Below are 56,412 nucleotides of genomic sequence, written 5' to 3' on the forward strand. Positions count from 1 at the left end.
CCACGAGGGTGATGCGCCTCCTGACGGACGACAGATCAACAGCAAGGACACCCAGACTTCGGGGTCAGTCGTCAGCAAGAGTCAGGCCGCCAGGAGGTACTCGACACTCTCACAGTCGCCGGCCGCGGCCACCCTTCCCATGGATCCGAGCAGGTCGTGCCGGGTCAAGGCACGCAGGAATTTCCTGGAACGAAATTGAGACCCCCGGTCGCTGTGCACGATGCAGCCGGCCACGTCACCTCGGCGGGCCACCGCACTGTCGAGCGCGTTCACCGCGATCCGGGACTTCATCCTGGAGTCGATGGAGTAGCCGACGATGCGGTTGGAGTAGACGTCCTTGATCGCACACAGGTAGAGCTTTCCTTCGGCGGTCTTGTGTTCGGTGATGTCGGTCAGCCAGAGCTCGTTGGCCGCGTTGGCGGAGAAGTCGCGGTTGACGAGGTCGTCGTGGACGGCGGGTCCGGGACGTTGGTGCTTGCCCTTCTTCTTGCCGAACCTGCTCCACCACCGGTTCGACCGGCACAGCCGCCATGCGGTGCGGTCAGCCATCGGCTCCCCGGCGTCGCGGGCTTCGTCGGCGAGCAGCCGGTGCCCGAACTCGGGATCATCTTTGTGGGCGTCGAACAGCGCGTTGGCGCGGTAGGCAGCCACAACCTCGCTGTGGGGGATGGGTGCGTTCAGCCACCGGTAGTAGGGCTGTCTGGCGAGCTTGAGGACCCGGCACGTCACCGTGACGGGGACACCGTCAGCGGCGAGCTCTCTCACGAGCGGGTAGTACCTTTTCCCGACAGGTTCGCCTGGGAAAGATACGCCGCTGCGCGGCGCAGGACCTCGTTCTCCTGTTCCAGCAACCGGATCCGTTTGCGGGCCTCCCGCAACTCCGCGCCCTCGGCGCGGGTCTGGCCCAGCTTGGTGCCGTCCTCGACGTCGGCTCGTTTCAGCCATTTCTGCAGGGTCATCGGGTGGACACCGAAGCCTTTGGCGACCTGTTCGATCGTCACTCCGGATTCACGGTTCCGAGCGACGCGAACAACGTCGTCTCGGAACTCGTCAGGGTAGGGCTTGGGCACGATGGCATCCTTCCAGACCCACCCCGGAACACGGGGCAAGCCAGATCAGGTGTCACCTACTCGTGCAGCAGACCCGGCCCCTTCCCGTGCCCACCCGCTTGTTCGGCGGGGAGGGCGTGGAAACGTACTCCCGCCGTGCCGCCGCACGCAATGGAACCGACGCCCGGTGGATCGAGAAGGCGCTCTGGGACATGGACATCGTTCGGTCACTGTCGCCGCGTCACCCGACCCGACTCCAAGCGTGGCGTGAGCTCGGCGGGCTACGGGACGACGCGTTCGTCATGCCCGACACCATCGGCGGTGATTGGGTGACGGACAGGTTCTTCTGCCGCGTCTGCACAGCGGGGTTGGACGTGCGCGGACGCGCCCCACACGTTGGTTTGGTGTGCGTACGCCACAAACGGTGGCTCGGCATCACTGACCAACCCGCCGTCCATAGACTTCCGGCCTTGTTGTCGGCGGAAGTCCACTTCCGGGCACGGCTCGCCTCCAAGTTCGTGCTGTTCGACTCGCCCGCAATGCGCATCGGTGCGGAGTGCGCCCGCGTTGCCCTCTCCCCCGCCACGATTCAGAACCGCCAAGACCAGTCGGGTTTGCCGCTGGACGCTGTCATCTATCCCGAACAGGTCGCATTCGCTCGCATCGCCGTTCGCCCATCTCTCCTCGCCACCGCCGTAGACCCTGCCACAGAGCCCTCACACGTGCGTGCCGCGTTGGATCGGGAGTCCCGAAGGGTCGTACCGGACGAGGACATGAACGAGCCGTGGCGGGCGTCGACGCGCCTGCAAACCATCATGTTCGCGCTCCGCGCCCACGCCCTCAACGCGACCGCGACCGGGCCAGACAGGTGGAACCTACTGCGCCACCTCCCGCGTTAGACCGACCCTGCCTGCTCCCGATCCGGCGTAGTTGGCGGCTTGTGCCACAACACGCGCGTACCGTGCCTCAGCACGGTGCCGATCAACCCTGGCCGCACCGCCTTCACGAGCTCTGTTTCGATCGCCTCAAAGTCGGTGTTCTGGGCGGTGCCGCGGACCTGCCACACACCGAGAACGAACCCCGGAGGGATCATCCCGCGCGCGAATCCAGCCCCGGCCACCGCCGCCAACAAGGAGGGGAAGTCGTCACTACGTGTTCGCAGGGACGCCACCAAGTCCCGTCCGAACTGAGGTTTGAGCCGCTCGAACAACTCCGCCGGCTCCGTTTGCAGCAGTTCTTCTGGTGAGTCGAAATCGCCGTAGTCGTGCAACGCCACCGTGACCGTGTCCATCGCATCCGGTAGAGCACCTGGGCGGGCGAACACGATCCGGTCAAGTGTGTCTCCCGAGTAGACAAATCCGCGCTTCCCCTGAAACGAAGGCTCAACCCCGTCTGCACCGACAACCTCGTCTTGGAGGCGTTCCGCGAGTTCTGCGGGAGCCTCACCCCATGTGCAGTGGTCCGACACCACCTCCACGCGTGGTGGCATGCCCTGGTTGAACAATGCATCGACTCGCGCGTACACGGCGGGGGCTGACGCGCGAAGGTCCTCCCCCGACGCCAACCACGCGAAGTCCACCAACCCCGTACGCCGGCCCGTCAGCTCGGGGTGGACCCCCACATGCAGCACAGCGTCCTCCGCTGGGCTGGTCGGATCGACCAGGCGGTAGAGCAGCCACCGCGGCGAGGGGACGGGCATGGGCCCAGTCCACTCGTTGTCACTCCGCCGGACCAGCCGACTCGCCGACCCACCCGAAACGATCCACATACCAGGGTCGGTTTCCGGTTGTCCGCGTGCCCCAGCCGATTCTGTCAGTGGGAGTTCATAGACTCACCGGTATCACCAGATTGACGGCGCGGACGCACCGCGCCCGGAGAGGAACCAGCGTTGTGTTTGGGCTGAAAGAACCGCCCGCGTCGAAGCGGACGCGAGTGTGAACCCCTCCCCCACCGACGCGCCGGAAACCTCCATGTACGACGTGCTCAAAGTGGGCGCGACCGTCACAGGGCTCGCCGGGCCGCAGCCCGTGAAGCTCATCGCCGTGGATCGGCTCACCGACGACTCCGCGAACGTTGCCTACCGCACCGAGTCCGGGATCGTAGAGAAGATCGTGTTCGCGGACGCGATGACCCACGTGAAGGCCGTGAACCCCGGTCTGGCGTTCAGTTTCGACGCTGACCCGACCGCGTTCCTGCTCGCCGCTGAAGCCCGCCGGATGAGCCTCGCGCACCTGTTCGACCCGCTCGCTGCGCTGGGCACCAGCGACGTGCAACCCCTCCCCCACCAGCTCCGCGCCGTGTACGCGACCATGCTGGAGAAGCAGCCGCTCCGGTACGTCCTCGCTGACGACCCCGGTGCGGGTAAGACCGTCATGGCGGGCCTGCTCGTCAAAGAGTTGCTGTTGCGTGGTGACGCGGCGAACGTCATGGTCGTCTCCCCCGGTGTTCTCGCTGACCAGTGGGACGAGGAAATGCGGACCAAGTTCGGTTTGGAGTTCGAGGTCCTGACCCGCGACAAGGTGATCCACGAGGGCAACCCGTTCTCACGGGGCGGTTTGTGGCTCGCCCGTTTGGACGTGCTCGCCCGCAACAGCGAAGGCATCCTCGACAAGGCGTGCCAGGTGGACTGGGACCTGATCATCTTCGATGAGGCGCACAAGATGAGCGCGTCCGTGTGGGGCGGCGAGGTGAAGAAGACCAAGCGGTATCAGATGGCTGAGGAACTGGGTAAGCACACCCGCAACCTGCTGATGATGACCGCTACCCCCCACAGCGGCAAAGAGGACCAGTTCCAGTTGTTCATGGCGCTGCTCGACTCCGACCGTTTCGAAGGAGTCGCTCGTGAAGGCACCCGCAAGGTTGACGTGTCCGACCTGATGCGCAGGCTCGTGAAGGAAGAGCTCTACACGTTCGAGGGCACCCGCCTGTTCCCTGAACGGTTCGCGTTCACAGTCCAGTACGAACTCAGCCCCCCGGAAAAGCGGCTATACACGGCTGTCACCGATTATGTGCGTGAGGAGATGAACCGCGTTGACGAATCGAACGCGGACGGGCGGCGTCGCAACGCTGTCGGGTTTGCGCTCACCACACTGCAGCGCCGGCTCGCATCGTCCCCGGCAGCAATCCACCGTTCGCTGGAGCGGCGCCGGAACCGTCTCCAGTCCGAGCTGCGGGAAGCACGGCTGCGCTCAACCGCTATCGGTGACGACATGGACGTGCCCGACTGGGACGACCTGGAGGACCTGACAGACGAGGAACGCGAAGCCCTCGAAGACCGCGCGATCGCCGGGGCCACGAACGCCCGCACCCCAGAGGAACTGGAAACTGAGATCGCGGTCCTTGACCGGCTCATCGTCCGGTCCACCGCCATCAAGGCATCCCCTTCCTATGCGAAGTGGGACGCGCTGCGTGACACCCTCGATGACGCCGACGAGATGCGTGACGACACCGGGGCACGGCGGAAGGTCATCATCTTCACCGAGCACAAGGACACCCTCGACGACCTTGTAGCCCGCCTGACCCAGCACCTTGGCCGGGACGACGCTGTCGTCACCATCCACGGCGGCACCCGCCGTGAGGATCGGAAGAAGGCGAAGGAAACATTCGAGCAGGACGAGAAGTGCGTGTTCCTCATCGCCACTGACGCCGCCGGTGAGGGCGTGAACCTGCACCGCAACGCGCACCTGCTCATCAACTACGACCTGCCGTGGAACCCGAACCGGATCGAACAACGCTTCGGACGCATCCACCGAATCGGACAACCGAACACGTGCTTCATGTGGTCACTCGTCGCCCAGGACACCCGCGAAGGTGACGTTTACGGGCGCCTGCTGGAGAAGTTGGAGGAACAGCGAGCCGCACTCGGTGGACGCGTCTACGACGTGCTCGGTCAACTGTTCCAAGGCAACGCCCTGCGGGACCTGATGATCGCCGCGATCAAGGAAGCGAACAAGCCCGAACGGGAGCGTTACCTCATCGAGGTGGTCGACCCGAAGATCGCCGAAGGCATCCCCGAACTCCTGGCAGCGAACCAACTCGTCCCGTCCAAGCTCGACCAGGGCGAAGTGGACGAGATCCGCCGCGACATGGAACGCGCCGAAGCCGCACGGCTCCAACCGCACCATGTGGAGGCGTTCTTCCATCGCGCCTTCACGGACGTGGCCGGTTCCCTGCGGATGCGTGAGAGCCACCGTTTCGAGATTCGCAGCGTCCCCGCCGTCATCAAGGAGAGGGACCGTATCACCGGGTACGGCCAGCCGGTCGTGAACGCCTACCACCGAGTCGCCTTCGACCCGAAGTTCGTGAAAGTGCCCGGCAACAACCACGTCGCCACCCTCCTGCACCCCGGTCACCCGCTCATGGCAGCCACCATGAGCGTGATCACCGATCGGCACCATGACGCGCTCCGCCGCGGCGCAATCCTCGTCGACCGCGCTGACGTGAACACCCAGCCGTACGTCGTGTGCCTGCTTGAACATGACGTGACCGACGGGCGCACCGGCCGGGACGGGCAACCGTGGGTGCTGTCCCGCCGCGCCCAGTACGTCCGCATCGACCCAGACGGCACCATCAGCCCGCTCGACGGGACCCCCATCCCGAACTTCGACCCAGCCAGCAACGACGAACGAGCCGCCGCAGCAGACGTGCTGCGGGAACCGTGGGCGAACGCTGACGACCTGAACACCCGCGTGATCCGCGAAGCATCCGTGACACTCGTTCGAGCGCACGCCGAAACCGTCACCGCCCGCGCAATCGCACAGGTGGACAAGACCGAACGGCTCGTCCGCGACCGACTCACCCGCGAAATCAACTACTGGGACCAGCGAGCGTTCGAGCTCGCAGAACGGGAACGTGCAGGCAAGAAGACCCGCCTCCCCGCCTCCCAGATGCGTGAACGCGCCGAAGCCCTCGCCAGACGCCTCGACCGACGCCTCGCTGACCTGGACAAGGAACGCGACATCTCTGTCCGCCCACCGCGCGTCACCGGCGCCTGCCTCGTCCTCACCCACGGCTGGCTGGACGCACAAACCGACCCCGAAGGCGCCGAACACCGCGCCAAGGAGACCACCCGCATCGAACGGCTCGCCGTCGACGCTGTCCTCCGAGTCGAACACGCGCTACGCCACCAGCCGACCGAGATGCACCACAACAACCCCGGCTACGACATCGAGTCCGACACGCCCGCAGGACTCGACTTCATCGAGGTGAAGGGACGGGTCATGGGTGGCTCCACGTTCGTGTTGACTCGCCAGGAAGCCGTCACCGCTCTCAACAAGGGAGACAGATCAGTCCTCGCCCTCGTCCGCGTCGGAGACGACGACAGCACGACCGTCCGCTACCTCCGCCACCCGATCACCCAACCCATCGACCCACGAGCAGCCCGCGTCGAGTACGACTGGGAACCGTTCTGGAACGACGCCACAGAGATGAGCCAAGAATGACCGAAACCGCGCCCCCCAAGAAGCTCATCGAAGTCGCGCTCCCCTTGGACGAAATCAACGCCGCCTGCAAGGCCGACAAGGATCGCAAGACCGGGACCATCCGCAACCTGCACAAGTGGTTCGCGCCGATGCCTCTCCCTGCTTGGCGGGCGCTCCTATTCGCGGCACTCGTGGACGACCCGGAGGAGGACAACCAGCGGGTCTACTTGCTCGACCTCATCAAGCGCCTTGTGGCGAACGGGGCGGACCTACCCGACCAAGACACTGTGCACGAGGCTCGCAAGGTGATCGGGCGTCAGTTCCCTGATGGGCCGCCCGTTGTCTGGGATCCCTTCTGCGGAGGCGGCTCTACGTTGGTGGAAGCCCAGCGGCTAGGACTCGCTTCCTACGGAACGGATCTCAACCCCGTGCCGGCCTTGATCAGTCGGACGTTGACCGAGATCCTGCCTCCCTTGGCAGGGCGAGCGCCGCTACACCCCGGCTCTGATGCGAGCCAGCTTGGTCGACGACAGGGCAAGGGATCCGCGCAGGCACTGATACCACCGATGCACTCGTTCGAGGGATTCAACGGACTCCTAGGAGACGTTGAGCACTACGCTTCCAAGGTCTACGAGCAGGCCTGGGCGGTCCTAGCGGACCGTTATCCATCGCCTGCTGAAGAGACTCCGACGGCCTACTTCTGGGTGAGGACTGCCCCATGTCCCAACCCCGCTTGTGGGTTAGTCACGCCTCTGTGCACGTCATGGTGGCTTGCCAAGAAGCGCGGAAAGATGGCGTGGATCGAACCACGTGTCGAAGGCGGGAGGGTTACTTACGAGATCCGCCAAGCAATGAATGCCGGTGCGGCCCCGGATTCCCCCAAAATCGCAGATGGCACGTTCTCCTGTCTCGGCTGCGGTTCAACTCTCGACGCCCCCTATCTCCGGGCGATGGGGAAATCAGGACAACTGGGGCAGGAGATGATCTGCGTCATCGCTGAGGCGGGCAAGACCCGCGTCTTTCGCAAGCCATCAAGCGACGAACGTGAAGCCGCGGCACGAGTTCCGGTCGACGACTCATTGCTGGATCTCCCAATCAACACTGGGGGGCAGGGCGTCCGCGTCGGGCACTACGGGATAGACACCTGGCGGGGATTGTTCGCCAATCGTCAGGCAGCCGCTCTGACCGCGTTCGCTGATGAGACCCACAAGGTCCGTGCAGATGTCCTCGCTGACGGAGGCAGCCCAGACTGGGCTGAGGCGATTGCCACTCTTCTGGCATTGGCACTAGGCAAGATGGCCCTGTTCGGATCCAGCGCGAACCGTTGGTCGATCGACCCTCGTTCGGGTGGCGGGAAGGCGGTGGGCGTATTTGGAATGCCTACCCTCCCAATGACTTGGGATTTCGCTGAGGCGTACCCGTTCGGTTCGGGTGCTGGGAGTTGGCAACAGTGCGTCTCCCTGCTGGCCCCGGCCTTGCGTTATGTCGTGAGCAACGGCAAGGGAACCGTGAAGCGCGGAGATGCCAGGACCGAGGCGTCACCGACTGGGGCTCTCATCGCCACCGACCCGCCCTACTTCGAGGCCATCGGCTATGCCGATCTGTCCGACTACTTCTACGTCTGGCACAGGCATGCCCTCCGCGAAGTACACCCCGATCTGTATGCCACCATTGCGGCCCCTAAAGGCGGAGAACTTATCGCTTCGCCATCCCGGCACGACGGCTCTATGGACGCCGCGCGCACGTACTTCGTCGACGGGTTCACGGAAGTCTTTGACAATCTCCAGAAGTCGACGCGTGAAGGACTCCCGATGCTCGTGGTATACGCGTCGAAGGAGCAAAAGAGCGGGGCGGGCGAGGAGACCCGGTGGGCATCCATCTTGACCGCCATACTCAATGCGAACCTGGAGATCACTGGAACTTGGCCGATCCACGGCACGGGTACAACTCGGATGCGGGGGGTTGGCTCTAATGCAGTGGCGTCCTACATCGTGATGGTTTGTCGCCCGCGCCCGTCCACCAGTAGTAGTACGTCGTTGACCGAGTTCAACCGAGCACTCCGCCGAGAACTCGGACCCGCAGTTCGCGACCTCCAAGCAGCATCCATCCTGCCCGTGGACTTGGCTCAATCCGCCATGGGGCCAGGGATGCGGATCTACTCGCGCTATCGCAGTGTGCTAGATCAGGAGGGCAACCAAGTTCCTGTGGAGCAAGCACTCCGGCTGATCAACAGCGCATTGGGTGAGGTGTTGGAGGAACAAGAGGGTGACCTCGATTCAGAGTCCCGTTTCGCTGTCCGCTGGTGGGAGCAGCATGGGTGGGACGCCGCGATCTTTGGCGAAGCGGACAAGGCCGCACGCCCGTTGGGCATAAGCGTCGACGATGTGGTTCGGGCAGGACTGGTTCGGAGCCAGGCAAACCGCGTGCAGTTGATCGGGCCAGAGGCTCTAGACCGCGACTGGATCCCCGCATCGGACTCCGTTCCCACGGCGTGGGAGGCGGTGCATCATCTTGCTGACCGTCTGATCGACGGGGGCGGTGAGTTGGAGGCGTCGAAGCTCATGGCCCGTTTGGGTTCGTTGCAGGATCCTGCGATGGCGTTGACGTACCGGCTGCATGACATTGCGGCGAAGAAGGGCCGGACTGCGGATCAGGAGCGGTACAACGCGCTGATCAACTCGTGGGCTGAACTTGTGAGGTTGAGCGGCGATAGTGCCGCAACGATGGAAGGGCTGTTCTGATCGTGGCTGGGCTGACGAACAAAGAACGTGTCGGGCGTGTGCTCGACCTCGTGGCTGATGGGCTTGGCCCGTGGATGGTCAAACTGCTGCACGCGAAGTACGGGAGCGACTGGGCGACCGAGGTGGGCCGCACCGCTGGCCTGACTGGGCGGGACGCCACTGCGAACGTGACTGACCCGGCGTACCTGTTCTGGGTGTTCGACAAGCAGTGGCATGCGGTCTTCAGGGATCACCTGTCGTTTGAGGACAAGCGTGCCGCGTCAGCGTTGTGGGATGCGCGGAAGGAGTGGGCTCACGGGGAGCGGATCAGTTCGGAGCGGACTGAGCGGGTCCTCATGGACGGGGAGCACCTGCTCCGGTCGATTGGTGCGACTGCTCAGGCGGACAAGGCGGATGAGATGCGGCGGGAGTATCGCCGGATCGTGTTCGAGGAGGACCAGAAGCGCCTGCAGCGTGCCCGTGAAAAGGCGCTGTCGGTGCAGGTGGACTCGGCTGGCCTGCCTGCGTGGCGGGACGTTGTAGAGCCGCACGATGACGTTGCGCGGGGCACGTTCGAACTGGCGCAGTTTGCCGCTGACCTACGGCAGGTCCATCAGGGAATCGCCTCCCCGGAGTATGGCGACCCGGCCGAGTTCTTCGGCCGCACGTACCTGACTCGTGGTTTGCGTTACCTGTTGGAGCAGGCCGTGAAGCGCATGACCGGCACAGGCGGGGAACCTGTGCTGGATCTGATGACGACCTTCGGTGGCGGCAAGACCCACTCGCTGCTCGCGGTGTACCACGCGGCGTCTGGGGTGTCCGCGGATGATCTGCCGGGGATGCGGGACGTTCTCGACGGACTCGGCGTGGCGGAGCTCCCCGTCGGGGTGAGCCGCGCGGTGCTGGTCGGGAACGACATTTCGGTGCTCGGTTCACAGAAGGCGGACGGTACGACCGTCAACACCATGTGGGGCGAACTCGCGTACCAGTTGGGCGGCGCTGAGGGCTACGCAATGCTCGCCCGCTACGACGAGAAGTCGGTGCCGCCGACCACGACCGATCTGGCGAGTTTGCTGGCGGCGTATGGGCCGTGCGTGATCCTCATTGACGAGTGGGTTGCGTACCTGCGCCAGTTGTGGTCGCTCGAAGACCGCCAGGCGGGGGGCACGTTCGACGCGCACATGACGTTCGTGCAGTCACTCACCGAAGCAGTCAAGGCCGTCCCGACCGCGCTGTTGGTTGTGTCCTTGCCTGCGTCCGATGTGGTGCGGGACATGCCCGCCGCAGAGTCGCCTGTCGAGAACGAGCACGAGATCGGCGGCACCGCCGGTTTGGAGGCGTTGCGGCACCTTCGTTCGGTCATCCACCGGGTGGAGTCCGCTTGGCAGCCAGCCACCATCGAAGAATCGTTCGAGATTGTGCGGCGCCGGATCTTCAGGCCGTTCGAACGGGAGCAGGACGCCGCGCGTGACCTGGTCGTCCAGAAGTTCATGGACCACTACCTGCGGCACGCGTCCGACGTGCCCAGCGAGGTCATGCAACCGGGTTACAGGTCGGTGATGAAGACCGCGTACCCGATCCACCCGGAACTGTTCGACCGTCTCTACAAGGACTGGTCGACGTTGGAGCGGTTCCAGCGGACCCGTGGCGTACTGCGCCTCATGGCAACGGTTGTCTCCGCTTTGTGGAGCAGTGGGGACAAGTCCCCGATGATCCTTCCCGCGATGGTCCCGTTGGACAACGCGAAAGTGATCGACGAGCTCACCAACCATCTGGACGATGCGTGGAAGCCCATCGTGGACGCTGACATTGCCGGTGAAACATCGACGGCGAACCTCATCGACAGCGACATCAAGATTCTCGGCAAGTCCATGGCGACGAAGCGTGCCGCCCGGTGTGTGTTCATCGGTTCAGCGCCGATGGCGAACCTGCGGCAGCGGGACGGGAGCAACGCGCCCGTGCGCGGGATCGAGCAGAAGCGTGTAGTGCTTGGTTCGACGTATCCAGGTGACAACCCTGCGCACGTGACCGATGGGTTGCGCCGGCTTGGGGACATGGGCAAGTACATGAACCGCGACCAAGACCGCTACTGGCTGTCGCTGCAGCAGACGGTCGCGCAGATCGTGCAGGAACGCGCGGACTCGTACCACGACGAGCAGGTGTTCGACGAGCTCGCGGGGATCGTCCGTCAGGAATCGGACAAGGGGCTGTTCGAGCGGGTTCACAGGTTCCCGCCGACGAGCGGTGACGTGGAAGACGATCCGGGTATCGGGCTGGTTGTGTTCGGCCCGGACAGGGCGTTCTCCAAGCGGGCGAAGTCCACAGCGGAGAGCGAAGCGTTGGCGTTCCTGAACAAGCGGGGCACGAACGCGCGTATCCACAAGAACAGTCTCGTGTTCCTGGCCCCGGACGTGGACCGTGTGGATGTGCTCCTCAACGCTGTCCGGCAGCGGATGGCGTGGGCGTCCATTCTCGACAACCGTGACTCGCTGAACTTGGACCAGCACAACATCAAGGTCGCTGAGGCCCGCGTGGCCCAGTCGAAGCAGACTGTCGCGGACGCGATCCGTGAGGCGTACCGATGGATCTTGGTGCCTACCCAGGAACCGGGCGCGACTGAGGTCGAGCTGGAAGCGATCCTGATGAACGGGGACGGGACGCTCGCGGAACGGGTCACGAAGAAGGCCGACAGTGGCGAGTTCGTCGTCCGCACGTTCTCCCCGTCGCTGCTGCGGATGCAGATCAACCGGCTGAACCTGTGGAAGGACAAGCCGTACGTCGCCCTTGACGCGCTTACCGGCTATTTCAGCCAGTACGTGTACATGCCGAAGGTCACGACCCCCAAGGTCGTCATCGACTGCGTGTGGCGCCTCGACGAACTCCTCACCATCGAATACGACGGGTTCGCGTACGCCGACTCCTACGAAGACGGTCGGTTCGTTGGCCTCACCACCAGCCGGCCCGCCGCCGTACGACAGGGCGGACTGCTGGTAGACCCGAAGGTCGCAACCGAGCAGATCGAACAGGACCAGGCCGAACGCGACAAGGACAAGCCCGGTGGACGTGCCGACCCGACACCGCCGGACGACAGCGACCGGACTCCGCCCGGCGGAGGGACCACCACGATTGGTGGCGGCGGTGGCGTTGGGCCCACTCCCCCGCTGACGCCGACGCGGTTCCATGCGACGAAGACGCTCACCAGCGACCGGGTTGTCCGGGACGTGGGCCAAATCTACGCAGAGATCATCAGCCACTTCGTCACCACCAACGGTGCCGCCGTGAAGGTCACCCTCGACGTGGAATCCCAGGACCTCGACAAACTCACCCCAGACCAGCGGGCAGCCATCCGCGAGAACCTGAACACGCTCGGCTTCGCGGCCGACGACTGGTCAATGGACTAACAGCCAAATGAAGGAGCACCGCGGATGCTGATCAAGACCATGTACGTGAGGTTTTACAAGTCGTTCAACTACGACTACCTCCGCAAGTTCAAAGTAAACACCGACGAGGGCGAACCTTGGGACAATGCCCCCGGCTCGGACTTGTTCTACCCGTTCGTCCAAGTCGACATGGAAGCAGGAATCACCACCGTCGTTGGGGCCAATGAGTCCGGAAAGAGCCAACTGATTGGGGCAGTCAAGCGTCTGCTGACTGGGGAGGGTATCGAGACGGCCGACTTCTGCCGTTACTCCGAGTTCCTCACCGTCGACGGGCAGATGCTCCACCCGGAGTTCGGTGCGGAGTTCACTGATTTGACCGACGAGGACCGCGAGACTGTGCGAGCCCTCTCAGGGGCCGCAGAGGGCGCTGTCATCGACACGTTCTGGTTCTTCCGGCTGAACCGCGGCCCGGTCCTTTACGTCCGCGATGGCGACGAAATCCTTACCAAGGAACTCAAGCCCGCAGAGATCAAGCGGATCGCGTTCCCCATCGTGTTCGAGATTGACGCGACTGTTCCACTGCCCGAGAGCATCCCGATTGACTACTTGGCCGCGAATGACGCCAAACGCAAGCCTCGCTCTCGACGCAAGTGGCTGGACTTGTTTTCCAAGTTCCGGGAGAACCCTGATTGGTTCTCGTCAAAGGAGAAGTTCACAGGAGCCGCTCAATCACTGACGTTTAGTGGCGAAGAGTCAGTGGACGAAGAGGAGAGCACCTTAAAGTCTTACGAGCTTGCAGACGACATGCTCGTCACGATCGGCGGAATCGACCGATCTGCGTTCAAGGCGTTCCAGAAGGCCGCGCGGGACGAGACAGCGTATGCGGACGGTCTGCTTGGCAAGATGAACGAACGGCTGGATGCCACGCTCAACTTTCGCAAGTGGTGGTCCCAAGACCGGGAGTTTGGCCTGAGTTTGGATCGCGGGGACTTCGACCTTCTCCTGTCGGTCCACGACCGCACCGGCAGAAAGTACGCGTTCTCCGAGCGAAGTGGCGGAATGAAGTACTTTCTGTCGTACTTCGTCCAAGCTCTCGCTCACAAGCCCGCTCAAGGGCAAGAGATATTGCTCATGGACGAACCGGACGCTTTCCTATCGACAGCGGGTCAGCAAGATCTCCTCCGGCTCTTTGATTCGTTCGCCTACCCCGAGGACCCAGCTCAACGGCCACTCCAGGTTCTCTACGTCACACACTCCCCATTCCTCATAGATAAGAACCACGGGGAGCGCCTTCGGGTTCTAGAAAAGGGTGACGGGGAGGAGGGCACCCGCGTTGTGCGCAACGCCGCGCAGAACCACTACGAGCCGCTGCGCTCGGCGTTCGGTGCATTCGTAGCGGAGACCACGTTCATCGGCAACTGCAACTTGTTCGTCGAGGGGCAGGCGGACCAGGTTCTTCTTGCTGGAATGAGCTCGCTCTCACTTCGGCTGAGGAAGCAGGCAGAGACTCTGGACCTCAACACCTTGACGCTCGTGCCCGCTGGCGGCGCCAGCCACATCCCCTACTTGGTCTACCTCGCACGGGGCCGTGACATCGACAAGCCTGCCGTCATCGTGCTGCTCGACGGTGACAAGGCTGGGGAAGACGCCAAGCGAGAACTCCAGCGTGGATACCGGAAGAAGCGATTGGTTGCCGACCGTCACGTCCTACACCTTGGCGATCTTCCGCTTGACCAACTGAGCATCGACACGGACGGTGTGCGGGACTTGGAAGACCTGATCCCAGCCGATGTTGCTCTCGTGGCGATCGGGAAGTGTGCCGAGGAGGCACTCGGCGACGACGCACCAACAGTTCTGACCGCTCTCAAACCGTTCAGTGTGCCGACGGGACAAAAGCTCTTTGCTGCCGCCGAGCAAGCTGCTGTTGACGCCAGCGGGTCGCTGGATCGGCCACTGACGCTGGACAAGGTGGCCTTCGCACGGGCTGTCGTAGAGGCTACTGCTCAGGCAACTGCCGAGGTTCAGGACCGGATCCTTGGGAACTTCCATGTCCTGTTTGCGCGACTGGCCGAGATGCAACGAAACTCGATGAGCGAGACGACCCATGAACGGATCAGCCGCACCATCAACCGGCTCCGCGCCAACTTCCTAAAGGACCACCCCACGACGGCGACGAAGTCGCAGGTCACGATTCTGTTGGAAGAGGTGGAACGCCAACTGGTTGACGCCAGTGACGAAGCCGAGTCGATCCGCAGGATTAGCCGGGAGATCGCATCGGAGTTCCAGTTGTCGCTGAACCCACGTGACAGGGTGGAGAACTACGAGTTGCTGGCACATCGCCTGAAGGAGATGGCGTACAAGCCGCTGGCCGACGTGCAGAACGACTAACCGTGTGTGGGGCGGCCGCCTAGTTGGCGGTCACAGCCACCGACCATGGCCGCCCGCCCACATCTGTGAGTTCGGAGTGGCTATTTTCAATGAGATGATCGTCCAGTGGAACGTCTCACTACATCGTTCCTATCAGCATAAGCGTTGGATACTTCAACTGCGACAGGACAATGGATGTCCCCTCTCATTGCGCAAGGTCGTAGCCGCCCCGTCCAAGGCCGACGTGCGTCGCGAGCGGTCGCTCGCGGCACTCAGGTCGTTCACGAAGGGAGCACCGTGAGTGAGCGGAACGCCGAACTGCCTAGGGACAATCAGCCGATGCCATACAGATGATCCACACTCAGGCGCAGCACCTGCCGTCGCTGGGCGATCATGTCCGCGCGGTAGGCGTCCCAGTCCTCGTGTTCACCACTCAGGGTGCGATAGAGCTCCACCAGCTCCTCCCCTGCGGCATCACCGGGCTCCTCGGTCACCGGGGACAGGGTGACCGCACCGTCGGCGACGGCGTACTGCCAGGGGCTCCCTCCCTGCACCTGGATCACGGCCCGCGGATCGCGCAGGACATTGCGGGTCTTGGCCCGGTCGGCGGTCACCGAGACCAGGATCAGGCGCCGTTCGGCGTCATAGGCGTACATCACGTTGGACAGCTGCGGGCGGCCGTCGCGACGGATGGTCGCCAGCACCCCCAACTTGTTCTCGGCGAGGATCTTGGTCAGATTGACCTGCTGTTCTCCCATGCCCTACCAACCCCACCGTCGGGTCAGCTATTCCGAGCGCGCGTGACCCTCGGCGGCGGCCTTGATCCGCTGGAGGGTCTCGCGCATGCCCTCCAGTGACGCGACGGCGTACGCCTCCTGGCCGCCCATGGCGCCCTCGATCACCTCCCGCGACAGCTCGGAAAGGCCATCGGGCGTCTCGCGCCGCTGGACGACCTCAGTCTGCCCGTGAGCAGCTGGCTTTACCATGGGCGCATGACTTCGGTCCCGGACGTCGTACGTCGCTTACGGGCCGACCGCGACAACGGTCGGCTCGCGGACCTGTGTGCCGCTCATCGTGTCGACCTGCTTGTGCTGTTCGGGAGTGCGCGCGAAGCGGCCGAACAAGCTCAGGACGTGGACGTGGCCTACTCGTTCCAGCATGGCGCCGAACCGGACGATCTTGCGGTGGTCAACGCACTCGGCGAAGCGTACGGCGATCTGCTCGACATCATGCCGCTGGACCGCGCCGGTTCGGTTGCCAGATACGCCGCTCTGGGTGGTGGTGAGGTGCTCGTCGAGCTCACTGATCAGAAGTTCGCCCTCCAACAGATGGCGGCGTTCGGTCAGTACGTCGACACTCAGCGCTTTCGCGACCTGCAGCTCGAGGCGCTGCGACGATGACGCCCCGAGACTCGTCCACCAGCACGCCGCCAATAGCCTGGGATCCCGCGTGTCTTCGGAGTATCGGGATTCGTTCGATCAGGCGGCCTCGCTCGGTCTGTTCCCGGCGCAGCTGGCCGAATCACTCAAGCCCAGCGTAGGAATGCGCAACGTGCTCATTCATGAATATGTGAACGTCGATCTCGCGCTCGTTTCGAAGGCGATTCCACTGGCCCGAGACCAGTACGGGCAATACGTCCGGAGCGTCGCCGAGTGGGTGGCCAAACAAGGAGTCCCACCGATGAACCCTTTCACCAGCCAGGTCGGCGACTGGAACGGCAGCAACGGATTCCGGATGATGCCCACCGATCCCTTGTCCACAGGGGAATCTCGGGCACACTCGGCGGCCGAGGCCGACAGCTGGGGCTGGTCGTTGCGCTACACCTGGATGCACCCCGATGACGGCCCCCAGTCCGGCACCCTGCTGCTCGCCGCGCCCGAGTCGGATGGGACGATCACCGCCGCCTGGCTGGACTCGTGGCACCAGAAGCCCGGTCTGCGTCTGCTCACCGGGACCTTCGCCGACAACACGGCCGCACTCGAGATGGAGTGCGACGGCTGGTTCTGGCGGATCTCGGTCGAAGCGACTGCCGACGAGCTCCGGATGCTGATGCACAACGTGATCCCGGACGGCTTCGAGGGTCATGAGCCCGGGCCATACGTGGTGATGGACGCCCACTGGACGCGGCCGGGAATCGCAGCAATTCAACACTGAACGACCAGATCGGTTGCCAATTAGCATCCTTAATGAGAAAATATCTCCAGATCTTCTCATTTAGGAGGCACCGTGTGCGCCTGGCCAACGATCGGTTGGACTGCCGAGCAGTGGGTCAGCCGAGATCCGATGGCCTCTCGGCGCGCTCGGCAGCGCAACACCGGAGAGTTCCGCGCCGCCCGGCTCCCGAAGATTGCCCGACGCTCCCCCTCGTTGCCCACCAGCCTCGCCACCCTGGCCGCCGACGCCACGAACAGCATGATCCGTTTCGACCAGTCGTCACCCGGGCTTGCGACACTGCCGTTCGCGGCCATCCTGCTGCGTGGCGAGTCAGCAACCAGCTCTCAGATCGAAAACCTCACCGTCCGCGCCAAGCGCCTCACCCTCGCAAGCATCGGCGTACGCGACGGCGGGAATGCGGGGCTGGTGGCGCGCAACGTCACGGCCATGCGGGCCGCACTGGACGCCTCAGACTCACTGGACGCCGCCGCCATTCTCCGCATGCACGGCGCGTTGACCGAAGGGGTCCAGGACGACGCCGGCACGTGGCGCGACGAGTGGGTGTGGATCGGGGGCGAGTCACCGGTCACGGCCGCGTACGTTGCTCCCCCACACGCCGACGTGCCTGTGCTGATCGACGATCTCGTCCGCTTCCTCGCCCGCCGAGACTTGGACCCCACCGTGCACGCGGCCATCGCGCACGCACAGTTCGAGACCATCCACCCGTTCACCGACGGCAACGGCCGGACAGGGCGGGCGCTGGTCTCGGCGCTGCTTCGTGCCCGCGGCGTGACCAACAACCTGACCGTGCCGCTGTCGTCGGGGCTCTTGCACGATGTCGACGACTACATCGCGGCCCTGAACGCCTACCGGGCAGGAGATCCCGGCCCGATCGTCGAATCCTTCGCCAACGCCGCTGACGCGGCCATCGCCAACGCGCGACTGCTGGCCGACGAGATCACCGCGTTCACCGAAGACGTGCTGGCGGCCCGCCGGCGGGTCACCCCTCCCCTGCGCGCCGTTCTCGATCTGTGCTGCCGCGAGCCGGCGTTCACCGCAGGCATGCTGACCGACCTCGCAGGTGTCAGTACGCCCACCGCCTACCGCACCGTCGACGGTCTGGCCGAGGCCGGTTTCCTCTCCCTGGAGAACGCCAAGGTGAACGGCCAGAAGGTCTGGACGGTGCCCGCTGTGCTCGGCGCGCTTGACCGATTCGCCGCCCGCGCGGGTCGGCGCGTCGCGGCGCACCAGTGAAACTCTGGCACCCCGCTAACGTGGACACATGCCAGCGGACTTCCTGATCGCGCACAACCCGGAGGAGGGCACGTCGCTGCCCTACCTGGTGCGGATCCCCCTCGGCGAGCGTGGCATCGTGCTCAAGGTCCGCGAGCTGTGGCCGCGCACCTCCAAGGTCTACTGCCATCGCGCCGAATGGCCCGAGGACGCCGACATCATCCAACAGGTCCCCACCCGCTCCTGCAGCAAGCGCGGCGCCGCCATCGACCTGGTCCTTGATCGCGGACGCGAGAACCGGTCGCAGTTCGTGCTCACGATGGCGCGCGGCCGGGAGATGATCTTCTGGCAGACCGCACGCGTCGCCAAGCAGGCCAGGCCCAAAGTGCGTACGCCGACAGCCAAGGCATCCGGCATCGCCGAGCTCGAGATCCTGGTCGACGTGCACGAGCGGTACGCCTGGAAGTTCACCCACCAACAGGCGGGTACGCGCAAGCAGGCTCTGCCCGCGGGCGACTATGCGGTGCAGCTGGACGACCGCGTGATCGCTTCGGTGGAACGGAAATCGCTGGTCGATCTGGTCACCACGATCACCAGGGGAAGGATGAGCTACCTGCTCGCCGACTTGGCGAACCTCCCCCGGGCAGCCGTTGTGGTCGAGGATCGCTACTCCCAGGTGTTCGCCCTCCAACACGTCCGTCCAGCGGTGGTCGCCGACCAGCTCGGCGAGTGTCAGGCCCGGTTCCCTTCGGTGCCGATCATCTTCGCCGAGACGCGGCAACTCGCACAGGAGTGGACCTACCGCTTCCTGGCCGCCGCCGTCCACGAACTCGGCCTGGACTCCCCCACCGACGACCGCCTCAACGAACTCGCAGGAGCCGAACCAGCGCCTCAGCTCCCGCCGAAGCCCGCCGTCGTGCGTGCCTGGGCCCTGGAAAACGGACACCAGGTGTCCGCCAGGGGAAGACTGGCCCCCGAGCTCGTGGAGGCCTATCTGCAGGCGCACCGCTGACGGCGTACCGCCGGTCACACTTCTCCCCCACCACTCGTCACCCAGACAACGGCAAACCACTGGAGGAGAATCCGATGAAGACAATGACCTGCAAGGAGCTCGGCGGGCCCTGCGACCTCGCGCACCGAGGTGAGACCGCCGACGACGTGATCAAGGCCCAGGATCAGCACCTGAAGGACGCCGAGAAGGCGAGCGACACCGCCCATCAGCCCGCACGCGACGAGATGAAGTCGCGTTGGCGCCACCCCAAGCGATCCCTGGGATGGTACAACGACGTCAAGAAGGCCTTCGCGGCACTGCCCCAGAGCTGACGCCGTGGGCTGGCGTCAGGCCATGACACCTGACAACAGCCGCGTCCGCGTGATCGAGATCATCGCCGACCTTGAAGTGCCGGATCTCGAAGCCAGCAAGGAGTTCTACGCCGACCATCTCGGCCTGGACGACGAGGAGTTCAACCTCGGCTGGGTCGCCCGTCTGACCTCGTCGCAGACGGGCGCCCACCTCCAGCTGGTCACCCGGGACGCCACCGCGCCCGCGGTCAACATCGTCGCCCATCGCACCTGAGCTGGCCGAGCCGCCTCAGCCGTCCTCACGAACCACCTCTTCGGCGAACCGGTCCGGCCGCCAACCGCGCCAGACTGGATGGCGGAGCCGTCCCACGTCGGTCCACTCCCCATATTCCACCTCGCCGACCAGCAGCGGTTCGACCCAGTGCGCCCGCCGCGAATCCTGGGCCGGTACGCCTCCCAGTGGCGCATCGTCCCGCTCGATCGACGACAGCACCTCCCGCGCCTCCCGCAGCGCCTGGTCGGTGAAGCCGCTGCCCACCCTGCCGACGTAGCGGAGTTCCTCGGCGTCGTTGACCGCCAGCAGCAGTGCCCCGATTCCGCGGGCCTGGCTCGTTTCGCTGGGAGTCCAACCGACGATGATCACGTCCTGATTCCTGCGATGCTTGATCTTCAGCCAGGTCTTCGCTCGCCGACCGGGCTGATACACGCTCGTCGGGCGCTTGGCGATCACCCCCTCAAGTCCCAGTTCGCGGCTGGTGGTGAGCGCCAGTTCGGGATCACTGCCGAAGGTCGCCGGCACGTGCACCTGCCGGCCGCCGTCACCCAGCAACTCCTCCAGGGCCAGGCGGCGTTCGGTGTACGGCTCTCGCACCAACGACCGGCCGTCCAGGTGCAACAGGTCGAACGCCATGAAGTGGGCCTTCGACCCGCCGGATCCGTGGGTCTGCAACAACTCGAAGCTCGATCGTCCCTGCGGATCGATCGCCACGATCTCCCCGTCGAGGACGACCGCATGATTCGCCAGCAGCTGCCCCAGCTCGGCCAGTTCGGGATAGGTGCGAGTGAAGTCGAGGCCTCGCCGGCTACGGAAGCTCGCCGAGCCATCGGCCACCGTGGCGATCGCCCGGTAGCCGTCCCACTTCACCTCAAACTCCCACTCGTCGTGGGCAAGCTCCCCCGTCTCGGCGGCGGTGGCGAGCATCGGTTCGATGACGGGCAGCTCCGATGACCCAGGGTGTGCCGGGGACTCCTGGCTGGGCAGGGTTTCCATCAGGTGGATCAGCCAGTTCTTCTCGTCGTCCCCCAGCCGGGTGTGGATCAACGCGAACTTTCGGGGTACGCCGCCGAGCCCTCCGTCCGGACGTCCGGTCAACGTCGCGATGACCTCCTTGCCGTCGCGCCACTTCTCCAGCTCGAAGGTTCCGGAGTCCCAGATGCGCACGTTGCCGCCGCCGTATTCCCCCTTGGGAATCTCCCCCTCGAAGCTGCCGTACTCCAGCGGGTGGTCCTCGGTCTGCACCGCCAGGTGATTCTTGTTCGGATTCGTCGGCGGACCTTTGGGAATCGCCCAGGACACCAGCACGCCGTCATGCTCCAGCCGGAAGTCGTAGTGCAGCCGCCGGGCGTGATGTTCCTGGATCACAAAGGAATTTCCGGGTCCGGCGGCCGGCGCCTCGGCGGGCACCGGCTCGGGCGTACGCCCCGCATCGCGCATCGAACGATAGGTGGCCAACCGGTCGACACCGGCGCCACTCACTTCGCCGTTCAGCGCCGCCAGCGGGTCGCCGACCTCGGCCAGTCGTTCGATCACCTGATCCATTTCCAGGTTGGGCAGGTTGGCTCCCAGTTCGTCCCAGGTGCGCGGCACGGCGACGGTGGGGTGGGCGCGTCCGCGCAGCGAATAGGGCGCGATCGTCGTCTTGTTGCCGTTGTTCTGGCTCCAGTCGAGCAGCACCTTGCCGTGGCGAAGATCCTTCTTCATGTTGCTGACCACGAGTTGCGGATGCAACCTTTCCAGCTGTACCGCCATCTCCCGGGCCAGCGACGACACCTGCTCACAGGTGAGCGTCCCGTCCAGCCTCGCGTACAGGTGCAGACCCTTGCTGCCGCTGGTCACCGGCACCGAGGTGAGCTCCATGCCATCCAGCACCTCGCGGATCAGGAAGGCCAGTTCCACGCACTCGGGCATCCCCGCGCCGGGCCCGGGATCGAGATCGAGCACCAGCCGGTCGGGGTTCTGCCGGACGCCGTCGGCGTCCACGCGCCATTGCGGGACGTGGATCTCCAGCGAGGCCAGTTGCGCCAGCCAGACGAGGGTCGCCGGCTCGTCGATCAGCGGGTAGGTGTTGTCGTCGGACTTGTGCTCGATCGTGTAGGTGTGCACCCATTCCGGAGTGGACCGCGGATCGAGATTCTTGTTGAAGAACGCGTGACCGGGCTCCGCGTCGGTGCCCACCCCGTTGACCCACCGCTTGCGGGTCGCCGGACGCCGGCGCGCGTGCGGGACAAACCACTCGGCCACCGCGGCGTAATAGGCGATCACGTCACCCTTGGTGGTGCCGGTGGCGGGGTACATCAGTTTGTCCAGATTGGTGACCTTGATCGAACGGTCGCCGACCTGGACTGCGCTCCCCTTGTCTGGCATGGGTCCAAGTGTGGAGGGCGGTTCCCGGAATCGCCAGCAGGACAGCGCTGGAACTCAAGCAGGGTTCGCGGAACCCACCTCCGGGCCGCCGTCGGGATCCTCGTCCTTGCGGTCATCGATCTCGTCCACCAGTCGCGACTTCTCCGACTCAGGCAGGTCCACCCCGGCCTCGTCCAGGCCCTGGTCGAGCTGTCCGGAGATGCGATCCTTCTCGCCCGAGTATTCGTAGGAGGTCACCTCGTCGACTACGTTCTGGGCCGCCTCGGTGGCCGCGGCCTGCTCCTCGGGATTCTGCGATTCGGTCATCGTCGTTCCTTTCGATGGACACTGGGGCATCGCCAGACTACTTCCAGGTCGACAAAGCGGTACGCGGCCCGGCGGCCGGGGGCCGCCAGCCACCCCGTAGGGTGGCAGAACACCCGCCGGAGGGAGAACCGATGAGCTGGGAGTTTCTGATCGTGGTGCTGGCGGTCATCGTGACACCGGGTGCGGACTTCGTCGTCACGCTGCGCAGCACAGTCGCCGGCGGGCGTGCCGCCGGCACCGGCAGCGCGCTCGGTGTCGGCACTGCGTCGATGATCCAGGGTGCGCTGGTCTCGGTGGGCCTCGGCAGCCTGATCGTGCAATCCCAACCCATCTTCACCACCTTGAAGTGGTTGGGCATCCTCTATCTCGCCTTCCTGGCCGTGCAATCCCTGCGTTCCGCCTGGCGCGGACGGTACGCCGACCTCGACACCGGTGCGCACGGCTCGCGTGGCCAGGGTTTCCGCAACGGATTCCTCTGCAACATCACCAACCCCAAGATGTTCGTGTTCTACCTCTCCCTGCTTCCCCAATTCGTTGGAGTGCACGCCCCCGTCTGGTCCTGGCTGGTGCACGCCTCGGTGCTGCCGCTGGCCGGGACGTGCTGGCTGTTGGGCATCGTCGTGCTCGCCGGTGCCGTGCGCGAACGGCTGCTTCGCCCCCTCACCCGCCGAATCATCGACGCCGCTTCGGGTATCGCCCTGTTGGGGTTCAGCGCTCGTCTGGCCCTGCAACGTGACTGACCAGCTCCCCACCCACCGATTGGAGACTCTGATGACCGAGCTGTTGCACACCTACCTGCAGGATCACCACGCCGGAGCCGTCTCGGGGGTGGCGCTGTTCCGTCGCGTCGCCGAGAACCACAGCCGTGCGGAGGTTCGGACGGCCGTGGCGCGACTGGCCGAAGACATCGAGGAGGACAAGAAGCTTCTCGAGGAGTTGATGAACCAGGTGGGCGCCAGCCCGTCCCTGGTCAAGGACAGCGGGGCCCGGGTCGCCGAGGTGGCCGGACAGCTCAAACCCAACCAGCGCTTCAAGGATCGTTCGCCGCTGTCGGATCTGCTGGAGCTGGAGGCGCTCACCGCCGCGGTGATGGCCAAGCGACTGGGTTGGCGAGCGCTGCTCGGCCTGGCTGACCCGCGGCTGTCCACCGAAGCCCTGGAGCGGCTGCTGGAACGCGCCATCAGCCAGGGGCAGGAGCTCGACGAGTTGCACGTCGGCTGCGCGGATGTCCTGCGCGAGCGCTGACGCCTCGTAGCTGAGGCTGTTTCGAGGGCTCGGCCCCTCGACACGCAACCCATTGCGCCGCGGTGCACCAGGTCCACCTGGACACCGCCAAGGTGGTCGATTCGGTGAAGCTGCCGCACGCCCCCAACGAGATCATCTCCCTGGCCGAGGGGGATGCGACGGGGCATCACCACGACTGACACCCTCACCCAGCAGGCCCCGGTCCGTCGGGACCGGGGCCTTCCTGTTCAGCGATTCGGCGCGATGTAGCGGTCAGGGCGTACGCCCGCCAGCAGCGTCTCGAACGGGGTCACCTCGTCGAACTCGTCGACCGGCGTACGCCGCACCGAGCCGACGCTCTCCCCCGCTGTCGACGCAAGTCCGCCGAGGGTGACCAGCTCCCGAGCGGCCCGGTCCACCCGGCTCGCCAGGATGGCGGCGTACGGCCCACCGAAGTCGGCGGTCGCGGCGTACACGCCGGTCGGCGTGCTGACCGCACCGAGGTAGGCGAACAGCGGACGCAGCGCCTGGTCGATCACCAGGGAGTGCCGCTCGGTGCCCCCGGTCGCCGCCAGGAGCACCGGCGTACCCCGCAACGAATCCGCCTCGATCAGGTCGACGAACGACATGAACAGCCCGGCGAACGTCGCCTGGAAGGTCGGCGTCACCACGATCAGCGCATCCGCCGCCACCACCGAGTCGAGCGCCTCTTTCAGTTCCCCACTGGGAAATCCGGTCAACAGAGCGTCCACGATGGCGTGCGCGTGGTCGCGCACCTCGACGTGCCGGATCTCAACGTCACCGCTCTGGCCGGTGACGGCGGCCGCCAGTTGGTCGGCCAGCAACCTGGTGGATGAGGGTGAGCGCAGGCCAGCGCTCACCACGGTGATCAGCTCACTCATGCGTGGCTCCTGTTGTCCTCTTGGGCGCGGGTCCCGGTCCAGCGGTCGGTGGCCGGCTCGGTGCGCACCAGCTCCGCCAACCCCTCCGCGCGGGCGGTGAGGACGCGATCGGCGTGCGTCGGCGCATCCGGTACGCCGTCCTTGCGGCCCTTGGCGAACTCGGCCCGCAGGGTGGGCAGGATCTCGCCGAGCAGGTCCAGCTGCTCCAGCACCAGTTTCTGCGGCAGACCGGCGTGGTCGATCTCTCCTCGGCCTTGCGGGCGAGTTCGACGGTGTTCTTGATCCGCTGGTTCTCGCTCGGAGTGTGCCCGGTCGTCGGGTCGGTGGTCACGTCCCCGACGGTGAAGATGCCGAACTGCATCTGGGTGCTGGTGTCGTTGGTCATGCCACGTCCTCTCCGTGTAGTTGAAGGTTCAACGATACCGGAGGGGCGGATATTCCCTCAGCGCAGGATGCGGTCGAAGAAGGCGGCGAGGCGATCGGTGTCGTCCAGCGGGAGCACGTCGGCGACGTACTGATCCGGACGGGCCACCACCAGCGCACCACGGTCCCGGTCGATACCGCGCAGGTCGAACACGTCCTGACCGGGCCGCAGATCCGCGCAATAGAGCTTTTCGTAGTCGACCAGCCCGAGGCGTCCCTTGCGGGGGAGCAGGAACGGCGGCATCTCCCCCAGTGCCAGGTCACGGTGATACTGCTGCAGCACCGCCCGGACGTCGATCACCTGGTCCACGTCCCAGCCCTGTGGGGTGAACCGGCGTACCGGAGACTCCGCCGAATCCAGCCAGGTGCAGAGCCGCGCGATCGCCGAGGCCGGGTCGCCCGGCGCGGAACGATCGGCGAAGGCGTACAACCGCCACGCCCCGTCGGCCCGCGAGTCGTGCGCCAACTGCACCGGTTTGGCGTCGGCCAACCGGATCGCCGGCGCGGACTGGAAACGCATCCCGATCGGGAACCCCTCGGCCAACCCCTGGTGCTCGTCCCCGGCGACGATCAGTGACGGGGCGTACCGGGTCGCGGTGCCGGCGGTGAAGCGGCCCTGCTTGACGAAGTAGGCCTGGAACTCTTCGGGAGTCACCCCGTCACCGTCGTCCTCGGCCGACCCCTTGGGCGGGGCGCTGAACATCTTGGCGAACTCGCGGTCGAAGTCGATCAGCTCCTGGGCGATCGCGTGCCGCTCGTCGGAATAGGTGCTCAGCAACTCGGGCCGCGCCACCCCGCGCAGCACCGAGGCGAGCTTCCAGCCCAGGTTGAAGGTGTCGTTCAGCGACACGTTCATCCCCTGGCCCGCCTTGGCGCTGTGGGTGTGGCAGGCGTCGCCGGCGATGAACACCCGCGGCTTCCGCTGGCCCACCTGGTCGGCCGGCACGTCGTCGAACCGGTCGGTGAGCCGCTGCCCGATCTCGTACACCGACCACCAGGCGACCTGACGCACGTCGAGGCGATACGGGTGCAGGATCCGGTTGGCCCGCTCGATCAGGCTCTCGGGGTTCACATCCGCTGTGCTCAGATGCTGATCCGGCGCCAGCTCGTCCAACTCGATATAGAGCCGCACCAGGTAACCGCCCTCGCGCGGGATGATCAGCACGTTGCCCTCGGTGGCCGAGTGGATGGCCGCCTTCAGCCGGATGTCGGGGAAGTCGGTCACCGCGAGCACGTCCATCACCCCCCACGCCTGATTCATCGGGTCACCGTGCAGCTCGCGCCCCATCGCCGGCCGGACCCGGCTGCGCGCACCGTCGCAGCCGACCACATAGCGCGCCCGCACCTGCCGGCTCTCCCCCACCTGACGGTCCTGCACCCGCTCCAGGGTCACCGTGACCGGATACTCACCCTCCCCCACCGACAGGTCGGCCAGCTGCCAGCCATAGTCGGGCTCCAGCCGGTTGACCGAGTTGCGCATCGATTCGAGCAGCCAGTCGTGCACCCGCGCCTGGTTGACGATCACGTGCGGCATCTCCGACAACCCCTCCTCGGTGTCGGTGATCCGCCCGGTGCGCACGATGTGCTCGGGGCGCTCGGGGTCGGGATTCCAGAACACGGTCTCGTTGACCCAGTAGGCCTCCTTGCGGATCTTCTCGCCGAAGCCGAGCGCCTCGAACACCTCCACGGTGCGGCAGGCGACGCCGTCGGCCTGGCCCAGCTGGAGCGGTCCGGGCCTGCGCTCGACGATCCGGGTGCTGAGGTCGGGGAACTGGGCGAGCTGGGCGGCGAGCACAAGCCCGGCGGGTCCGCAGCCGACGATCAGCACGTCGACCTCGTCGGGCAGCTCGCTGCCCAGGGCCTGGGCGTTCGGCCCGGGTTGCTGGATTGCGGGGTCGCCGAGCTGGTGGCCGTTCAGATGGAACTGCATGGCACCGCCGCTCAGTGGTCGTCGTCGGCCGGCGTCACCCGCTCGACGTCCAGGCGTACCCGGGCCAGGGTCCCGCCGATCGCCGCGACGGTGGCAATCACGGGCGCGGTGAACAGCGCGAACGCTCCCCCGGCCACGCCGAGGGCGAGCGGCATCCGCAACAGCTCGCGGCCCGAGCGGTCGCGGATCACCACGCTGCGAGCGCTCGCGTCGGAGACCAGCTCCTTGATCTTGTCGGCGAGCTGGCCGCCGGACACCTCGATGCGTTCGGTGAAGGTACGCCTGTCGTTGCTCATGGCGTCGACGCTACTTGGTGGCGATTCGAAGTGGTACGCCGGCTCCCTCGCCTCAGGCACCCCAAGGACCCCAGTCTTCGATAGCTGCCCTATCTGCATCCGTGGCACAGTGGGCGCGTGGAGAGTGCCAGCCAGCTCGGCGAGAGACTGCTACGCCTGGTGGGGCGGCTGAACCGGCTCGCCAATCACCGCAGCAGGTTCACCGTTCCGCCAGCCCAGTTGCGCCTGCTCGCCCTGGTCCACGATCTGCCCGACAGCCGGGTCGGGGCGCTCGCCGCGGCCGACCACAGCTCCCAGCCGACGGTGACCAGTCAGCTGAACCGCACCGATCAGGCCGGCTGGACCGAGCGGCTGCCGGATAGCCGTGACGCCCGGGCCCAGGTGGTACGCCTCACCGAGGCGGGACACCAGGAGCTGGTCCGGGCCCGGGGACAACGGGCCGCCGTGGTCGTACCCACCATCTCCACCTGGCCCGAGGATCGGCGCCGGCGATTGGCGGAGGCGGTGGAGCTGTTGGAGGAACTGCTCGCCGAGGTCAGCGAGACGGGCGTACCCGCGAGCGAGGCCGATCCAGCCCAGGGGTCACAATCCCCACGCTGACACGGTTTCCGGCGTACGCTCCCACCACTGCCTGACCGCGGTGAGCGGGTCGGCACCCTCGAGGTTCATCGCCGCGTCCATCGCGTTCACGTCCGCGACCGTGTAGCGGATCCGCGACAGCACGTCCCGTGTGCGCCCGGGCAGTCGCTGCCAGGAATCGTTGTGGGCGAGCAGCGAAGCGCGGTCTGGTGGTGGGAAGGCGTCCCGTGGGTCCGCCAGCGGGCGCAGGTCGAACCGGTCGTTCAGGTACTGCGGCTGCCACAGCGGGGTGGCGAACCAGTCCCCGGCCGCCATCCGCCGCTCCACGGTGTCGATGATCGCCTTTAGGTTGCCGTGCACGTGCCGCCAACCGAGCTCGGCCAGCCCGTAGTCGCGGACCAGGTCGTCGGAGCGCATCGTCAACCCCGCCGCCGAGGTGGTGCCCTGCACCTCCAGGGTGGTCATCCGCTCGATCACCTCGGGACGCGCCAGGTCGCTCAGGCTGGAGACCAGCTCGGCCGGCACGTGAGCGGGCACGGCCCAGAAGAAGAGCGCCTGGTCATAGAGCGGGGCCACCTCGACGACGTGATCGCTCACCTGTTCCCAATAGACGGCGTGCCCGCCGGGCAGCCAGGCGTCGGCGAACAGGTCGAGCTCGCCGGCGGCCAGCATCGGGTACATCCGCGGGTGCGGTCCCTCGGTGACGTCAACCCGGTGCCCGAGTCGCAGCAGCACCTCCTCCACCACCGCGGCGGCCACCTGGTGGAAGGACTCGTCGATGCGTCCCAGCCGCACCGGTCGATCCACATCGGTCATTGGGCACCCCCTCGTAGGGTTGAACTCTCGGTCACCCGAGATTGAACCACCCGCCGAACGGGTAAGGACCATGGGTGGCCCGCAGCCACCCGATCAAGGAGTGACGTGCAGACCCAATTGGCAGAACCAGTGGCGCCCGCCCGAGCGACCGCGCCCGCACCGCTCACCGAGCAGCACCTGGCGGCGCCGGCAGAGTTGCCGCCGCCGCGGGGCGAGCTGAGCCGGGCGCTGGTGGCGGTTCTGGTCGGCCCCTGCGACCCGCACCTGTGGCCGGACTGGCCGACCCTGGCCGACACCGACCCGGTGCACGACGACGACCAGCAGCTCACCCTGTTCTGCCTGCACGAGCTGCACCACCGCGGTCTGCGCGGGGTCGACGACCGCTGGGAGTGGCACCCGGCGCTGCTGGCGCTGGCCGCGCGGCTGGAGAGCCGCCTCGAGTCCGCGCTGCGACAGGCCACCGGGCCGATCGCCGCGGTCTCCCCCGCCGAGGTGCCGCAGGCGCTGTTCGACCTCTGCGCGCGCGACGACGGACCGAACCTGTCCAAGCACCTCTCCCGGGGCGCCGACCTGGATCAGCTGCGCGAGTTCCTCATCGTGCGTTCGCTGTACACGCTGAAGGAGGCCGACGCGCACACCTGGGCCATCCCCCGAATCCAGGGCCGGCCCAAGGCGGCCCTGGTGGAGGTGCAGGCCGACGAATACGGCGGCGGCCTGCCCGCGCGGATGCACTCGACGATGTTCGCTCGGGCGATGCGGGGCACCGGGCTGGAGGCGGGTTATGGCCACTATCTGGATCGGGTGCCGGCCCCGGTGCTGGCCAGCGTGAACACCGTCACCATGTTCGGCCTCAACCGCCGGCTCCGAGGGGCGGCGGTGGGGCACCTGTGCGCCTTCGAGATCACCTCGTCGTTGGCGATGCGCGGTTATGTGCGGGGGATCCGCCGACTCGGCCTCGGTGACGAGGTGGCAGCATACTTCGCCGAGCACGTGCAGGCCGACGCGGTGCACGAGCAGATCTGCGCCAGGTCCCTGGCCGGGCCACTGGCGCTGGCGGAGCCGGAGCTGGTGCCGGACCTGCTGTTCGGGGCGGCGGCAGCCCTCTGGGTCGAGGCCAGAGCGACCGAGCACCTGCTCGGCGCCTGGGATTCCGGGCGGTCCGCCCTGCTCCCGGCGGTGACGCCGTGACCGCCCCGATCGGCGACGAGGCCGCCGCCGCGCAGATCTCGGTGTGCCCGGACGGCCCGCTGCTCGTCCGCGGCGACTTCGAGATCCTCGACGGCGACGGTATGCCGATCCCGCTGCCCCGGCGTACCGTCGCGCTGTGCCGCTGCGGTCGATCCGCCAACAAGCCGTGGTGCGACGCCACGCACAAACAGGCCGGCGGCCCCCGAGCCGCCGCGCCCTGACCGACGCCAAGCCCCGAAGGAGTCAGCATGACCACGAAACCCAGCGCCCTGGTGGCCGGAGCGTCCCGCGGGCTCGGCCTGCTGATCGCGCGCGAGCTCGTCGAGCAGGGCTTCACCGTGCACCTGTGCGCCCGAGACGCCGATGAGTTGCGGCGGGCCGCGGCCAGCCTGGACGGAGCGCCGGTGACCACCGACGTGGTGGACGTCCGCGACGCCGAGGCCGTGCAGGCGTGGGTCGACCGGCACCACCCGGCCGGGGCCGCACCCGAGGTGGCCATACACGTTGCCGGAATCATCCAGGTCGGCCCCTGGCAGGCCGTGACCGCCGAGATGGTCGCCGACTGCGTGGACATCATGACCAAGGGCCCAGCCCATCTCGCGCTCGCCGTGACCCCGCGGATGGTCGAGCAGGGCCGGGGCCGGATCGGCATCGTCGCCTCGGTCGGCGGCGTGGCCGGCGTACCCCATCTTGTTCCTTACAGCACAGCGAAATTCGGGGCTGCCGGCCTGGCATACGGTCTGCACGCCGAGCTGTCCGGGACCGGCGTCACCTGCACCGCCATCTGCCCGCCGCCGATGCGAACCGGGTCCCACCTGCACGCCCAGTACAGCGGGCAACCTGAGAAGGAGTACTCGTGGTTCGCCCCCGGGGCCTCGCTTCCGCTCCTCGCCCTGGACGGCGAGGTCGCCGCACGCCGGATCGTCCGGGACGTGCTGGCCGGGCGGCCCGTGTCCGACCTGTCCCCCCTCACCTGGCTGGCCCGGCGGGCGATGGGCATCGCCCCCGCCACCACCGTGCGGGCCCTCGGGTTGGCGGGCAGGTTGCTGCCCGGTGGAACCGGAGCCCCCCGGGCCGGGCTCGACGCGCGGCGCGCGGCTCCCGGTTGGGTGGACCGGTTGACCCGACGCGGGGACGCCATGGCCGGCCGGACCAACGAGACCGAGCGCGCCGCCGGAGATCCGCCGCCCGGTCCCGGCGCCTAGGGTGGGCCCATGGAGTTGCACCCGAACCTGGTCCCGCTCAGCGCCCTGCTCGGCGACTTCGCCGGCCACGGCAGCGGGCACTACCCGACGATTCCGTCGTTCGAGTATGCCGAACAGGTCAGCTTCGGCCACGTCGGCAAACCCTTCCTGACCTACCGACAGGCCACCCAGGCACCCGACGGGAACCCCCGGCACGCCGAGGCGGGCTATCTGCGGGTCACCGATGAGGGCACCCCGGAACTGGTGGTCGCCATGCCGACCGGGCACGTTGAGGTATCGACCGGGGCCATGACCCGGACCGCGGACGGGTTCGAACTCGACCTGCTCGGCGAGGTGCACGCCACCGACACCGCCAAGCCCGTCACCCGGGCGCGCCGCCAGATCACCCTGGCCGGGGACCGACTCAGCTATCGGTTCTCGATGGCGGCGATGGGACTGGACCTGCAGGAGCACCTGGTGGCCACGCTGCACCGTCGCTGAATCGGGGGTCCTGCCGATCTGAAGTGGTCAGTCCATGCTGTGTCGGGCGTTGCGGGACCAGACGAAGCAATACACCCCGAAGGCGACGAACCCGGCCGCCATCAGAATCAGCAGGAACACGCCGAACGGCTGGTCGCCGAGCTTCTTGAGGGCCCCGTCGATGCCGGCTGCCTGGCCCGGGTCGAAGGTGATCGCTGACCAGCCGATCAGCAGCCCGACCAGCGCCATCGCCACCCCCTTGGCGCACCAACCGACGCTGCCGAGCCGGGTTGCCCACTTCGGGACGCTGCCGTCGAGATCGTCCTCGACGAACTTGCGCCGGATTCCCTTCACCACCTGGGAAATGCCAATCGCGAGCACCACGATCGCCAGCAGACCGACCAGCAGCTGGCCACCGGGGGCACCCATCAGCGTCGCCGTCGCGCTCTTGGCGCCGGCGTTGGAGTCCTTGGACTGCCCACCGGCCGCCAGCGTCAGCGCCGTGACGCCCAGACCGGCGTACGCGATCGCGCGGCCGGCCGAACCGGCCCGCTTGATCAGTCGATCCTTGCCGTCCAGCCAGGTGTAGCCGAGGATCGCCTCCAGCACCTGCCAGACGACCATGGCGAGCATGCCGACCCCGACCACCAGCACCAGCACGTTGCCGAACGGCTTGGACACCAGATCGGCCAGCGCGCCCTTGCTGGAGGCGTCGCCGCCACCGCCGCCGATCGCCAGCTGGACACAGATCCAGCCCATCAGGATGTGCACGAGGCCGAAACAGATCAGTCCGACCGTGACCAGCGCCTGGTAGACGCTGCTCTGCTGAACCTTCGATCCCGCCTGGTGCGCCTGTTCGCCACTTAGCCGATTCATGGAGGCCTCCTCGCGGGGATTCTCGCACGCCATGTCGACAAGGGACACAGCGGTCCCACGTGACCGGCACGTTTCCCGACTGGAACGTTGCGTGGTGGTTCTTGAAACTTTCGTGTGCAAGGGTGAACCCATGAACGCCACCCCTCCCCCAACCGCTCGGCTGCTCTGGTCCAGCGTCGTCGCGGCCCTGCTCGGCAGCACCGTGATGGTGCTGGTGCATGAGCTCGTCCACCTGGTCAGCGGGGTGCTGCTGGGTCACCGCAGCACGCTCTATCCGTTCGGGGTGGATCATCAGGGCGACCCCTCCCGATTGGCGGAAACGGTGATGCTGCTGTCGGCGCCGGTGTTCAGCCTCCTCTCGGGCCTGGTGCTGATGTCCTGGCTGCCGTTGCGCGGGCGGGCGGGCTTCTGGCACCTGGCCTGGCTGTGGTTCGCCTTCACCTCCACGATGGAGGGGGTCAGCTATCTGTGCCTGACCCCGTTCGGTGTCGGCGACACAGGCGCTGCGGCGAGCCTCCTCGGAATCCCTGTGTGGGCAAGAATCGTCGCGGGAGTGATCGGCCTCGCCGGGATGTTCTGGCTGGCCCGCCGATTCGCCACCCACCTCGCCAGGCATGCCGGCCCGGTCCATCGTGACCGGATGGCGTTCTCACTGTGGCCGTGGCTGATCGGGATGCTGGTCAACATGGCGCTGGCGTTCGCCTATCTGCTCAGCACGCCGTTGGAGGTGCCCGGCGGTGACCAGGCCGCGATCCTCGCCGCCGGATCGTCCACCCTGGTGTTCGCACCGATGGCCAACCTGTTCACCCGGGCCGTGGCCGAGGAGACGTACCAGCCACTGGAACTGCCCCGGATTCCCGTTGCCGGGTTGGGTTTGTGGGCGCTGCTGGTCGCGGTGAACCTGCTGCTACTTGGCCCCGGCCTCTCGGTCGGCTGAGGCCCAGGCCGTGTCCGCCTCGACCAGGTGCGCATACCGGGAATCCTCGATCACCCGTTGGACGTGCTCTGCGGCCGTGTGGCCGACGTTGATCCAGACCCGCTCGCTGGCATCCGCGAGCTGGCGCAGTGGCCAATCGGCGGGCAGCAGAGCCCGCGGCAGGGTGGCGTCCTCGGCCATCAACGCGTATGCCTCAGCCGTCGCGTCGTGCAGGGTGCGCAGGGCGTCGGCTCCGGTTCCCGGGTCGGATTCCGCAACCTGTTCGAGCCGGCGGATGCAGGCGCGATAGCGGCTGGCCAGCTCGTCGACCGGCCAGCACTGGGCCACCACCCGCGCCATCTGCTCCCGCTCCAGATCCCACCAGCCGGCGACCGCGCCGCTGTCGGCGAGCATGGACCCGAGCGCCTCGGACCGGTCCTGGCCGCCGAGCATCACCCCCGGGCGCAGCTGGCGATAACCGTGCCGATGCAGGGCCGTGCGCAGCGCGTCGCGGAAGGCGCGACGGGACTCAGGGACGTCGTAGACGACCGCGTGCAGGCGGCCGTCCAAGTCGGACTGCGTCACGGTCCGGTCCCGGATCGACTCGAACCCGTGCCGCATCTGCCCGGCCAGCCGATAGACCCCGACGCGGCCGTGGCGGGTGAGCTCCAGCAGGCCGAAGTCGGTCATCCGGTGCAACACCGATTTGGCCGCCTCGGGAGTGCCACCGAGGTCGGCCATCAGCCGGACCAGGATCGGCCCCGGCAGGGCTGCGGCCTCGGCCGCTCCGAACAGGAACGGCACCCGGGCGAAGGAGGCGTGTTGCCGGCCCGCCATCAGCGCTCCCGGCCGCGGCCTGCGTCGACCGCCGCCAGCAGCAGTCCAACGATCAGCAGCACCCCACCGATCGGGGTGATGGCGCCCAGCCACCGCACGCCGCTCAGGGCAAGCAGATAGAGGCTGCCGCTGAACACCGCCGTGCCCGCCAGCACCAGCAACGGACCGCGGCGCTGGCCAAGTGCCCCGAGCACCAGAATCGCCAGTGCGGCGTACATCTGGTAGCGCACGCCGGTCTCGAAGATGGCCAGCAGGTCGGGGGTGACCCGGTCCTTCAGCGCGTGCGAGGCAAAAGCCCCCAGAGCCACCCCGACCGCCGCCAGTACGGCGCCGATCCGCACCGACGCGACCGCCGGGCGTACGCGGACTTCGGACGTGGTCTCCAGCTGGGTCATGGGGCCAGCCTAGTTCGAAATGGACCCCGCTCCCGGACCTGACCAGGGCTTGCCACAATGGGACCCACCCACCGAGAGGCGACCCCATGGCATCCGCAGAGATCGAGTTCCTGAAGGGCGTGTCCAAGCTGCATTCGTTCTATACCGAGAACGTGCGCATGCTGGCGGAGGCGTACAGCATTCCGCCGGAGACCGCGGCCCGGGTGCTGGACAACTTCGGCTATCACAACGTCGCCCGGGAGATGCTGCGCCCGCCGCAGGGGGACCCCCCCGAGGACGAGAACATCAACCGGAAGTACTGAGCCGATCGCCCTCAGTAGCCTGCGCCCGTGACTGACCACCCATCGCCCGACGCCGTTGCCGTCCTGATCTCCCCCGTCGACCGCCAGCCCGAGCTCGCAGCGATCCGCGCGGCCGTGGCGGGTCTCGGTGGCAGCGTCACGGGCGTCGCCGACCTCGGCACCACCCCCGCCGACGGTGGCCCCGGCCCGCTGCAGGTCCAACAGCTCGCCATCCGAGGCGTGCCCTGGGTGCCGTTGCGCGGACCGCTCGGCGCCCTGGCAGCCGCCGGGGGTTGGGATGTGGTGTGCCGGGCGCCGTGGCTGCATCTCGGCGAGCCGCTGCTGGTGGTGCTGGACGTCGATTCCACGCTGATCACCGCGGAGGTGATCGAGTTGTTGGCCGCCCACGTCGGGCGGGAGGCGGAGGTGGCCGCGGTCACCGATCGGGCGATGCGCGGGGAGATCGACTTCGCCGAGAGCCTGCACCAGCGGGTGCGGGTGCTGGCGGGGCTGCCGGTCTCGGTGTTTGGGGACGTGCGGGCGGTGGTACGCCCCACGCCGGGCGTGCCGGCGATGATCGCGGCGGTGAACGCGTCCGGAGGTCGCGTGGGAGTGGTCTCCGGCGGGTTCTGCGAGGTGGTGGAGCCGCTCGCCGCCGAGCTGGGCATCGCATACGCCCGGGCCAACCGGTTGGAGGTCGCCGACGGCAGACTGACCGGCCGGGTGCAGGGTGCCGTCGTCGACCGGGCCGAGAAGGCCCGTGCCCTGCGCCGCTATGCCGCCGACGCCGGGGTGTCGATGGACCGGACGGTGGCGATCGGCGACGGCGCCAACGACCTCGACATGCTCGGGCTGGCCGCGCTCGGCATCGCCTTCAACGCCAAACCGGCGGTCCGCGCCGCCGCCGACGCCTCGCTCAGTGGGGGTCGACTCGACGTCGTCCCGGCAGTCCTCGGCCGGCAGCTGACCTGAGCCTCAGAGCCCGTCGGCGGTGATGTTCCCGTGCGCGCGGGCGTACGCCTCGACCTTGTCGAGGCGGTGGTAGGCCTCGATGTAGCGCACCGTGCCGGAGCTGGAGCGCATCACCACCGAGTGGGTGCGGGCCCCGCGGGCGCTGTGGCGTACGCCGGCGGTCAGGTCACCCTCGGTGATTCCGGTCGCCACGAACAGGGTGTTGTCGGAGCTGACCAGGTCGTTGGTGTCGAGGATCGCGTCCACGTCCAGACCGGCATCGATCGTCCGCTGACGCTCCTCGTCGCTGGTCGGATGCAGCCGGGCCAGGATCCGACCGCCCATCGCCTTCATCGCGCAGGCGCTGACCACGCCCTCGGGAGAGCCGCCGATACCGGCCAGGATGTCGATGTCGACCACCTCGTCGGCGGCGGCGGCCACCGAGGCGGCGACGTCACCGTCGGTGAACATCCGGGTCCGGGCGCCGGCCTCGCGGATCTGGCGTACCAGGTCTTCGTGGCGCGGGCGGTTCAGCACCGCGACCACCACGTCCTCCAGCTTCTTGCCCTTGTGCCTGGCCACCTTGGCGATGTTGTCACCGATCGGGGCATCGAGGTCGATCACCTCGGCGCAGTCGGGTCCCACGACCAGCTTGTCCATGTAGAAGCACATCGTCGGGTTGTACATGGTGCCGGCGTCTGCGGCCGCCATCACCGCGATGGAGTTGCGCATGCCCAGGGCGAGCAGCCGGGTGCCGTCGACGGGATCGACGGCGATGTCGACCGCCGGACCTTCACCGGTCCCGACCTTCTCGCCGTTGGCGAGCATCGGCGCCTCGTCCTTCTCACCCTCGCCGATGATGATCGTCCCATCCATCCGGACCGCGTTGAGCACGGCGCGCATGGCGTCCACCGCGGCCTGGTCGCCGGACTCCTTGTCGCCCCGACCGGCCCACTTGGCGGCGGCCAGCGCGGCCGCCTCGGTGGCCCGCATCAGGTCGAGGCCGAGGTTGTGGTTGGGCAACAGGTAGGTCATCTCGTCCGACATGGCGCCAGCCTATCGAGGGCCCCTCGACCTCAGAGCAGGGGCAGCGCGGCGGTGACCAGGGCGGCCACGGGAAAGCTGAGGATCGTGGTCACGGTGACCGTGTCGGCGACCGTGCGGACGTCTCCCTTATATTCCAGTGCCAGCAGGAAGGCGTTCACCGCGGTGGGCATGGCGCCGGCCAGCACCAGGGCCTGCAGCGGGACGCCGCTGAGTCCGAATGCCCAGCCGATCAGCAGTGACAGCCCCGGCATCGCGACCACCCGGATCAGCGAGCCGACGACGACCGCGCGGGTGAACCGGACGCGTCTGCTCGCGCCGAGCTGGATGCCGAGGGCCAGCAGCACCAGCGGCAGGGTCGCCGAGGAGAGCATCTCCACCCCCCGCATCACCCCGGTGGGCAACGCGATGCCGATCGCGCGGACGATCAGGCCCACCACCACCGCCCAGATCACCGGCAGTTTGAGCAGCCCGATCACCGCGGCGCGCGCGCCACCGGAGGATCCGAGCAGCAGCGGCCCCACCACGAAGCCCAGGATCATCGAGGCGAGGAAGAGCAGGATGCTCTGCTCGAATCCGGCCTGTCCGAGCGCGAACAGCGCGATCGGCAGACCCATGTTTCCCGAGTTGGAAATCGCCACGCTGACCATCACCGCTCGTCGGGTCGCCGCCTGGACCCGCCCGATCAGGACCGCGGCGACCAGGGCACCGACGATGCAGGCGGCGAGGTACGCCAGCACCAGGCGGGCACCGACCGCACCGGACACCTGGGTGGTGAGCAGGGAGTGCAGCACCATCGCCGGGACCAGCCCGTGCAGGCTGATCTTCGAGATGGTGCCGGCGTCGAGGTCATAGAACCGCCCCAGCGCGAAACCCACCCCGGCCACGACGAGGACCGGGACGATGACGTTGGCCAGGGCCAGCAGCACACCCATCGCGGTCAGAAGTGCAGGAACAGACCGACCACCCAGGTGATGATCGCCGCGGCGGCACAGAAGAACTCGACCAGCACCCCCGCACCGGTCGCCTTGATCGCCTGCCAGGAGGTCCGCCACGCCTTCCCGGCGTCCCCCATGCGCTGATATTCGCTGGCGAACAGGCCGCCGACGAACCCGACCAGCAACCCGACCACCGGGATCACGAAAATGCCGATGACGCCGCAGAACAACCCGATCACGATGGACCGGTTGGGGATCTTCTCCCGTTTCAGCACGCGTCCGGTGAGCAGATAGGTCGACACCATCCCGACCAGGCAGAAGGCGGCGCCGATGGCGAACACGGTCCAGCCGACCTGCCCGCCGACCACGATCGCCCAGACGAGCAGACCGGCGATCACGGTGATGGTGCCGGGCAGCACCGGCACGATGATGCCGATGATGCCGATCAACACCAGCACCCCGGTGACGATCGAGGCGATGACGTCGGCGTTCATGCGGGACTCCCCTGGCTGACTGGCGTACGCGGGCTTGTCGATCCTAGTCCTGCCGCGACTCCGGCCGTGGCCGTGCTGGCAGGATGGGACGGTGACCAGCACCGAGAGCCCCCAGCGAGTCCCCCAGGTCGTTGCCGTGTTCGGCGGCCGCAGCGAGATCGGCCTGGCCGTGGCCGAGCGGCTCGCTCCCGGGCGTACCGTCGTCCTGCTGGCCCGCCCCGGTGACCTGTCCGGGCCGCGGGAGAGGTGCGTGGCGGCTGGTGCCGCGCGGGTGGAGACCGTCGAGTTCGACGCCGACGACACGGTCGCACACGATCGGCTGGTGGCCGAGGTCGAGGAGCGCGTGGGGCCGATCGACATCGCGGTGCTCGCCTTCGGGGTCCTCGGTGACCAGGAGCGGGCCGAGCGGGACCACCACGCCGCGGTGGCGATCCTGCACACCGATTTCGTGGCCCAGGCCTCCCTGCTCACCGTGCTTGCCGAGCGGATGCGGCAGCGGAACTCGGGCACCCTGGTCGCCTTCTCGTCGGTGGCCGGGGTGCGGGTACGCCGGGCCAACTACGTCTATGGTTCGGCCAAGGCCGGTCTGGACGGTTTCGCGTCCGGGCTGGCCGACGCGCTGCACGGCACGGGCGTACGCCTGCTGCTGGCCCGTCCGGGGTTCGTGATCGGGCGGATGTCGGCGGGGATGAAGCCGGCGGTCTTCTCCTCCACCCCCGACCAGGTGGCCGACGCCGTGGTGCACTCGATCGAGCACGGCCGCGGCAGCGACGTGTGGATCCCGTGGCAGCTTCGGGCGATGTTCTCGGTCGCGCCGTTCGTGCCGCGTCCGGTGTGGCGGCGGATGCCCCGCTGACCGGCCACGGTGGCTGCCTGTCGAAGCCACCGCCTCTGCGCTAGGCGGAGGTCCGTCGACCCGCCCGCTGGAAGGCGAGCCGCAGCTCGGCGAGCCGTGTGCGGTAGCGGTCGACGTTGTCGAGCTTGATCTGCTCATAGCCGCGCACCTGGTCGGGCAGCTCGGCGATCTCCACGGCCAGGTCGAGGTTGTCGGCGGTGAGTCCGTCCACCAGGTCGTCGATCACCTGCTCATATTCGGTGATCAGCTCACGCTCGACGCGGCGTACCCTCGGCAGACCGAACAGGTCCAGCTTCGTGCCGCGCAGGCCCTTCATCGCCCGCAGCGCGCGCAGCGCCGGTTCGAAGGCGGGCCCAAGGGTGAGCTTCTGCTGCATTCCCAGCTCGCGCAGCATCGGCGGGTGCAACCGCCAGCTGGCGCGTACGCCGGGGCCGAAGGTACGTTCCAGGTCCTCGGCCAGCTCGGGAAGCAGCGCGAGGCGGGCCACCTCGTATTCGTCCTTGTAGGCCATCAGCTTGAACAGGTGCCGCACCACGGCCTCGGTGAGTCGCGTGGATCCCTGCCCCAGCTCCGATTCCGCGGCCCTGACCCGTGCCACGCGCTGACGGAATCGGTCGGCGTACGCGTGGTCGGAATGCGCGACCAGCTCGTTCGCCCGCAGCACGATCAGGTCGTCCAACGTCTTCGGCCGAGCGTTTCGACGCGCGTCCTGCAGGCCTTGGGCCTGCGGATCGGCCACCACCTGGCGGCCGCGCCGGAACGCCTGCAGGTTGGCCTCGACGGCCACCCCGTTGAGCCGGATCGCTTCCTCCACGGCCATTGCCGGCAGCGGGATCGCCCCGCGTTGGAAGGCCGCACCCAGCATCAGGACGTTGGCATACTGGTCGTTGCCGAACAGGCGGGCGGAGAGCTCCCGCGCGTCCAGGGTGACCGCGAGCTCGGACCGGCACGCATCGAACACCGGCGCGAGCACCGCCTCGGCACTCGGGTTGGCCGCCGAGACGTCGGAAACCATGTGGCCGGTGGGGATCTTCGAGGTGTTCAACACCGCGACCGTGCGGTTCGGGTCGGCCACCGTCAGGTTCTTCGGGTCGGCGGAGACGAGATCGTCACACCCCAGATAGAGGTCACAGTCGCCGGTGCCGATCTTGCTGCTGTGCGGCGTGCCGCGGCGGGCGAAGCGGATGTCGGACACCACCGCGCCACCCTTCTGGGCGAGTCCGGTCTGGTCCAGGGAGCGCACCTGCCAACCGGCGATCAGGCCGGCGTTGGCGAGCACCTGCGACACGGTGACGATGCCGGTGCCGCCGATGCCGAGCAGGCGCACCGCGAATTCGTCGCTGCCCACGGTCGGTTCGGGATCGGCGAAGGCGTCGGCGGCCAGGGTCTCGTCGGTGCTGCTGCCCTGCGGCTTGCTGGCGTCGGGCACGGTGACGGTCATGAACGCGGGGCAATCGCCGTCCAGGCAGGAAAGATCGAGGTTGCACGAGGACTGGTGGATGCGCGTCTTGCGGCCGAACTCGGTGTCGACCGGGTGCACCGACAGGCAGTTCGACTTCACCCCGCAGTCCCCGCAGCCCTCGCAGATCCGCTCGTTGATGAACACCCGGGTGGTGGACGAGGCGACCGTGCCACGCTTGCGACCGCGGCGCTTCTCGGTGGCGCACTGCTGGTCGTGCACCAGCACGGTGACGCCCTTGGTGGCGGCGAGCTCACGCTGAGCCTCGTCGAGGCGGCTGCGGTGCCAGACCGGGATGCCGGCGGGCAGCCGGATGTCCTTGTAGCGCGAGAGATCCTCGGTGGTGACGATTATCCTCGCGACTCCTTCGGCGCGGAGGACGTCGATGATCTGCGGTACGCCCATGCCGCCGATCGCGCGCTGGCCGCCGGTCATGGCGACGGCGGAGTTGTAGAGCAGCTTGTAGGTGAGGTTGGCGCCCGAGGCCACCGCGGCGCGGATGGCCAGCGATCCGGAGTGGTCGAAGGTGCCGTCACCGAGATTTTGCACGTAGTGCTTTCGGTCGGTGAACGGCGCCATCCCCACCCACTGCAGGCCCTCGCCGCCCATCTGGGCCAGACCCGTCACCTCCCCGACCTGGCGCGGGTCCATCATCAGCACCAGCGCGTGGCAGCCGATCCCGGCACCGGTGAGGCTGCCCTCGATCGGGCGGGTGGAGCTGTTGTGCGGGCAGCCGGAGCAGAAATAGGGGGCGCGCTGCACCAGCGGCAGGTCGATCCGGGTCTTCCCAGCACCCGGTTCGGCCAGGGCCGCTCCCTCCGCTCGGGCATCCCGCTCGGGCGTCGTCTGGGCGGGCGGAGCGAGTCGATCCAGGCCGTTGACGGCGAGTCGTGCGCGGAGCGGTTCGATGATGGCGTCGGAGTCCAGCTCTCCCCACGACTGCAGCAATTCCCGGCGATCGGGATCCACCTTGCCGACCACCCGCGGACGGGACGGGGCGGCGTACAGGATCTCCTTGATCGCCGACTCGAAGAAGGGCCGCTTCTCCTCCACCACCAGGATCTCCTCGAGCCCGTCGGCGAATTCGGTGACCACCGATTCCTCGACCGGGAACACCATGCCCATCCGCAGCAGCCGGATCGGGGCATCGGTGAGGTCGTCGCTGTCGATACCGAGTCGGCGCAGCGCCTCGGTGAGTTCGAGGAAGGTGCGTCCCGCCGCGACGATGCCGATCCGGTCTCCAGGGGTCGCGCCGATGATCCGGTTCAACCCGTTGAGTCGGGCGTATTCCTTGGCCAGTTGGGTCTTCCGGCCGTGCTGGTCCCGTTCCAGCGGCAGCAGGTGTGGTGCCAGCAGGCGCGAGGAGGGCACATGGGTACGCCCACCCTCCGGCTGCACCGGCTCGGGCCGCACCCGGTCCAGGTCGACCGGTGACGACCCGTCGGCCACAGCGGTGGCGACCTTCAGGGAGGCCCACAACCCGGTGATCCGGGACAGCTCGATCGCGTGCAGGCCCAGGTCGATCACGTCCTGGGAGTCGGCCGGGTCGAGGAACGGGATGGCCAGATCCGCCATGGTGAACTCCGAGGAACACGGCACGGTGGACGACTTGGCCGCCGGGTCGTCGCCGACGAACAGCACCACTCCGCCATGCCGATGGGCGCCCATCAGCGCCCCGTGCCGGATCGCGTCCGAGGCCCGGTCGAGTCCCGGGGCCTTGCCATACCAGAGCCCAACCACGCCGTCGTGCCGCGCGCCCTCGAAGTTGTTGACCAGCTGGCTGCCCTGGATCGCGGTGGCCGCGGCCTCCTCGTTGAGCGCCTGCTGCAGGACAATCTGGTTCGCGTCGAGGATCGGCCTGTTGCGCAGCAACTCCAGGTCATAGCCGGCCAGCGGGGACCCCTCATAACCGGTGATCAGCGTCGCCACGTCCAGCCCCGCGGCCAGATCCCGCCGGTGCTGCTCGATCGGAAGGCGAGCCAGCGCGTGGATGCCGGTCAACTGCACCCGACCGCTGGTGGCCTCGTACCGATCCGTCAGCCGGGGACGCTGCGGGGTCTGGGTCATCTGGGAGCTCCTCCTCGGTGCCGGACTTCGCAGCAGCATACTTCGCTCACACACCTCCCCGCTGCTCACGCTTAGTGGCGGGGCCGAGCGGGGCCGCCAGATCCCAGCCGCGAGCCAGCAACCCGTCCACCGCCGCGACAGCCGCCGCCAATCGGGCGGTCTCGCTGCCGCGCACCTCGAGCCACGGCACGCCGGACTCTTCGAGGACCGTGCGGAAACGCTGCTGCATCCCGGCCCGCAGCTGCTCACCGTCGCGCAGGCCGTCCTGCACGAACGCGATCTCGTCCCCGGTGAGCAGGTACAGGTCCGGCCGCCATCGTTCGGCGCGGGCGAGCACCGTGCGGCTCGGTTCGCCGAGATAGCGCTCGTGCCACACCGTGGTGGCCAGCACGTCGGTGTCGGAGATGACCAGGGGCCGGGGCGTACGCCGCATCGCCTCGGTCTCCTGGCGCTGGTGCTCGATGGCGATCAGGTCGAAGTCCTGGGTACGCCACGGCGCGCTCACCCCGCCGGGACGGGTCACCGTCCACTCCCGGCCGAACTCGGGCACCCACGGCACGCGGTAGTGCTCGGCCAACGCCCGCGCCAGCGTGGTGCTGCCGGTTGACTCGGCACCGAGCACCACCACCCGCCGGCAGAACCAGGCGCGGACCGAGGCGGGCAACGCCCACCAGTGCCCGGGCACATCGGCGCGCACGGCGGTGCCCGACACGGTGGTGACGGTACGCCCCGGGTCCACCTGCACCCAGCGCGCGTCCAGCCGGCGAGCCAGCTCGGCGCCGTAGTCGTCGGAGGTGAACACCGCCTCGACCGCCCGGTCGAGCAGACCGGTGATGATGGCCAGGTGCTCGTCCCAGATCCGCGCGTCCGCATAGTCGGTCGGGATCTCGTCCATCCCGGTGACCACGTCAACCTCCGGATGCTCGCTCCGGATCCACTCGGCCCGCACCTGCACCGGGATCGACTCCACCACGCTGCCCAGGACCTGCACCGTCACCCGTCCACAGCGTGCACTCGCCGCGCGCACCAGCTGCTGGTGGCCGGCGTGGAACGGATAGAACTTGCCGAGCACCAGTCCGTGCTCGAACTGCTTCATCGGGCGGCCTCCGCTCGGTCGATGCCGGTCTGCTCGCCCTCTGGGTCGGCGCCGGTCCGCGGGGGCGTACCGTCGAGCACCCGACGCCACTGCAGCAACCCGACCACGCAGAGGATCAGGAATCCGGCGTACAGCGCCGAGGTGAGGTACAACCCCTTCGTTGCGTACAGCCAGATGTAGAGCACGTCGGCGGTGATCCAGAGCAGCCAGTTGCCGATCCACTTGCGGTTCAGCATCACCTGCGCGCCGACGCTCAACCCGGTGGTCAGCGCGTCCCCCACCGGAACCGTGGAATCGGTGTGGCTGGTCAGCAGCCGCCACACCACCGCGCTGAGCACGATCACCACCGCGATCGCCAGCAGCCAGCCCCAGCCGGGCGTATGCCGCACCACCAGTCGGCTGCGTTCGGGACCCCCGCGCAGCCACCAGTACCAACCGAGGGCGCCGAGGCCCAGATAGAGCACCTGCAACCAGGCATCTCCATAGAGGCCCGCCGAAGTGAACAGCAGGAAGAAGAACACGTTGTTGGCGATCCCCACCGGGAAGTTCCACACGTTGCGCCGCACGCACAGCCATACGCACACGGCCCCGGTCACGAAGCCGGCCACCTCGGTCCAGTTCATGGGCCCCACCTTTCTTTTATGGTCACTTCAACCATAAACCCAGTGGGTGGCATCTGGTCAACTTGACCATTATGCTTTCCGGGTGACCTACTCCTCCGAGTTCCCGATCTTCGCGGTCACCGTGGACCTGGTGGTGCTCACGCTGCGCGAGCGTCGGCTCTGCGCCCTGCTGGTACAGCGCGGCACCGACCCGTTCCGGGATCGAATGGCGCTGCCCGGCGGTTTCGTGCGCGCGGAAGAGGGCCTGCTCGCCGCCGCCGAGCGCGAACTGGCCGAGGAGACCGGGATCCCCGCCGATCGGGTGGTCGGGCTGGAGCAGCTGGGCAGCTACGGCGACCCGGAGCGCGATCCGCGGCCCGAGCGGGTGGTGTCGGTGGCCTACATGGTGCTCGGCGCCGATCTGCCCGAGCCGGTTGCCGGGTCGGATGCGCGGGGAGCCCAGTGGGTGCCGGTGGACGAATTGCCGGCCGACGGACTCGCCTTCGACCACGACACGATCCTGGCCGACGGCCTGGAACGCGCCCGCGCCAAGCTCGAGTACACCTCGTTGGCCACGGCCTTCCTGGGTCGCGAGTTCACCCTGGCCGACTTGCGTGAGGTCTACGAGGCGGTCTGGGGGCGTACCCTCGATCCGGCGAACTTTCAGCGGAAACTGCGGGGTACGCCCGGCTTCCTGGTCCCGCTCACCCAGCGCAGCACCGGCGGCCGCGGACGGCCCGCCCAGCTCTATCGGGCCGGGAGGGCGACCGAGCTGTTCCCCCCGATCCGCCGGCACCGCGGCCGCTGACCGGCCCCACGCTCGCTCACGCTTATCTCCCCGGTTCACGCTCCCCCAATTGGGGACGCGGGACAATTGACCGATAAGCGTGAGCGGGGCGGGGCGGGGGAAGGTAACGGGACGCGCGTGCCTCAGCCGGCGGTGAGGGCCTGGGTGCGGCGGAAGCCGGTGTCCAGGTCGGTGATGTGCACCGTGACGATCCCGTTGCGATCGATCCGATAGCGCTCCTCGACCTCGGGGCCGGGCTCACGGCGCCACACGTCGACGGCATCGGGGGGCGAGTCCCCCTGCAGGGCGGGGTCGAACGGAAAGGTGACCTGACCGAACGGGACCAGGTCCCCGCGCGGCTCGCCGGCACCGTCCAGGGCGGCGTACTCGACGAAGCGGAACACCCCGACGTTGTGCGCGGCACGATAGCGCCGGGTCACCTCCACGGCGCCGCCCTCGGGCAGGGCGGCGGTCCGGTCCAGGATCGGGTCGAACGCCAGCGTGTGACCACCGCTCCCCTCGCGGAACACCCCGAAGCCGCGACTCAGACGATCGGTCAGCGAGAAGCCGGACTGCGCATCCACCGAGATCGCCAGGCCGATCGCCGTCGATGCCGCCGGATAGGGCGAGCGGTGCACCCGCCGCCCGAACCGCTCGCGCAGCATCCGCGGCACCATCGGCAGTCCCGAGGCGCCACCGACCAGATAGATCCCGGCCACGTCGGCCAGCTCGCCCTCACCGTCCAGCCCGCCGACCAGGGGCGCCATCGCCTCCACGCTGGTCCGCACCAGCGGGGCCGCCGCCGCATAGAAGTCGTCGACCCGCAGGGTCACCTCCCGGCTGCCCCCGCTCGCGTTCGGCACGTCCAGGGCGATCCGCCGCGACTGCGGCGAGAGTCGCTCCTTGGCCTCCCGGCAGTCGGCGAGCAGGGTGTCCAGTTGGGCGGCGGTCAACTCGGCCTCCGGTACGCCGGCCGCGGCGAGCGCCTGTTCGGCCAGCACCCGGTCGAAGTCGTCGCCGCCGAGATCGTTCAGCCCGAGCGAATCCAGCACCTCGTGAGCCGTGCCGTCGACCCGGACCAGGGAGGCGTCGAAGGTACCGCCGCCGAGGTCGTAGACGATCACCCGCCGGCGCCGGGAGGTCACGGTCCGCGCCTGCCGATGGGTGTACTCGAAGCCCGCCGCCGACGGTTCGTTCAACATCCCGTGCACGGTGAAGCCGGCTCGCCGAAACGCTTCCAGGGTGAGGAACCGCTGCGCCGAGTGGGCGTGCGCGGGCACGGCGATCGCACAACTGTCGAGCGGTTCGGCGCTGATCGAGGACGCCTCCCCCAGCGCCGTTCGCAGCGCGGCGAGATGGCTGACCAGCAGCTCGAGCAGGGTGATCGACTCCCCACCGAGGTCGACAGCGGTCTGCGGGCCGACCTCGGTCGAGGCCAGTGCCCGTTTGAAGGAGCGCAGCACCGGCGCCCCGTCGTCGGCGGCCGCCAGCGCCTCGAAGCCGTGCACCAGACCGTCTGCGGTCCGCGCCACCACCGACGGGAAATGGTCCTGCGGATCACCCCACTGATCGGTGAAACTGACCACCGGGTAATTCCCGCGATCCACGAAGGCGACGATCGTGCGCGTGGTCCCGAAATCAACGCCCAGTTGCATGCGTCGACCTTAGCAACGCGTACCCGCCCGACCCGAGTTGCCGAACAGGCTCAACGGGTGGCTTGATCGCGGTTCCGCCAAGGGGTCAGCCCAGGCCGCGGCTGGGCGGCAGGTCACCCTCGGCGCGCACCCCGTCGGTGCTCCCCCGAGCCAGCCACGCCAGCAGCGCGGCGCGTTCTCCCCGCAGGGTCACCGCACCCTCGCCCAGCACGTGCTCCTCGCCCTCGTCGGTGACCAGGCGTACGCCCTCACCCCAGTCCTGCGCCGAACTCATCCCGACCAGCAGCTCGAGGGCGTCCTCCTGGGCGTCCAGGTCGGCCTCATCGAGCCCCCAGACCGTGTCCAGGTCGTAGTGGTGCACCAGCACCTCGCTGATCCGCAGCGCCGGGATCGCCCAGGCCGACAGGCCTCCGAAGCGGGCCGTCACCACCTCGGTCGACACCCCCTCGCGCAGCCCGACAGCCGCGGCCCGGAACTGGTCGGAGGCCGCGCGCAGTTCCGCCGCCAGCTGCTGGCGGCCCCAACCGGAGCGTTCCGCGATGTCGGCGTCGCGGGACTCCCGCGAGAAATACATCGGCACCTCCTCGCCGGTTCTGGCCCACTGGATCAGGTTGGCCAGCCCGCCGGCGTTGCCGATCAGGTGGGCGATCACGTGCGCCCGGGTCCAGCCGTCGCAACGGGAGGGGGCGCGCAACTCGTCCTCGGACAGGCTGCTGACGGTGGCCAACAGCATCTCGGTCTCACGATCCAGGCGATTCAGGTCACCGGCCAGCAGGGAGGCGTTCTTCGACGCACCGATGGGTTCCATGGCCATCAGTCTGCCCACCACACCCCGTCACCGTCGACGGGGTGATGACCCAGTGATCAGCCCAGTCCTCACCCGGACACCCCTCCCAAGACGGCATTGCGTCGGTATCCTCCGAAGGTGCCATCGACCGCCACCGTTCCGCGCCCGAACCTGATCCGGGACAGCAGCTTCTCCGCGATCATCGCCGGCTTCGTCGCGGTCGCCATCTCGTACGCCGGGCCGCTGCTGGTGGTGCTGGAGGCCGCCCGTGCGGCCGGGCTGCCGGCCGAGGTCACCGCGTCCTGGGTGTGGGCAGTCTCGGTCGGGTCGGGGCTGACCTGTCTGGTGCTGTCCTGGCTCACGCGGCAACCGGTGATGGTGGCGTGGTCGATCCCCGGGGCCGCGCTGCTGATCGCCGTGCTGCCGGGCTACGTCGCACAGAACCGGTTGGGCGAGGTGATCGGGGCCTACATCTTCACCGGTGTGCTCTCGGCGATCCTGGGCGTCACCGGACTGTTCGGCAAGCTGATCGCGGCCACCCCGAAACCGATCACCGCGGCCGTGCTCGCCGGCGTACTCTTCCCGTTCGCGATCAAGGTCGCCCAGGCCGTGGTGCAGGTGCCGATCGTGGCCGGCGGGCTGGTGCTCGGCTATCTGGTCGGGCGGCGGCTGATCCCGCGGTACGCCGTGTTCGTGTCGATGGCGGTCGGTGGTGTGCTGGCCGCTGCGACGGGTTCGACCCAGGCGTTCAACCTCCACTTCGCGCTGACCACCCCGGTCTGGATCACCCCGTCGTTCTCGCTGGATGTCCTGCTGGGATTGGGAATCCCGCTGCTGATCGTGACCGCCGCCGGGCAGAACGCCCCGGGTCTGATCGTGATGCACCAGTCGGGCTATGACGCCAACGACCGGCTGCTGCTGGGCAGCTGCGGGGTGCTGTCCGCGGTGTTCGCCCCGTTCGCCTGCCACGCGCTGAACATGGCCGCGGTGACCGCGGCGATCGCCACCAGCAGGGAATCCCACCCGGAGCACAACCGCCGCTACATCGCGGGCATGTCATGTGGGGTGTTCTATGTGATTGGCGGCTTCCTGGCCACCTTCATCGTCTCGCTCTTCTCAGCCATCCCAGCCGGGATGATCACCGCACTGGCCGGGGTGGCGCTGCTCGCCCCGTTGCAGAATTCGCTCTATGACACGATGCACGAGGGCGCGCACCACAAGTCGGTGATCGAGTCCGCGCTGATCACTCTGGCGGTCACCCTGTCCGGCATCCAGCCGTTCGGGATCGTGGCCGCCTTCTGGGGGCTGCTGGCCGGCATCCTGGCGTACGCCATCCTGCGGCCGAGGCGCCGCAAGGACCCCGCAGCCGCAGCCGTGAGCGGCTGACTCGCACACGGCCGGCCCCGCCCGGACGTGGGTCCGGGTCGGAGACCGGCCGTGCGGTGCTCGTGGCGCGGCTCAGCCCAGGGCGGCCTGGGCGGCGTCGTAGTCGGGCTCCTCGGCGATCTCGGCGACCAGCTGGCTGTGCAGCACGTTCCCCTGCTCGTCGAGCACGACGACCGAACGGGCCAGCAGACCCTGCAACGGGCCGTCGGTCATCGTGACGCCATAGTCGGAGCCGAAGCTGGAGCGGAAGGTGGAGCCGGTGGACACGTTCTCGATCCCCTCGGCGCCGCAGAAGCGGGCCAGCGCGAACGGCAGGTCGGCCGAGACGCAGAGCACCTTGGTGTTGTCGAGCCCGGCGGCCACCTCGTTGAACCTGCGCACGCTGTTCGCGCAGGTCGGGGTGTCCACCGAGGGGAAGATGTTCAGCACCAACCGGGTGCCGGCAAAGTCACTGAGCTTGACCTCGGAGAGGCCCTGACCGGTCACGTTGAAGTCGGGGGCGGGCTGGCCCTGGGCGGGCAGGTCGCCCACCGTGTTGACGGGATTTCCCTTGAATGCAGTAGTCGCCATGCGCCATGTCTAGCACGCGGGCCGCAGCCCGAGACCGGCGCCCGCCCACCGGTCGCGCGCAGCGGCTTCAGCCGAAGCGGACGCGGTTGCGTTCCCGCGCCTTCTCCGCCTCGACCTCGCGGTCCTTCGGCGGCGCGTGAGTGACCAGGCGATCCAGCAGGCGATGGGTCACCTCGGTGATCTCGCGGACGGCGTCGTCGAAGGCTGCCTGATTGGCCTGCGACGGTTTCGTGGTCCCGCTGATCTTGCGTACGTATTGCAGAGCAGCAGCCTGCACCTCGTCATCGGTGGCCGGCGGCTCGAAGTTGTGCAGGGTTCGGATGTTGCGACACATGGTTCCTCCTCGGCTCCGTCCCACGTTACCGGCAGCGCGCCGCCAGCAGCTCCGCCAGGGCGGGGTGTACGCCGAGCGGGGGGGCACACACCCCGGGCGCCTGCGAACGCAACAGGCTGTGGAAGTGTCCGGGCGCCAGCAGGTACGCCGACACAGCGACCTCGCGCGGGGAGAATCGGCCGAGCGTGGCCAGGCCGTCGGCGACGGACTCCCCCGCCCCGGAGAGGAACGCCGGGCGGACCTCCACCCCGAGGCGCTCACCGAGCAGCTCGGCCGAGGTCTGCACCGCGGCACGCCAGCCGGCGAGCGCCGAACCGGTGGCCGCCAGCAGCACGGGTTGCCCGTCGACCCAACCGGCCTCCGCCAGCCGATCGGCCAGTGCCGTGGTGAGCTCCGGACCCGGCCCGATGCCGGGCAGCACCTCGATCGCGCCGGCGGTCAGCTCGGCGAGGTCGTGGTGCACGTGATAGCCGTCGCCCAGTAGCAGCGGCACCACCCGCTCCACCGACCGCTCGGCGAGCAGCTGGGCAACGGTCGGTTCGGCGTGGTCGAGCCAGCCGAGCACCACGTCGCGGGCCGCGACGCGCTCGGCCACGGCCGCGGCGAGTGCCGCGACCGTGGCTCGACCCTGCGGGTCGCGGGTGCCGTGGGCGGCGAGCAGCACCGTCAAGAGGCCGTGGTCCGTGCCAGCTCGGGTTGGGTGTCGTCGGCGGCAGCGGGATTGCGTCGGTGTCGCCCGATGGCGATCACCACGGCAACCACCCACAGCACCGACACCACGAGGTAGGCCACGGTGGTCGGCGTGCCGGTCACCCCGAACCCCTTCAGCAGGGTGCGCAGGTTGGTGAGCAGGATCAGCCCGCCCACCGCCGTGCCGAGCACCCGCGCCGGCAGCCGGCTGACCAGCCAGGCGGCGAGCGGTGCCGCCAGCAGCCCACCGACCAGCAGGGCGCCGACGAAGGCGAAGTGGATCCCCGCCGTGCCCAGCCCGATCAGGAAGCCGAGGCTGGCCGCGGCGGACACCAGGAACTCCGAGGTGTCGACCGACCCGACCACGGTGCGCGGCGCGGTGCGGCCCGCGCTGAGCAGCGAGGTGGTGGTGACCGGTCCCCAGCCGCCCCCGCCGGTGGCGTCCACGAAGCCGCCGACCAGACCGAGCGGCACGAGGAACTTCTTGCGGTGCGGGGAAACCCGGGCTCGCGACTCCCGTGGCGGGCGGAGCGCGAATCGGATCAGGATGTAGAGACCGAGCAGGCCGAGGATGACTGCCATCACCGGCGTGGCGCCCTCGGTGGACAGGTTGGCGAGCACGGTCGCGCCGAGGAAGGCGCCGATCGCACCCGGTACGCCGAGCCGCAGCACCAGCCGCCAGTCGGTGTTGCCGAGCTTGTGGTGGGCCAGCCCGGAGGCGACGTTGGTGCCCATCTCGGCCAGGTGCACCGAGGCCGAGGCCGCTGCCGGGGAGAGCCCGGCGAGCAGCAGCAAGGTGGTGGAGGTGACGCCGTAGCCCATGCCGAGGGCGCCGTCGATCAACTGGGCGCCAAGCCCGACCAGGGCGAGGATGAGGAGCTTCTTCATGGTGGTGCTTCCTTCTGTGAAGGGGATTCCGGAATTTCCGGGAGGTTCAGCAGGCGGCCCAGTCCGGGCCGAGGGTGACCACGTCACCGATCACGATGACGGCCGGTGCGGCGACCTGGCGTTGGGCGGCCAGGTCGGCAATCTCACGCAACGGGGCGACCGTGACGCGCTGCTGTGGCGTACAGCCGCGCTCCACGATCGCGACGGGACATCGCTCATCGCGGCCGCGCTCGATCAACGTCCGAACGGTGCCGGCCAGCCCGCTCACCCCCATCAGCACGATCAGCGTGTGATCGCTGCCCGCCGGCACCTCCCCAAGCTCGTCGTGACCGGTCACCACGGTGAACCCGCGGGAGACCCCACGGCTGGTGACCGGGATCCCGGCGGCGGCGGGAACGGCAATGGCCGAGGAGATTCCGGGCACCACCTCGACGGGTACGCCGGCCGCCTGGCAGGCGGCGCGCTCCTCCTCGCCGCGGCCGAGCACGAAGGGGTCTCCGCCCTTGAGCCGGACCACGCCGCGGCCCAGTTGGGCCTGTTCGACCAGCAGCCGGTTGATCTGGTCCTGCGGCACGGGGTGGTTGCCGGCGGTCTTGCCGACGTCGATCACCTGCACCGCCTGCGGCAGCCCGGCGACCACGCCGCGCGGCGCGAGCCGGTCGATCACGACGACGTCGGCGCTGTGCAGCAGGGTGGTGGCCCGCCGGGTGAGCAGGCCGTCATCCCCGGGTCCGCCACCGACCAGCGCCACCCAGCCGCGGTGCGCCCGGCGGGGTCGCAGATCGACCGGGGTGCTCTCCAACTGGTTGACGATCCGGTCGCGGACGGCGACCGAGCGTGCCGGATCCGCCGATGACACGGCGATCCGGACGGAGCCGTCGGGCACCGGCACAGTGGTCTGCGCCGGTACCGCGGCCGAGCCCAGCGAGGCGTCGGCCGCGGTGACGCAGAAGATGCGCTGCTGCTCGGCCAGTTCCCCGATCCGCGCGTCCTGGCGTCGGTCGCCGGTGGCGGTGTGCACGAACCACGCCCCGGTCAGGTCCTCGGGCCGGAACTCCCGCGCCTGCCAGGTGAGCCGATCGGTCAGCTCGGCGAGGTCCTCGCACAGTTCCGGGGCGACCAGCTGCACGTCGGCCCCCGCCTCCACCAGCAGCCGCACCCGGCGGGCACTGACCGGCCCGCCGCCGACGGCCAGCACGCGCCGGCCGCGCAGCTGCACGGTGAGCGGGAACATCAGATCACCCAGTCCGCGGCAGCGGGTCGGTCCGCCCCGGTGCCGACGACCATGCCGGCGGCCAGGGTCTGCCCGCCCTGGGCGTCCACCAGCAGGAAGGACCCGGTCCGCCGCGAGGTGGCGTACGCCTCGGCGGCGACCTCTCCGGCCAACCGCAGCCGGACCCGGCCGATGTCGTTCAGGCCGAGCTGCTCGCTGGGCAGGTTGCTCAGGGTGTCCAGGTCCAGACTGCCGTCGATCCCCTCCACCTTGGCGCGGACCGTGCGGGTGGTGTGCTTCAGCAGCACCCCGTCACCGGGGCGCAGCGGCCGTTCGGCCAACCAGCACACGAATCCCTCGAGCTCCCGGGTCGGCTCGGGGGCATCGGCGCTGCCGGCGATCAGGTCGCCCCGAGACAGGTCGATGTCGTCGGCCAGCCGCAGCGTCACCGACTGTCCGGCGAACGCCTCGGCCAGTTCCCCGTCTGCGGTGTCGATCCCGCTGACCGTGCTCCGCCGACCCGACGGCAGCACGGCCACCTCGTCGCCGACCCGCACCACGCCGGCCGCGACCTGTCCGGCATACCCCCGATATTCGACATGCTCCGGCGAGACGGCGGCCGCCTGGGGGCGGATCACGTACTGCACCGGGAACCGGAACGGTTCCTGCTCCGGGCGATCGGCGGTGGGCAGCTCCTCCAGGAGCTCCAGCAGCGCCGGACCGGCGTACCAGGGCGTCCGATCGGAGCGATCCACGACGTTGTCGCCGAGCAGCGCGGAGACCGGGATCACCGTGAGGGCGGAGATTCCGAGATCGGTGGCCAGGCTGCGCACCTGCGCCTCGACCTGGTCGAAGGCCGCGGAGTCGTAACCCACCAGGTCGATCTTGTTCACCGCCACGATGACATGCGGCACCCGCAGCAGCGAGGCGACCGCCAGGTGGCGACGGGTCTGTTCGAGCACCCCGTGCCGCACGTCGACCAGCAGCACGATCACGTCCGCGGTCGAGGAACCGGTGACGGTGTTGCGGGTGTACTGGACGTGACCGGGGCAGTCGGCCAGCACGAAGGAACGCCGGTCGGTGGCGAAGTAGCGATAGGCCACGTCGATGGTGATCCCCTGCTCCCGCTCGGCCCGCAGCCCGTCGGTGAGCAGTGCCAGGTCGACCGTCTCCAGGCCGCGTTCGCGGCTGACCCGCTGCACGGCGTCGAGCTGGTCGGCCAGGATCGACTTGGAGTCGTGCAGCAGCCGACCGACCAGGGTCGACTTGCCGTCGTCCACGGAGCCGGCGGTTGCCAGTCGGAGCAGGGTTCCCGAGGACAGGGCCCCGGCCTCTGGTGCGTGGGTGCTGGTCATCAGAAGTAGCCCTCCTTCTTGCGGTCCTCCATGGCGGCCTCGGTGAGCCGGTCGTCGGCGCGGGTGGCGCCGCGCTCTGTGATCCGGGTGGCGGCGACCTCGGCGATCACCGCGGCAACATCGGTGGCCGGCGACTCCACCGCACCGGTGCAGGACATGTCCCCCACCGTCCGATAGCGGACCAGCCGGGTGCTGACGGCCTCGTCCTCACGGGGTTGGCTGTACGCCCCCACCGCGAGCAGCATGCCGTCGCGCTCGAACACCTCGCGTTCGTGGGCGAAATAGAGGCTGGGCAGCTCGATCCGCTCCCGGGCGATGTAGCGCCAGACGTCGAGCTCGGTCCAGTTGGACAGCGGGAACACCCGGACGTGCTCACCGGCGCGATGCCTGGTGTTGTAGAGGTTCCACAGCTCGGGGCGCTGGTTGCGCGGGTCCCACTGACCGAAGTCGTCGCGCAGGCTGACGATCCGCTCCTTGGCCCGGGCCTTCTCCTCGTCGCGGCGCCCGCCGCCATAGACGGCGTCGAACCGGTGGGTGGTGATCGCCTCCAGCAACGGCTGGGTCTGCAGCGGATTCCGCGTCCCGTCCGGGCGTTCGCTGAGCCGCCCGTCGTCGATCCAGTCCTGCACCGAGGCGACTTCCAGGCGCAGGCCGAGCCGGCGTACCGTCTCGTCGCGGAAGTCGAGCACCTCCGCGAAGTTGTGCCCGGTGTCGACGTGCAGCACCGGGAACGGGATGGGTGCGGGCCAGAACGCCTTGCGGGCCAGGTGCAGCATCACCACCGAGTCCTTGCCGCCGCTGAACAGCAGCACCGGTCGCTCCCGCTCGGCGCTCACCTCGCGGAAGATGTGGATCGACTCGCTCTCCAGCGCCGACAGCTGGTCCAGCCGAAGCGTGGCGCTCGAGGCGTGGGGGGTAGCAATCTCCGTGCTCACAGGTGAATCCCGCATTCTGTCTTGGCCAGGCCGGCCCAGCGGCCGGCCCGGGGGTCCTCGCCGGGGGCGACCCGGCGCGTGCAGGGGGCGCAGCCGATGGAGGGGTAGCCGTCGGCCAGCAGGGGGTTGACCGGCACGCCGTTGGTCTGGGCGTAGTCGATCACCTGGTCGAAGCTCCAGCCGGCGATCGGGTTCAGCTTCACCAGCTGGTGCCGGGCGTCCCACTCGACGTGCTGGGCGTTCGCCCGCAGCGTGTTGTCCTCGCGGCGTACGCCGGTCACCCAGGCGCGGTAACCGGCCAGGGTGCGATCCAGCGGTTCGACCTTGCGCAGCTGGCAGCACAGCGCGGGGTCACGGTCGTGCAGCCGCGGCCCGTGCTCGGCGTCCTGCTCGGCGACCGTCCGGCGCGGGGTGATGTCGATCAGGGTGATCGGCAGCGCGTCGGCCAGCTCGGTGCGGGTGTCGTAGGTCTGCTCGAAGTGATAGCCGGTGTCCAGGAACAACACGTCCACCCCGGGCAGCACCTGGGCGGCCAGGTGCGCCAGCACCGTGTCCGCGGCCATCGAACAGGCGACGGCGAGCCCGTCGCCGAAGGCTCGCCCGCCCCAGGCGATCACCTCCTCGGCGGAGGCGTCGACGAGCTCGTGGGCGCCCTGCGCGGCGAGCTGCTGCAACCGGGAGACCTCGGCGGGATCCTTGCTGGGAAGGGAGATTCCGGTGTCGGTGCTCATGCCAATGCCTCCTCATCGGCCCGGTGGGCCCAGGCCGCAAAGGTTTCCGATTCGTTGCGCTGCTCGATCCAGCGGCGGACCACCCGCTCGACGTAGTCGGGCAGGTCGTTGGCGCTCACCTTGAGTCCGCGCACGGTACGCCCCAGCTCTCCGCCTTCGCGGGTGTCGTCGGCCAGCCCACCGCCGAGGTGCACCTGGAAGCCGAACTCCTCACCGGCGATCAGCTGCCCCTTGAGGCCGATGTCGGCGACCTGGATCCGGGCGCAGGAGTTCGGGCAGCCGTTGAGGTTGATCGACAGCGGCTCGGTCAGCCCGAGGTCACCGAGCCGGCGCTCCAGCTCGTCGACCACGTGGGCGGCCAGCCCCTTGGTCTCGACGAAGGCGAGCTTGCAGTATTCGATGCCGGTGCAGGCCATGGTGCCGCGGCGGAACACCGAGGGTCGGGCGTGCAGGCCGCGCTCGGCCAGCTGGCCGACGAGGGTGTCGGCTCGCTCGGGGTCGACGTCGAGCACCAGCACCTTCTGGTGCGGGGTGAAGCGGACCCGCCGCGAATCGGCCTGCTCGGCCAGGTCGGCGAGCTCGTGCAGCAGCGACCCGGAGACCCGCCCCACGGTCGGAGCCAGCCCGACCCACACCCGGCCGTCGGCCTGGGCGTGCACCCCGACGTGGTCC

Annotated in this window: 55 protein-coding genes and 1 pseudogene (1 of these 56 only partly in view); 24 read left to right on the plus strand and 32 right to left on the minus strand. The window is 68.2% G+C overall.

Annotated elements, in window-relative coordinates:
* Positions 1–87 precede the first annotated feature (87 nt).
* Positions 88–765: pseudogene (locus CGZ93_RS07935) on the minus strand (IS3 family transposase); the annotation flags it as partial.
* Positions 762–1,070: a transposase gene (locus CGZ93_RS19385; RefSeq protein WP_229117296.1), complete on the minus strand. Its 309-nt coding sequence runs from the start codon at positions 1,068–1,070 to the stop codon at positions 762–764. The gene CGZ93_RS19385 and the pseudogene CGZ93_RS07935, both read right to left, overlap by 4 nt.
* Before the next feature lie 62 nt (positions 1,071–1,132).
* Between CGZ93_RS19385 and CGZ93_RS07945 the strand changes: the two genes are divergently transcribed.
* On the plus strand, positions 1,133–1,948 hold the full coding sequence (locus tag CGZ93_RS07945; RefSeq protein ID WP_094363612.1) for a hypothetical protein: 816 nt from the start codon (positions 1,133–1,135) through the stop codon (positions 1,946–1,948).
* Here CGZ93_RS07945 and CGZ93_RS07950 read toward each other — a convergent pair.
* Positions 1,945–2,748, minus strand: a complete 804-nt coding sequence (locus tag CGZ93_RS07950) for a hypothetical protein (protein WP_094363613.1) — start codon at positions 2,746–2,748, stop codon at positions 1,945–1,947. The two genes, CGZ93_RS07945 and CGZ93_RS07950, sit on opposite strands and share 4 nt — an antisense overlap.
* Before the next feature lie 271 nt (positions 2,749–3,019).
* Between CGZ93_RS07950 and CGZ93_RS07955 the strand changes: the two genes are divergently transcribed.
* The 4 genes from CGZ93_RS07955 to CGZ93_RS07970 are packed head-to-tail and all read left to right on the plus strand — an operon-like array spanning position 3,020 to position 14,957.
* Positions 3,020–6,490, plus strand: a complete 3,471-nt coding sequence (locus CGZ93_RS07955; protein WP_094363614.1) for a helicase-related protein — start codon at positions 3,020–3,022, stop codon at positions 6,488–6,490.
* On the plus strand, positions 6,487–9,210 hold the full coding sequence (locus CGZ93_RS07960; RefSeq protein ID WP_094363615.1) for a DUF1156 domain-containing protein: 2,724 nt from the start codon (positions 6,487–6,489) through the stop codon (positions 9,208–9,210). The genes CGZ93_RS07955 and CGZ93_RS07960 overlap by 4 nt, the downstream gene beginning before the upstream one ends.
* Positions 9,211–9,212: 2 nt before the next feature.
* Positions 9,213–12,590, plus strand: coding sequence for a DUF499 domain-containing protein (locus CGZ93_RS07965; RefSeq protein WP_094363616.1), 3,378 nt, complete (start codon positions 9,213–9,215; stop codon positions 12,588–12,590).
* A gap of 24 nt (positions 12,591–12,614) precedes the next feature.
* Positions 12,615–14,957, plus strand: coding sequence for an AAA family ATPase (locus tag CGZ93_RS07970; RefSeq protein ID WP_094363617.1), 2,343 nt, complete (start codon positions 12,615–12,617; stop codon positions 14,955–14,957).
* Between the two features lie 311 nt (positions 14,958–15,268).
* Here CGZ93_RS07970 and CGZ93_RS07975 read toward each other — a convergent pair whose 3' ends face one another.
* Together CGZ93_RS07975 and CGZ93_RS07980 are read right to left on the minus strand one after the other, a co-directional pair.
* A complete protein-coding gene (locus CGZ93_RS07975) occupies positions 15,269–15,694 on the minus strand; it encodes a PPOX class F420-dependent oxidoreductase (RefSeq protein WP_094363618.1) in 426 nt (141 codons plus the stop codon).
* Positions 15,695–15,721: 27 nt separating this feature from the next.
* A complete protein-coding gene (locus CGZ93_RS07980; RefSeq protein ID WP_094363619.1) occupies positions 15,722–15,922 on the minus strand; it encodes a hypothetical protein in 201 nt (66 codons plus the stop codon).
* Positions 15,923–15,928: 6 nt separating this feature from the next.
* Here CGZ93_RS07980 and CGZ93_RS18860 point away from each other — a divergent pair, with 6 nt between their 5' ends.
* The 6 genes from CGZ93_RS18860 to CGZ93_RS08005 all read left to right on the plus strand — a co-directional run bounded on the left by CGZ93_RS18860 (position 15,929) and on the right by CGZ93_RS08005 (position 19,899).
* Positions 15,929–16,336, plus strand: a complete 408-nt coding sequence (locus CGZ93_RS18860) for a ferredoxin reductase domain-containing protein (protein WP_171195784.1) — start codon at positions 15,929–15,931, stop codon at positions 16,334–16,336.
* On the plus strand, positions 16,218–17,090 hold the full coding sequence (locus CGZ93_RS07985) for a DUF86 domain-containing protein (protein ID WP_267489728.1): 873 nt from the start codon (positions 16,218–16,220) through the stop codon (positions 17,088–17,090). The genes CGZ93_RS18860 and CGZ93_RS07985 overlap by 119 nt, the downstream gene beginning before the upstream one ends.
* 129 nt (positions 17,091–17,219) lie before the next feature.
* Entirely contained in the window at positions 17,220–18,344 is a 1,125-nt protein-coding gene (locus CGZ93_RS07990) for a Fic family protein (protein ID WP_094363937.1), read from the plus strand.
* 28 nt (positions 18,345–18,372) lie between these two features.
* Positions 18,373–19,335 carry an ERCC4 domain-containing protein gene (locus CGZ93_RS07995; protein ID WP_094363621.1) on the plus strand — a complete coding sequence of 321 codons (963 nt, stop codon included), beginning with the start codon at positions 18,373–18,375 and terminating at the stop codon, positions 19,333–19,335.
* Between the two features lie 74 nt (positions 19,336–19,409).
* Positions 19,410–19,646: a DUF1059 domain-containing protein gene (locus CGZ93_RS08000; RefSeq protein ID WP_094363622.1), complete on the plus strand. Its 237-nt coding sequence runs from the start codon at positions 19,410–19,412 to the stop codon at positions 19,644–19,646.
* A 49-nt stretch (positions 19,647–19,695) separates the two neighbouring features.
* Positions 19,696–19,899 (plus strand): VOC family protein, encoded by a 204-nt coding sequence (locus CGZ93_RS08005; RefSeq protein ID WP_141211135.1) that lies wholly within the window; start codon positions 19,696–19,698, stop codon positions 19,897–19,899.
* 15 nt (positions 19,900–19,914) lie between these two features.
* Here CGZ93_RS08005 and CGZ93_RS08010 read toward each other — a convergent pair whose 3' ends face one another.
* Both CGZ93_RS08010 and CGZ93_RS08015 read right to left on the minus strand, forming a co-directional pair.
* Entirely contained in the window at positions 19,915–22,269 is a 2,355-nt protein-coding gene (locus CGZ93_RS08010; protein WP_094363624.1) for an ATP-dependent DNA ligase, read from the minus strand.
* A gap of 54 nt (positions 22,270–22,323) precedes the next feature.
* Positions 22,324–22,575, minus strand: coding sequence for a hypothetical protein (locus CGZ93_RS08015; protein ID WP_094363625.1), 252 nt, complete (start codon positions 22,573–22,575; stop codon positions 22,324–22,326).
* 131 nt (positions 22,576–22,706) lie between these two features.
* On the opposite strand from CGZ93_RS08015, the gene CGZ93_RS08020 reads away from it, so the two are divergent.
* Both CGZ93_RS08020 and CGZ93_RS08025 read left to right on the plus strand, forming a co-directional pair.
* Entirely contained in the window at positions 22,707–23,315 is a 609-nt protein-coding gene (locus CGZ93_RS08020) for a LysE family translocator (protein ID WP_176451679.1), read from the plus strand.
* Between the two features lie 31 nt (positions 23,316–23,346).
* On the plus strand, positions 23,347–23,820 hold the full coding sequence (locus tag CGZ93_RS08025) for a hypothetical protein (protein ID WP_212753191.1): 474 nt from the start codon (positions 23,347–23,349) through the stop codon (positions 23,818–23,820).
* A gap of 227 nt (positions 23,821–24,047) precedes the next feature.
* On the opposite strand, the gene CGZ93_RS08030 is transcribed toward CGZ93_RS08025, so the two are convergent.
* The 4 genes from CGZ93_RS08030 to CGZ93_RS08045 all read right to left on the minus strand — a co-directional run bounded on the left by CGZ93_RS08030 (position 24,048) and on the right by CGZ93_RS08045 (position 27,350).
* Entirely contained in the window at positions 24,048–24,701 is a 654-nt protein-coding gene (locus tag CGZ93_RS08030) for a CE1759 family FMN reductase (RefSeq protein WP_094363627.1), read from the minus strand.
* Entirely contained in the window at positions 24,698–24,913 is a 216-nt protein-coding gene (locus tag CGZ93_RS08035) for a hypothetical protein (RefSeq protein ID WP_324252439.1), read from the minus strand. The genes CGZ93_RS08030 and CGZ93_RS08035 overlap by 4 nt, the downstream gene beginning before the upstream one ends.
* 230 nt (positions 24,914–25,143) lie before the next feature.
* Entirely contained in the window at positions 25,144–27,054 is a 1,911-nt protein-coding gene (locus tag CGZ93_RS08040; RefSeq protein WP_094363628.1) for an FAD-binding monooxygenase, read from the minus strand.
* Positions 27,055–27,065: 11 nt separating this feature from the next.
* Positions 27,066–27,350: a DUF4342 domain-containing protein gene (locus tag CGZ93_RS08045; protein WP_176451680.1), complete on the minus strand. Its 285-nt coding sequence runs from the start codon at positions 27,348–27,350 to the stop codon at positions 27,066–27,068.
* 117 nt (positions 27,351–27,467) lie between these two features.
* Between CGZ93_RS08045 and CGZ93_RS08050 the strand changes: the two genes are divergently transcribed.
* Positions 27,468–27,950 carry a MarR family winged helix-turn-helix transcriptional regulator gene (locus tag CGZ93_RS08050; protein ID WP_176451681.1) on the plus strand — a complete coding sequence of 161 codons (483 nt, stop codon included), beginning with the start codon at positions 27,468–27,470 and terminating at the stop codon, positions 27,948–27,950.
* Here CGZ93_RS08050 and CGZ93_RS08055 read toward each other — a convergent pair.
* A complete protein-coding gene (locus tag CGZ93_RS08055; protein ID WP_171195796.1) occupies positions 27,933–28,745 on the minus strand; it encodes a glycine betaine ABC transporter substrate-binding protein in 813 nt (270 codons plus the stop codon). The genes CGZ93_RS08050 and CGZ93_RS08055 overlap by 18 nt on opposite strands.
* Before the next feature lie 105 nt (positions 28,746–28,850).
* On the opposite strand from CGZ93_RS08055, the gene CGZ93_RS08060 reads away from it, so the two are divergent.
* The 4 genes from CGZ93_RS08060 to CGZ93_RS08075 are packed head-to-tail and all read left to right on the plus strand — an operon-like array spanning position 28,851 to position 31,618.
* Positions 28,851–29,933 (plus strand): iron-containing redox enzyme family protein, encoded by a 1,083-nt coding sequence (locus CGZ93_RS08060; protein ID WP_212753192.1) that lies wholly within the window; start codon positions 28,851–28,853, stop codon positions 29,931–29,933.
* Positions 29,930–30,154, plus strand: coding sequence for a CDGSH iron-sulfur domain-containing protein (locus CGZ93_RS08065; protein ID WP_229117297.1), 225 nt, complete (start codon positions 29,930–29,932; stop codon positions 30,152–30,154). The genes CGZ93_RS08060 and CGZ93_RS08065 overlap by 4 nt, the downstream gene beginning before the upstream one ends.
* Before the next feature lie 27 nt (positions 30,155–30,181).
* Positions 30,182–31,138, plus strand: a complete 957-nt coding sequence (locus tag CGZ93_RS08070) for an SDR family NAD(P)-dependent oxidoreductase (RefSeq protein WP_094363632.1) — start codon at positions 30,182–30,184, stop codon at positions 31,136–31,138.
* 9 nt (positions 31,139–31,147) lie between these two features.
* Entirely contained in the window at positions 31,148–31,618 is a 471-nt protein-coding gene (locus CGZ93_RS08075) for an FABP family protein (RefSeq protein ID WP_094363633.1), read from the plus strand.
* Between the two features lie 27 nt (positions 31,619–31,645).
* Here CGZ93_RS08075 and CGZ93_RS08080 read toward each other — a convergent pair whose 3' ends face one another.
* Positions 31,646–32,473: a DUF1206 domain-containing protein gene (locus CGZ93_RS08080; RefSeq protein WP_176451683.1), complete on the minus strand. Its 828-nt coding sequence runs from the start codon at positions 32,471–32,473 to the stop codon at positions 31,646–31,648.
* 130 nt (positions 32,474–32,603) lie between these two features.
* Here CGZ93_RS08080 and CGZ93_RS08085 point away from each other — a divergent pair, with 130 nt between their 5' ends.
* A complete protein-coding gene (locus CGZ93_RS08085) occupies positions 32,604–33,410 on the plus strand; it encodes a hypothetical protein (RefSeq protein WP_094363635.1) in 807 nt (268 codons plus the stop codon).
* Here the strand turns inward: CGZ93_RS08085 and CGZ93_RS08090 are convergent.
* Both CGZ93_RS08090 and CGZ93_RS08095 read right to left on the minus strand, forming a co-directional pair.
* Complete coding sequence (locus CGZ93_RS08090) at positions 33,381–34,226, minus strand: PaaX family transcriptional regulator C-terminal domain-containing protein (protein ID WP_094363636.1); 846 nt, start codon at positions 34,224–34,226, stop codon at positions 33,381–33,383. The genes CGZ93_RS08085 and CGZ93_RS08090 overlap by 30 nt on opposite strands.
* Complete coding sequence (locus CGZ93_RS08095) at positions 34,226–34,621, minus strand: DUF423 domain-containing protein (RefSeq protein WP_094363637.1); 396 nt, start codon at positions 34,619–34,621, stop codon at positions 34,226–34,228. Before CGZ93_RS08095 ends, CGZ93_RS08090 begins: the two co-directional genes overlap by 1 nt.
* Positions 34,622–34,707: 86 nt before the next feature.
* Between CGZ93_RS08095 and CGZ93_RS08100 the strand changes: the two genes are divergently transcribed.
* Positions 34,708–34,923, plus strand: coding sequence for a hypothetical protein (locus CGZ93_RS08100; protein ID WP_094363638.1), 216 nt, complete (start codon positions 34,708–34,710; stop codon positions 34,921–34,923).
* A gap of 27 nt (positions 34,924–34,950) precedes the next feature.
* A complete protein-coding gene (serB, locus tag CGZ93_RS08105; protein WP_094363639.1) occupies positions 34,951–35,874 on the plus strand; it encodes a phosphoserine phosphatase SerB in 924 nt (307 codons plus the stop codon).
* A gap of 3 nt (positions 35,875–35,877) precedes the next feature.
* Here the strand turns inward: serB and glpX are convergent, their stop codons facing one another.
* Genes glpX through CGZ93_RS08120 form a run of 3 tightly spaced genes read right to left on the minus strand, consistent with a single transcriptional unit; the run spans position 35,878 to position 38,329 of the window.
* Positions 35,878–36,900, minus strand: coding sequence for a class II fructose-bisphosphatase (glpX, locus tag CGZ93_RS08110; RefSeq protein ID WP_094363640.1), 1,023 nt, complete (start codon positions 36,898–36,900; stop codon positions 35,878–35,880).
* 29 nt (positions 36,901–36,929) lie between these two features.
* Positions 36,930–37,832, minus strand: a complete 903-nt coding sequence (locus CGZ93_RS08115) for an AEC family transporter (RefSeq protein ID WP_229117298.1) — start codon at positions 37,830–37,832, stop codon at positions 36,930–36,932.
* Between the two features lie 5 nt (positions 37,833–37,837).
* Positions 37,838–38,329: a DUF456 domain-containing protein gene (locus CGZ93_RS08120; RefSeq protein ID WP_094363641.1), complete on the minus strand. Its 492-nt coding sequence runs from the start codon at positions 38,327–38,329 to the stop codon at positions 37,838–37,840.
* Between the two features lie 91 nt (positions 38,330–38,420).
* Between CGZ93_RS08120 and CGZ93_RS08125 the strand changes: the two genes are divergently transcribed.
* On the plus strand, positions 38,421–39,185 hold the full coding sequence (locus CGZ93_RS08125; RefSeq protein WP_094363642.1) for an SDR family NAD(P)-dependent oxidoreductase: 765 nt from the start codon (positions 38,421–38,423) through the stop codon (positions 39,183–39,185).
* Between the two features lie 40 nt (positions 39,186–39,225).
* Here the strand turns inward: CGZ93_RS08125 and CGZ93_RS08130 are convergent, their stop codons facing one another.
* From CGZ93_RS08130 to pnuC, 3 genes are read right to left on the minus strand one after another with little or no spacing between them, the layout of a single operon-like run.
* Positions 39,226–42,711 carry an indolepyruvate ferredoxin oxidoreductase family protein gene (locus CGZ93_RS08130; protein WP_094363643.1) on the minus strand — a complete coding sequence of 1,162 codons (3,486 nt, stop codon included), beginning with the start codon at positions 42,709–42,711 and terminating at the stop codon, positions 39,226–39,228.
* 46 nt (positions 42,712–42,757) lie between these two features.
* Positions 42,758–43,807: an AAA family ATPase gene (locus CGZ93_RS08135; protein ID WP_094363644.1), complete on the minus strand. Its 1,050-nt coding sequence runs from the start codon at positions 43,805–43,807 to the stop codon at positions 42,758–42,760.
* Positions 43,804–44,430 (minus strand): nicotinamide riboside transporter PnuC, encoded by a 627-nt coding sequence (gene pnuC / locus CGZ93_RS08140; protein ID WP_094363645.1) that lies wholly within the window; start codon positions 44,428–44,430, stop codon positions 43,804–43,806. Before pnuC ends, CGZ93_RS08135 begins: the two co-directional genes overlap by 4 nt.
* A gap of 82 nt (positions 44,431–44,512) precedes the next feature.
* Between pnuC and CGZ93_RS08145 the strand changes: the two genes are divergently transcribed.
* Complete coding sequence (locus CGZ93_RS08145) at positions 44,513–45,217, plus strand: NUDIX hydrolase (protein ID WP_094363646.1); 705 nt, start codon at positions 44,513–44,515, stop codon at positions 45,215–45,217.
* Between the two features lie 122 nt (positions 45,218–45,339).
* Here the strand turns inward: CGZ93_RS08145 and CGZ93_RS08150 are convergent, their stop codons facing one another.
* Both CGZ93_RS08150 and CGZ93_RS08155 read right to left on the minus strand, forming a co-directional pair.
* Positions 45,340–46,851: an Hsp70 family protein gene (locus CGZ93_RS08150; RefSeq protein WP_094363647.1), complete on the minus strand. Its 1,512-nt coding sequence runs from the start codon at positions 46,849–46,851 to the stop codon at positions 45,340–45,342.
* Positions 46,852–46,936: 85 nt separating this feature from the next.
* Positions 46,937–47,659 (minus strand): maleylpyruvate isomerase family mycothiol-dependent enzyme, encoded by a 723-nt coding sequence (locus CGZ93_RS08155; protein WP_176451685.1) that lies wholly within the window; start codon positions 47,657–47,659, stop codon positions 46,937–46,939.
* Between the two features lie 117 nt (positions 47,660–47,776).
* Between CGZ93_RS08155 and CGZ93_RS08160 the strand changes: the two genes are divergently transcribed.
* A complete protein-coding gene (locus CGZ93_RS08160) occupies positions 47,777–49,024 on the plus strand; it encodes a benzoate/H(+) symporter BenE family transporter (RefSeq protein ID WP_094363649.1) in 1,248 nt (415 codons plus the stop codon).
* A 72-nt stretch (positions 49,025–49,096) separates the two neighbouring features.
* Here the strand turns inward: CGZ93_RS08160 and tpx are convergent, their stop codons facing one another.
* From tpx to CGZ93_RS08205, 9 genes are all read right to left on the minus strand, one after another.
* Positions 49,097–49,594: a thiol peroxidase gene (tpx, locus tag CGZ93_RS08165; protein WP_094363650.1), complete on the minus strand. Its 498-nt coding sequence runs from the start codon at positions 49,592–49,594 to the stop codon at positions 49,097–49,099.
* 67 nt (positions 49,595–49,661) lie between these two features.
* Positions 49,662–49,928, minus strand: a complete 267-nt coding sequence (locus tag CGZ93_RS08170; RefSeq protein WP_094363651.1) for a DUF2277 domain-containing protein — start codon at positions 49,926–49,928, stop codon at positions 49,662–49,664.
* Positions 49,929–49,953: 25 nt separating this feature from the next.
* Positions 49,954–50,592, minus strand: coding sequence for a sirohydrochlorin chelatase (locus CGZ93_RS08175; protein WP_176451687.1), 639 nt, complete (start codon positions 50,590–50,592; stop codon positions 49,954–49,956).
* A gap of 2 nt (positions 50,593–50,594) precedes the next feature.
* The gene (locus CGZ93_RS08180) at positions 50,595–51,506 is read right to left on the minus strand and encodes a sulfite exporter TauE/SafE family protein (protein ID WP_094363653.1); all 912 of its coding nucleotides are present in this window, start codon (positions 51,504–51,506) and stop codon (positions 50,595–50,597) included.
* Between the two features lie 46 nt (positions 51,507–51,552).
* A complete protein-coding gene (gene cobA / locus CGZ93_RS08185; RefSeq protein WP_094363654.1) occupies positions 51,553–52,740 on the minus strand; it encodes a uroporphyrinogen-III C-methyltransferase in 1,188 nt (395 codons plus the stop codon).
* Positions 52,740–54,074, minus strand: coding sequence for a sulfate adenylyltransferase subunit 1 (locus CGZ93_RS08190; RefSeq protein ID WP_094363655.1), 1,335 nt, complete (start codon positions 54,072–54,074; stop codon positions 52,740–52,742). The genes cobA and CGZ93_RS08190 overlap by 1 nt, the downstream gene beginning before the upstream one ends.
* Positions 54,074–55,024 carry a sulfate adenylyltransferase subunit CysD gene (cysD, locus tag CGZ93_RS08195; protein ID WP_094363656.1) on the minus strand — a complete coding sequence of 317 codons (951 nt, stop codon included), beginning with the start codon at positions 55,022–55,024 and terminating at the stop codon, positions 54,074–54,076. The genes CGZ93_RS08190 and cysD overlap by 1 nt, the downstream gene beginning before the upstream one ends.
* Entirely contained in the window at positions 55,006–55,740 is a 735-nt protein-coding gene (locus CGZ93_RS08200) for a phosphoadenylyl-sulfate reductase (protein ID WP_094363657.1), read from the minus strand. Before CGZ93_RS08200 ends, cysD begins: the two co-directional genes overlap by 19 nt.
* Positions 55,737–56,412: the final stretch of a nitrite/sulfite reductase gene (locus CGZ93_RS08205; protein ID WP_094363658.1), read on the minus strand. It continues 1,007 nt past the right edge of the window; the window shows 676 of its 1,683 coding nt (coding positions 1,008–1,683); the start codon falls outside the window, past its right edge; its stop codon occupies positions 55,737–55,739. The genes CGZ93_RS08200 and CGZ93_RS08205 overlap by 4 nt, the downstream gene beginning before the upstream one ends.

It is taken from the genome of Enemella dayhoffiae (genome assembly GCF_002250625.1).
GTDB lineage: Bacteria > Actinomycetota > Actinomycetes > Propionibacteriales > Propionibacteriaceae > Enemella > Enemella dayhoffiae.

Bases quoted from the DNA above. Each gene is read 5' to 3' on its own strand.
- CGZ93_RS07960 (WP_094363615.1), top strand. From the start codon at position 6,487: ATGACCGAAACCGCGCCCCCCAAGAAGCTCATCGAAGTCGCGCTCCCC.
- CGZ93_RS07980 (WP_094363619.1), bottom strand. From the start codon at position 15,922: ATGGTAAAGCCAGCTGCTCACGGGCAGACTGAGGTCGTCCAGCGGCGC.
- CGZ93_RS08040 (WP_094363628.1), bottom strand. From the start codon at position 27,054: ATGCAGTTCCATCTGAACGGCCACCAGCTCGGCGACCCCGCAATCCAG.
- CGZ93_RS07970 (WP_094363617.1), top strand. From the start codon at position 12,615: ATGCTGATCAAGACCATGTACGTGAGGTTTTACAAGTCGTTCAACTAC.
- CGZ93_RS08055 (WP_171195796.1), bottom strand. From the start codon at position 28,745: ATGACCGATGTGGATCGACCGGTGCGGCTGGGACGCATCGACGAGTCC.
- CGZ93_RS08015 (WP_094363625.1), bottom strand. From the start codon at position 22,575: ATGACCGAATCGCAGAATCCCGAGGAGCAGGCCGCGGCCACCGAGGCG.
- CGZ93_RS08150 (WP_094363647.1), bottom strand. From the start codon at position 46,851: ATGCAACTGGGCGTTGATTTCGGGACCACGCGCACGATCGTCGCCTTC.
- CGZ93_RS08075 (WP_094363633.1), top strand. From the start codon at position 31,148: ATGGAGTTGCACCCGAACCTGGTCCCGCTCAGCGCCCTGCTCGGCGAC.
- CGZ93_RS08090 (WP_094363636.1), bottom strand. From the start codon at position 34,226: ATGGCGGGCCGGCAACACGCCTCCTTCGCCCGGGTGCCGTTCCTGTTC.
- CGZ93_RS08155 (WP_176451685.1), bottom strand. From the start codon at position 47,659: ATGGAACCCATCGGTGCGTCGAAGAACGCCTCCCTGCTGGCCGGTGAC.
- CGZ93_RS08170 (WP_094363651.1), bottom strand. From the start codon at position 49,928: ATGTGTCGCAACATCCGAACCCTGCACAACTTCGAGCCGCCGGCCACC.
- CGZ93_RS07995 (WP_094363621.1), top strand. From the start codon at position 18,373: ATGCCAGCGGACTTCCTGATCGCGCACAACCCGGAGGAGGGCACGTCG.
- CGZ93_RS08135 (WP_094363644.1), bottom strand. From the start codon at position 43,807: ATGAAGCAGTTCGAGCACGGACTGGTGCTCGGCAAGTTCTATCCGTTC.
- CGZ93_RS08120 (WP_094363641.1), bottom strand. From the start codon at position 38,329: ATGAACGCCGACGTCATCGCCTCGATCGTCACCGGGGTGCTGGTGTTG.
- CGZ93_RS08000 (WP_094363622.1), top strand. From the start codon at position 19,410: ATGAAGACAATGACCTGCAAGGAGCTCGGCGGGCCCTGCGACCTCGCG.
- CGZ93_RS08080 (WP_176451683.1), bottom strand. From the start codon at position 32,473: ATGAATCGGCTAAGTGGCGAACAGGCGCACCAGGCGGGATCGAAGGTT.
- CGZ93_RS08095 (WP_094363637.1), bottom strand. From the start codon at position 34,621: ATGACCCAGCTGGAGACCACGTCCGAAGTCCGCGTACGCCCGGCGGTC.
- glpX (WP_094363640.1), bottom strand. From the start codon at position 36,900: ATGTCGGACGAGATGACCTACCTGTTGCCCAACCACAACCTCGGCCTC.
- CGZ93_RS08010 (WP_094363624.1), bottom strand. From the start codon at position 22,269: ATGCCAGACAAGGGGAGCGCAGTCCAGGTCGGCGACCGTTCGATCAAG.
- CGZ93_RS08045 (WP_176451680.1), bottom strand. From the start codon at position 27,350: ATGAGCAACGACAGGCGTACCTTCACCGAACGCATCGAGGTGTCCGGC.
- CGZ93_RS07955 (WP_094363614.1), top strand. From the start codon at position 3,020: ATGTACGACGTGCTCAAAGTGGGCGCGACCGTCACAGGGCTCGCCGGG.
- CGZ93_RS08085 (WP_094363635.1), top strand. From the start codon at position 32,604: ATGAACGCCACCCCTCCCCCAACCGCTCGGCTGCTCTGGTCCAGCGTC.
- CGZ93_RS08130 (WP_094363643.1), bottom strand. From the start codon at position 42,711: ATGACCCAGACCCCGCAGCGTCCCCGGCTGACGGATCGGTACGAGGCC.
- CGZ93_RS07975 (WP_094363618.1), bottom strand. From the start codon at position 15,694: ATGGGAGAACAGCAGGTCAATCTGACCAAGATCCTCGCCGAGAACAAG.
- CGZ93_RS08020 (WP_176451679.1), top strand. From the start codon at position 22,707: ATGAGCTGGGAGTTTCTGATCGTGGTGCTGGCGGTCATCGTGACACCG.
- cysD (WP_094363656.1), bottom strand. From the start codon at position 55,024: ATGCGGGATTCACCTGTGAGCACGGAGATTGCTACCCCCCACGCCTCG.
- tpx (WP_094363650.1), bottom strand. From the start codon at position 49,594: ATGGCGACTACTGCATTCAAGGGAAATCCCGTCAACACGGTGGGCGAC.
- CGZ93_RS08030 (WP_094363627.1), bottom strand. From the start codon at position 24,701: ATGAGTGAGCTGATCACCGTGGTGAGCGCTGGCCTGCGCTCACCCTCA.
- CGZ93_RS08200 (WP_094363657.1), bottom strand. From the start codon at position 55,740: ATGAGCACCGACACCGGAATCTCCCTTCCCAGCAAGGATCCCGCCGAG.
- cobA (WP_094363654.1), bottom strand. From the start codon at position 52,740: ATGTTCCCGCTCACCGTGCAGCTGCGCGGCCGGCGCGTGCTGGCCGTC.
- CGZ93_RS08100 (WP_094363638.1), top strand. From the start codon at position 34,708: ATGGCATCCGCAGAGATCGAGTTCCTGAAGGGCGTGTCCAAGCTGCAT.
- CGZ93_RS08115 (WP_229117298.1), bottom strand. From the start codon at position 37,832: ATGGGTGTGCTGCTGGCCCTGGCCAACGTCATCGTCCCGGTCCTCGTC.
- CGZ93_RS07950 (WP_094363613.1), bottom strand. From the start codon at position 2,748: ATGCCCGTCCCCTCGCCGCGGTGGCTGCTCTACCGCCTGGTCGATCCG.
- CGZ93_RS08025 (WP_212753191.1), top strand. From the start codon at position 23,347: ATGACCGAGCTGTTGCACACCTACCTGCAGGATCACCACGCCGGAGCC.
- pnuC (WP_094363645.1), bottom strand. From the start codon at position 44,430: ATGAACTGGACCGAGGTGGCCGGCTTCGTGACCGGGGCCGTGTGCGTA.
- CGZ93_RS08190 (WP_094363655.1), bottom strand. From the start codon at position 54,074: ATGACCAGCACCCACGCACCAGAGGCCGGGGCCCTGTCCTCGGGAACC.
- CGZ93_RS18860 (WP_171195784.1), top strand. From the start codon at position 15,929: ATGACTTCGGTCCCGGACGTCGTACGTCGCTTACGGGCCGACCGCGAC.
- CGZ93_RS08070 (WP_094363632.1), top strand. From the start codon at position 30,182: ATGACCACGAAACCCAGCGCCCTGGTGGCCGGAGCGTCCCGCGGGCTC.
- CGZ93_RS08180 (WP_094363653.1), bottom strand. From the start codon at position 51,506: ATGAAGAAGCTCCTCATCCTCGCCCTGGTCGGGCTTGGCGCCCAGTTG.
- CGZ93_RS07990 (WP_094363937.1), top strand. From the start codon at position 17,220: ATGGCCTCTCGGCGCGCTCGGCAGCGCAACACCGGAGAGTTCCGCGCC.